Source organism: Streptomyces sp. NPDC029164, assembly GCF_055563995.1.
Map to the genome: position 1 here is coordinate 97626 of NZ_JBVHWW010000002.1, position 57671 is coordinate 155296.

Sequence of the window (57671 nt, forward strand, 5' to 3'; positions counted from 1 at the left end):
GGGACCGAGGGGGGGCTCGGGGTGTGGGTGTTGGGGGGGGGGGGGGGGGGGGGGGGGGGGGGGGGGCCCCCCTGTCCCCCCCCCCCCCCCCCCCCGGGGCGCTGCTGAGCGGCGCGGCGGGCTGAGGCCCGCCCACCACCCTGGGGCTGCGGCGGTTTGCGGCGGTGCTCGCTCATCGAACGACTACTCCTCGGGCAGGCGAGTGGCCTGGAAGCGGCAGATGAATTCCGGTTCCCCCGGTGTCATGGCCCACAGACTACGCACGCTCAAAACCCGACCAGTGCCGAAGTTCACCCCAAATCAGGCAACTCCACTGGTGCGAATTGGTGATGTGACACCGGTCACCAGATCACCCCTTGTCGATCAGGGCGCCCCGTTCTATCGTCTGGATGTATCGAGTCGATACATCAGCTCGGCATAAAGGCTCAGGGGCGGAGGAGAGGCAGGCGGATGAGCAGACGCTCAGGCATCCTCGAGTTCGCCGTCCTCGGCCTCCTGCGCGAGTCCCCCATGCACGGCTATGAGCTGCGCAAGCGGCTCAACACCTCGCTGGGGGTGTTCCGAGCCTTCAGCTACGGGACGCTCTACCCCTGCCTCAAGACGCTGGTGGCCAACGGCTGGTTGATCGAAGAACCGGGCAACGCCCCGGAGGACGCTCTCGCCGCTTCACTCGCAGGGCGCCGCGCCAAGATCGTCTACCGGTTGACGGCCGCGGGTAAGGAGCACTTCGAGGAGCTCCTCTCCCACACGGGCCCCGACACCTGGGAGGACGAGTCCTTCGCCGCCCGCTTCGCCTTCTTCGGCCAGACCGAACGAGACGTGCGCATGCGGGTACTGGAGGGCCGCCGCAGCCGGCTGGAGGAGCGTCTGGAGAAGATGCGCGCCTCCCTCGTCCGTACGCGGGAGCGCCTCGACGACTACACGCTCGAGCTGCAGCGGCACGGCATGGAATCCGTGGAGCGCGAAGTGCGCTGGCTGAACGAGCTCATCGAGAGTGAGCGGGCGGGACGGGATCGCAGAAGGTCCGGTCCGTCCGACGAAACTGAAAAATGAGGCCTGCATCTCGCAGACCTCGTCCGAGAACAAACAGGGAGCAACCGGAATGGGTTCGGTTCGCGTAGCCATCGTCGGCGTAGGCAACTGCGCCGCCTCGCTGGTGCAGGGCGTCGAGTACTACAAGGACGCCGACCCGGCGGCCAAGGTCCCCGGTCTGATGCACGTCCAGTTCGGCGACTACCACGTGCGTGACATCGAGTTCGTCGCCGCGTTCGACGTCGACGCGAAGAAGGTCGGCCTCGACCTTTCGGACGCCATCGGCGCCAGCGAGAACAACACCATCAAGATCTGCGACGTCCCGAACGCCGGTGTGACCGTTCAGCGCGGCCACACCCTGGACGGCCTGGGCAAGTACTACCGCCAGACGATCGAGGAGTCCGCCGAGGCTCCGGTCGACGTGGTCCAGGTCCTCAAGGACCGCGAGGTCGACGTCCTGATCTGCTACCTGCCGGTCGGTTCCGAGGCTGCGGCGAAGTTCTACGCCCAGTGCGCCATCGACGCCAAGGTCGCCTTCGTCAACGCCCTCCCGGTCTTCATCGCCGGCACCAAGGAGTGGGCTGACAAGTTCACCGAGGCCGGTGTCCCGATCGTCGGCGACGACATCAAGTCCCAGGTGGGCGCCACCATCACGCACCGCGTGATGGCGAAGCTGTTCGAGGACCGCGGTGTCCGTCTTGAGCGCACCATGCAGCTCAACGTCGGCGGCAACATGGACTTCAAGAACATGCTCGAGCGCGACCGCCTCGAGTCGAAGAAGATCTCCAAGACGCAGGCCGTCACCTCGCAGATCCCCGACCGTGAGCTCGGCGAGAAGAACGTCCACATCGGCCCGTCCGACTACGTCGCGTGGCTCGACGACCGCAAGTGGGCCTACGTCCGCCTCGAAGGCCGTGCCTTCGGCGACGTCCCGCTGAACCTCGAGTACAAGCTCGAGGTGTGGGACTCCCCGAACTCCGCCGGTGTCATCATCGACGCCCTGCGCGCCGCGAAGATCGCCAAGGACCGCGGTATCGGTGGCCCGATCCTGTCGGCGTCCAGCTACTTCATGAAGTCCCCGCCGGTGCAGTACTTCGACGACGAGGCCTACGCGAACGTCGAGAAGTTCATCAAGGGCGAGGTCGAGCGCTAGTCGAACCCCAAGGGTCCGCGAGGACACCTGGACTTCGACTGTTCTTCCGCGGAGGGTCCCCGGGCAATATGCCCGGGGACCCTCCGCGTATGTGACCCTTGCCCTCATGCCTGTCGTACGTGATCTGCGCGTACTCCTGCGCCTCAGGGACTTCCGCAACCTGCTCGCCGTACGGCTGCTCTCCCAGGCGGCGGACGGCGTGTACCAGGTCGCCCTCGCCACCTACGTGGTCTTCTCCCCGGAGAAGCAGACCTCGCCGGCGGCCATCGCCTCGGCCATGGCGGTGCTGCTCCTGCCCTATTCGCTGATCGGCCCCTTCGCCGGGGTGCTGCTCGACCGCTGGCGCCGGCGGCAGGTCTTCCTCTACGGCAATCTGCTGCGCGCCTTCCTCGCCTGTGTCACCGGGATGCTGATCGTCGCGGAGGTGCCCGACTGGCTGTTCTACGCCTCGGCGCTGTCCGTGACCGCCGTCAACCGCTTCGTACTGGCCGGGCTCGCGGCCTCGCTGCCCCGCGTCGTCGGCCCCGATCAGCTGGTCACCGCGAACGCGCTCTCCCCCACCGCCGGAACCCTGGCAGCGGTCGCGGGCGGCGGGCTGGCCTTCCTCGTACGGCTGCTGGCCTCCGACTCCAACGCCCTCGTCGTCCTGCTCGGGGCCGGGTTCTACCTGTGTGCGGCCCTCGTCTCCCTGCGCCTGGCCATCGGCCTCCTCGGCCCCGACCATCCCGCCGGCCGGGTCAACCCCTCCGTAGCCGAAGGGGTCGCCCTCACCGTGCGGGGCATGGCCGAAGGCCTCAGGCACCTGGCCGGCCGGCGCGAGGCGGCCCGGGCACTCGCCGCGATGACCATGATGCGGTTCTGCTACGGCGCCCTGTTCGTCATGCTGCTGATGCTCTGCCGCTACTCCTGGTCTGACAACGAGGCCGACGGGCTGGCCCTGCTCGGCGTCGCGGTCGGCGCCTCCGGGGCGGGGTTCTTCGCGGCGGCCGTCGTGACGCCCTGGCTGGCGGGCCGGCTGGGCACCCTCGGCTGGATCACAGCCTGCTCCGCGGGAGCCGCGGTCCTGGTGCCGGCCCTCGGCCTGTTCTTCGCCCCGGGGCCGATGCTGGTCGCCGCCTTCGTCCTCGGCCTCGCCACCCAAGGGGCCAAGATCGCCACCGACACGGAGGTCCAGTGCCGGGTGGACGACGACTTCCGCGGCCGCGTCTTCTCCGTCTACGACGTGCTCTTCAACGTCGCCTTCGTGGGAGCGGCGGCGGTGGCCGCCCTCATGCTCCCCGCCGACGGGCGCTCGGTGGCCCTGATCCTCTCTGTGTCCGCCCTCTACGCCGCGACCGCGCTGCTGCTGGGCCGGCAGGAGCGACGTCTCGTCTGAGGGCTCCCCCGAACGACGGTCGGCGTCGATGTTTCACGTGAAACATCGACGCCGGCGGTCGTTCGTCAGGCCTGCGCGGCCCACCACTCCTTGAGCGCGACGACGGCGGCGTCACGCCCCATCGGGCCGTTCTCCAGCCTCAGCTCCATCAGGAAGGCGTACGCCTTGCCGATCACCGGACCCGGGCCGACGTCCAGCACCTGCATGATCTCGTTGCCGTCCAGGTCGGGCCGGATCGCGTCCAGCTCTTCCTGCTCCTGCAGCTGCGCGATGCGCTCCTCGAGCCCGTCGTAGGTCCGGGAGAGGGCGTTGGCCTTGCGCTTGTTGCGCGTGGTGCAGTCGGACCGGGTCAGCTTGTGCAGGCGCTCCAGCAGCGGACCGGCGTCGCGGACGTAGCGCCGCACCGCGGAGTCGGTCCATTCCCCGTCGCCGTAGCCGTGGAAGCGCAGGTGCAGCTCCACCAACCGGGACACGTCCTTGATCATGTCGTTGGAGTACTTCAGCGCGGTCAGCCGCTTCTTGGTCATCTTCGCCCCCACCACCTCGTGGTGGTGGAAGGAGACGCGGCCGTCGCTCTCGAAGCGGCGGGTGCGGGGCTTGCCGATGTCGTGCAGCAGGGCCGCGAGGCGCAGCACCAGGTCCGGACCGTCCTCCTCCAGGGCGATCGCCTGCTCCAGCACGATCAGCGAGTGGTCGTAGACGTCCTTGTGCCGGTGGTGCTCGTCACTCTCCAGCCGCAGCGCGGGAAGCTCGGGCAGGACCCGGTCCGCGAGCCCCGTGTCCACCAACAGTCCCAGACCCCGGCGCGGGTTGGCCGACAGGATCAGCTTGTTCAGCTCGCCCTGGACCCGCTCCGCCGAGACGATCTCGATGCGGTCGGACATCGCCTTCATGGCCGCCACGACCTCCGGGGCGACCTCGAAGTCCAGCTGCGCGGAGAACCGCGCCGCCCGCAGCATCCGCAGCGGGTCGTCGGAGAAGGAGTCCTCCGGGGTCCCGGGGGTGCGCAGCACACCGGCGGCCAGGTCCTCCAGGCCCCCGTGCGGGTCGATGAACTCCTGCTCTGGCAGGGCCAGGGCCATGGCGTTCACCGTGAAGTCGCGCCGGACCAGGTCCTCGTCGATCGAGTCGCCGTAGGAGACCTCGGGCTTGCGCGAGGTGCGGTCGTAGGCTTCCGAGCGGTACGTCGTCACCTCGATCTGGAAGTTCCGCACGACGTCCCCGACGCGGGCGCTCTTCTGCGCCCCGACGGTGCCGAAGGCGATGCCCACGTCCCACACCGAGTCGGCCCACGGCCGGACGATCTTCAGCACGTCCTCGGGGCGGGCGTCGGTGGTGAAGTCGAGATCGTTGCCGAGACGCCCGAGCAGCGCATCGCGGACGGACCCGCCGACCAGGGCGAGGCGGAAGCCCGCCTCCTGGAATCGGCGGCCGAGCTCGTCGGCGACAGGGGCGACCCGCAGCAGTTCACTGACCGCGCGGCGCTGCACCTGACTCAGGGCCTGGGGGGTGTCTTCGTTGGCGTTCGGCACAACAGAAAAGGGTACGTGCCCGGCTCACCGGGGGCCGCCCCGTTTTACGCGACCCCGGTACACGGCCGCCCCCGGGCTGAGCCGATCATGTGGAGCAAGGCGCGGCACTCGCACACAGCGGGTCTCGTTACCATGCGTGGACGCACAAAAGACGAGCACTGACACTTCGAGGAACGGGCTAGCGCGTGGCCGAGGCGGCAGACATCCAGGGGGCGTCCCCCGCTCCTGTCCGGCGCCGCTGGCTGCGGCGCGCGATCGTCCTGCTCGCCGGGACGCCCGTGATGGCCGCCCTAGTCTACTCTCCCGCCCCCAAGGCCCAGGCGGTCCAGGCGACCGGTGTGGACGTCCAGCTGACGTCCATGACCCCCGCCGCGCCGGTCAAGGGGGACACCCTGACGATCTCCGGGACCGTGGTGAACACCGGCTCCGAGACGATCAACGACGCGCACGTCGGACTGCGGGTCGGACCCGCGCTCGCGGACCGGTCCTCCATCGACGAGGCCGCGGAACGCAACGGCTTCCGGGCCGGCGCCGACCCGGGCGAGATCGATCCGGCCTACGCCGTGAAGATCGCCTCGCTGCCGTCGAAGGTCCGCCAGGACTTCACCCTGACCGTCCCGGTGAACAAGCTCGAACTGGACAAGGACGGGGTCTACCAGCTCGGCGTCTCCCTTTCCGGGGCGACCGAGAGCCGCCCGTCCGAACAGGTCCTGGGAATCAAGCGGACCTTCCTGCCCTGGCAGCCGGAAGCGGCCTCCAAGCGCTCCCAGCTCACCTACGCGTGGCCGCTGATCTCCACCACCCGCGTCACCGCGGAGACCGGCTCCGACGAGCTCCAGACCCCCGTCTTCCTCGACGACTCGCTCGCCGACGAGCTCAAGCCCGGCGGCCGCCTGGAGCAGATGGTCACCCTCGGCAAGGACCTGCCGATCACCTGGGTCATCGACCCCGACCTGCTCTACACGGTCGACGCGATGACCAAGGGCTACCGGGTCCGCACCCCGGGCGGAAAGCCCGTCCAGGGCAAGAACAAGGCCGTCGCCGAGCAGTGGCTGAGCTCCCTGGAAGCCGCGGTCCAGGGCAAGAAGGTCGTCGCCCTGCCCTTCGCGGACCCCGACCTCGCCTCCCTCGCCCACCACGGCAAGGACGTCTCGGGCACCCTGGGCCAGCTGCGCCCCGCCACGGACAAGGCGAAGCAGGCCGTCGAGACCGTGCTGCACGTCACGGCGTCCACCGACTTCTCCTGGCCCGTGAACGGCGCCATCGATCCCTCGATCGTCAACGTCGCCACCTCGGCCGGCGCCCACAACGTCCTCACCCGCAGCGACAGCCTCGTGGAGAGCGGAGCCCTCGGCTACACGCCCTCGGCCGCCCGGCCCATCGGCGCCGGCACCACCGCCGTCGTCGCGGACGCCGATCTGTCCACCGCCTTCGAGGGCGACATGCTGAACGCCGGAACCTCGACCCTGGCCGTGCAGCGGTTCCTCGCCCACAGCCTCGCCCTCAACCTGCAGAAGACCGACGAGCAGCGCAGCTTCGTCGTCGCCCCGCAGCGGACGCCCAGCGTCAGCCAGGTGCAGACGATGGCCGCGGCCGTACGCGGGCTCCAGGCGGGCCGGTGGACACAGCCCGGGGACCTCGAGGCCGCGGCCGCCGCCAAGCCCGATCCCGGGGCCGCCACCCAGGTGCCGGGCGCCGGGCAGTACCCCGAGGCCCTGCGCAAGCAGGAGCTGCCGGTGTCGGCCTTCGAGAAGATCCGCACCACGCAGAACACCCTCGACCACTTCAAGGTGATCCTGGCCGCGCCCGACCGCGTGGAGATCCCCTTCGGCAACACCACCAACCGGGAGATGTCCACGTCCTGGCGCGGGCGTCCCGAGGAGGCCCGCCTCTACCGGGACCAGGTGCAGGACTACCTGATCGGTCTCACCGAGAAGGTCAAGGTCATCCCCAAGTCCGACGCCACCCTGTCCGGACACAGCGCCACCATCCCGGTCAGCGTCCAGAACAGCCTCGTCCAGGACGTCCACGACCTGGTCCTGCGGGTGAAGTCCGCCAACCCGACCCGTCTGATGTTCGGCGACAGCGGCCAGGCCGAGCAGCAGGTGACCGTCCAGGGCGACCACACCCAGACCGTGAAGTTCACCGCCAACGCCACCGCGAGCGGTCCGGTCGAGGTCACGGCGCAGCTGTTCACCAAGGACGGCGTCCCCTACGGCAAGGCACGACGGTTCACCGTCGAGGCCACCGAGATCACCCCCACCGTGATGCTCGTCATCGCCGGCGGTGTGCTCCTCCTGGTCCTGGCAGGCATCAAGATGTACGCCAGCCGCAAGCGCGTCGCAGCCCGCGCGGCCGCCGAGGAGAGCACGCAGCCGAGTGACGAGTCCACGGACACCGGACCGCAAAGCACCGAGGGGTCCGGCACGGGTGAGACAGTGGACCGTTGAGCGATGCCGTGGCCGGTCGGCCTGGGGACGATGAGGTGGGGTTTCGATGAACGCGCCGTACGACGGTGACCGCGCGCAGGGCACTGGTGGGCCTGCGCCCTCCCAGGGCACTGCCCCGGGCACCCCGGTGCCCGGGCAGGTTCCCGCGCCTGCGTCCGCGCCGGAACGCGACCCGTATGTCCAGGATGCCTACGACTACGACCCGTACCGGGCCCAGGACCTGTCCGCCCAGGACCCCGTCGCCGAGGTCCTCTACGACCGCGCCTCGCACCCCCCGCCGCCGCCCGGCACCTACCAGGAGCCCGGGCCGCTCTACGCGGCGCCGACCGCGCCCTCGTACTCCCCCGACCCGCGCGTCTGGGCCCAGACCCCGCCGCCCGAGCCGGACGGTCCCTCCCGCCACCTGCCGTACGGCGACCACGCCACCACCACCCAGTTCGTCGGCGTCGACTCCCTCGTCACCCAGGCCGCGGACGAGCAGCCGGAACCCGATGCCTTCGCGCACCTCTACCGGGACCAAGAGGCCGCGCCCCGCACCCCCACCGAGGAGGCCCCCGTCGCGGCGCCGGCGCCCAGCAAGCCCGCCGGACGCGCCTCCAGCCTGCTGAAGTCCAGCGCGCTCATGGCCGCGGGCACGATCGTCTCGCGCATCACCGGCTTCGGACGCACCCTGGTCATCGCCGGCGCGATCGGCGTGGGCACCTTCAACGACACGTACCAGATCGCCAACACCCTGCCCACGATGATCTACGTGCTGGTCGGTGGTGGCGCCCTCAACGCCGTCTTCATCCCGCAGCTGGTCCGGGCCATGAAGAACGACAAGGACGGCGGAGAGGCGTACGCCAACCGCCTGCTGACCCTCGTCGTGGTCCTGCTGGCCGCCATCACCACCATCTGTGTCCTGGCCGCACCGGTGTTCATCACGATGATGTCGCCGAAGATCGCCTCCGACCCGCAGCAGATGGAAGTGGCCGTCGCGTTCGCCCGCTACTGCCTGCCGACCATGTTCTTCATGGGCGTCCACGTGGTCCTCGGTCAGATCCTCAACGCCCGCGGCCGGTTCGGCGCGATGATGTGGACCCCGGTCCTCAACAACATCGTGGTCATCGCCACGTTCGGCGCCTTCATCTGGGCCTTCGGCGGCTTCACCACCTCCGGCGTCAACGCCGCCACGGTCACCGCCGACGGTGTGCGCCTGCTGGGTGTGGGCACACTGCTCGGCCTCACCGTGCAGGCCCTCGCGATGCTGCCCTACCTGCGCGACGCGGGCTTCCGGCCGCGCCTGCGCTTCGACTGGAAGGGCCACGGCCTCGGCAAGGCCGCCCGACTGGCCAAGTGGACGTTCTTCTTCGTCCTCGCCAACCAGATCGGCCTCGTCGTCGTCACCCAGTTCGCCACCTGGGCCGGATCCATCGCCGAGAAGCAGGGCCACTCCGGTACCGGCATCACCGCCTACAACTACGCGCTGCTGCTGTGGCAGATGCCGCAGGCGATCATCACCGTCTCCGTCATGACGGCCGTGCTGCCCCGCATCTCCCGCTCGGCCCACGACGGGGACGCCGCCGCGGTCCGCGACGACATCTCCTACGGGCTGCGCACCTCGGCCGTCGCGATCGTGCCGTGCGCCTTCGCGTTCCTCGCGCTCGGCGTACCGATGGCCACCCTGCTCTACGCCGGCTCGGGCTCGGGCGCGCAGAACATCGGCTACATCCTGATGGCCTTCGGCCTCGGGCTGATCCCGTACTCCGTCCAGTACGTCGTCCTGCGCGGCTTCTACGCCTACGAGGACACCCGGACGCCCTTCTACAACACGGTCATCGTCGCCGCCGTCAACGCGGCCGTCTCCGCGGCCTCCTTCTTCGTGCTCCCCGCCCGCTGGGCGGTCGTCGGCATGGCCGCCGCCTACGGCCTCGGCTACACCGTCGGCGTGGGCGTCGCCTGGCGCCGGCTCAAGAACCGCCTCGGCGGCGACCTGGACGGCGCCCACGTGATGCGCACCTACGCCCGCCTCACCGGCGCCTGCGTCCCCGCCGCCGCGGTGGCGGGTGCCGCCGCCTACGCGGTCACCCAGTGGCTGGGCAGTGGAGTCGCCGGTTCCGCCGCCGCCCTCGTGGCCGGAGGCATCGCCCTGGCGGCCGTGTTCCTCATCGCCGCCAAGCGGATGCGGATCGAAGAGCTCAACGCGATGGTCGGGATGGTCCGCGGACGTTTGGGGCGCTGATGCGCACAACCGTCGCCCCCGTTCGTGTGTCGTGCATAGCGTCGGACTGTGGGCACAATTGGCATGGCTTCGCAGACTGGCCTACAGCGCGCAACGGATGGGGAGGCAGGAACGACGGTGGCGGAACGTAGCACGGCTGCCGTCGACGTGGCCGACAACAGCGGCGATGAGCCGCTGGCCGCGCAAGCGGCAAAGGCCACGTCCGACGGGGTGGACACCCAGAACGGACGAGCCGCGGACGGACCCATGCCCGACAAGGACGGCGAACGCACGAAGGCGGCCCCCGCGGCCGCACCCGAACTCCACAGCGGCCACAAGCTCGCCAGACGCTACCGGCTGGAGGAGTGCGTCACCCGTGTGGACGGATTCAGCAGCTGGCGCGCGATGGACGAGAAACTGCGGCGTGCCGTGGGCGTCCACCTGATGCCCGCCGACCACGCGCGGGCACGCTCCGTCCTGGCCGCCGCGCGCTCCTCCGCCCTCCTCGGCGACCCCCGGTTCGTCCAGGTCCTCGACGCCGTGGAGGAGAACGACCTCGTCTACGTCGTCCACGAATGGCTGCCCGACGCCACCGAACTCACCGCACTCCTCGCCGCAGGCCCCCTGGAACCGCACGAGGCCTACCAGCTCGTCAGCCAGGTCTCCCAGGCCATGGCCGCCGCACACCGCGAAGGCCTGGCCCATCTGCGGCTGACGCCCAGCGCGATACTGCGCACCTCCACGGGCCAGTACCGGATCCGCGGCCTCGCGGTGAACGCCGCCCTGCGCGGCATCACCAGCGAGACCCCGCAGCGCGCTGACACCGAGGCCATCGGTGCCCTCCTGTACGCCGCCCTCACCCAGCGGTGGCCGTACGAGAACGACGCGTACGGCCTCGCCGGCCTGCCCAAGGGCGTGGGCCTGATCGCGCCCGACCAGGTGCGCGCCGGTGTCCACCGTGGTCTGGGTGAACTCGCCATGCGGGCACTCGCCAACGACGGGGCCACCGCCTCCCGCCAGGAGCCCGCCTGCACGAGCCCCGAGGAGCTGGCCAAGGCCGTCGCCGCGATGCCCCGCATCCGGCCGCCGGAGCCCGCCTTCACGGCCCCGCCGGAGTACCAGCACACCACCTACCAGCAGGGCAATTACGGCCGTCCCACGCCTCCCGGTGTCCACACCGCCCAGATCCGGCCCGTCCAGCCGCCGCCTCCCCCTCTGCAGAGCCGTACCGGCCGGGCCCTCAAGTGGGGTGTCGCCGCGCTGCTCATCGCCGCCCTCGGCCTGGGCAGCTGGCAGCTGGCCGACACCCTCCTGGAGCGCAACAACGGCGGCACCAACGGCCCGAACCAGACACCGACCGATTCCGAGGACGATCCGAAGCCCGTGACGCTCGGCAAGCCCCTGCCCGTCAACGGCGTCTCCGTGTTCGCACCTGGTGGGGACCCGCTGAAGCCGGAGGACGCGGGCAAGACGGTCGACAATGACCCGTCCACCAGCTGGATCACGCCCCGGTACGACGGCTACGCGAACTTCGGAAACCTCGAGACCCACAACCGCAAGGCCGGCAGCGGCATCATCGTCGACCTCGGCAGCGTGCAGGAGGTGGCGGGCATCAACCTGGACCTCACTGCCCCCGGGCACAAGGTCCAGGTCCGCGCCGCCGCGCCCGACGCCTCCTCACCGACGTCGCTGGCCAAGTTCCCCGAGCAGATCGCCGAGGAGAAGACCGTCGAGAAGAACCTCGCCGTCACGCTCGGGCACACGATCAAGACCCGCTACATCCTGATCCACATCACCGCGCTGCCCCCCGAGGGGTCGGACAGCTACCGCGGCGGCATCAGCGAGATCAAGATCCTCGGTACGAACCCTTAGGTCCTGATCCCCCCTCGCGGGCCCGCTGCGCACCGGCACGGCGGGCCCTCGTCATTCCCCCGCCCAAGCCGTAATCTCCCTCCGGGAGGCGAGGTGTGATGCACGACGCGACGACCGGCGACGCCAGTGACGCGGATCTGCTGGCCCGGCACGTGGCCGGTGATCCCGATGCGTTCGGGGAGCTCGTGAGGCGGCATCGGGACCGGTTGTGGGCGGTGGCGCTGCGGACCCTCGGAGACCGCGAGGAAGCCGCGGACGCCGTGCAGGACGCCCTGGTCTCCGCCTACCGGGCCGCCCACACCTTCCGCGGGGAATCCGCCGTCACGACCTGGCTGCACCGCATCACCGTGAACGCCTGCCTCGACCGCGCCCGCAAGGCCGCCTCCCGCAGGACTTCTCCCCTCGACGACACGGACCGCCTGGAGCGGCTCCTGGAGCCCCACGAGTCCGCCGAGGCCCCCGCGGAGCGCCAGGACCTCCACCGCCAGCTCCTGGCCGCCCTCAGCACCCTCCCGGCCGATCAGCGGGCCGCGCTGGTCCTCGTCGACATGCAGGGATACCCCGTCGCCGAAGCCGCTCGCATCCTCGAGGTCCCCACCGGCACGGTGAAGAGCCGGTGCGCACGCGGCCGGGCCAAACTCGTCCCCCTCCTCACTCATCTGCGCACGAATGCCGTGGATAACACCGCCACCGAGCGGGGAAGGAACCGGACGCCGGGTCCACCCGTCCCACCAGCGGCAGAGCCCAGGCATTCAGACCCAGACGCTGTGAAGGGCGGAGGTGGACGACCGTGAGCCCCACAACCGGCACGACCGGCACGATCCGGCACCCGGACGTCTCGGAGATCTCCGACCTGACCGAAGGACTCCTCTCCCCGTCCCGTACCGCCGAAGTCCGCCGGCATCTCGGCGACTGCGCCCTGTGCGCCGACGTCCACGCCTCCCTGGAGGAGATCCGCGGGCTCCTCGGCACCCTCCCGGGTCCGGCCCGGATGCCCGGTGACATCGCCGGCCGCATCGACGCGGCCCTCGCCGCCGAGGCCCTCCTCGACGCCACCCAAACCCGGATCCACGCCGCGCCCGAGGAACGGACGCCCCCCCGGGACCGCGATGTTTCACGTGAAACATCGCCCGCCGGTCACCCGACCGGCCCAACCGGTCCGGGCAGACGCCGCGCCCGCCGTCGGATCGCCGTGCTCTCGGGCCTGGTCGGAGCCGCTGCTTGTGCCCTCGGCCTCTTCCTGTTCGGCGATTTCTCCGGTACGCCCACCGGTGACACAGCCGCCCGTAAGGAGACCCCGAACTCCTCGGACCGGGGCGCGGCCGTCTCGGGCGGTGGCGACTACACGGCACAAGGGCTCCAGGACACGGTGCGCGGGCTCATCGCCACCCAGGGCGCCAAGACCGCTCCGGGAGAGCAGAACAACACCTACGGCATGGAGAACACGTCTCCGGACCAGGGCGTCGCCCCCGGCGACAAGCGGGCGGCGGAGTCCGTCCCCGCCTGCGTCCAGGGCGCCACCGGCCGTCCGGACTCCCCGCTCGCCGCCGAGCGCGGCAACTACCAGGGCACCGGCGTCTACCTCCTCGTCCTTCCGCACCCGGGCGACTCCGCGCGCGTGGACGCCTTCCTGGTCGACTCGGGCTGCGAGAACAGCGGCTCGGCCACCCCCGGAAAGCTCCTCCTGACGGGTACCTATCCCCGGAGCTGACAGGTTCAGGCCCACAGTGGGGCGGGTGGGGAATGCACGCGCCGTAGGATCCGTTGGGTGGGGTGAGAGCCCGCACCGGCCCCCGGTAGGCAGCACGCAGTCCGCAGAGACGAGGAAGAAACCCGTGAGCGACGTACGAAACGTGATCATCATCGGCTCCGGGCCGGCCGGTTACACCGCCGCCCTGTACACCGCACGCGCTTCGCTCAAGCCCCTGGTCTTCGAAGGCGCGGTCACCGCGGGTGGCGCCCTGATGAACACCACCGAGGTGGAGAACTTCCCGGGCTTCCAGGACGGGATCATGGGCCCGGACCTCATGGACAACATGCGCGGTCAGGCCGAGCGCTTCGGCGCCGAGCTGGTCCCGGACGACATCGTGTCCGTGGACCTCAGCGGTGAGATCAAGACCGTCACCGACACCGCCGGCACCGTGCACCGCGCCAAGGCCGTCATCGTCACCACCGGCTCCCAGCACCGCAAGCTCGGCCTCCCCAACGAGGACGCGCTCTCCGGCCGCGGCGTCTCCTGGTGCGCCACGTGCGACGGGTTCTTCTTCAAGGACCACGACATCGCCGTCGTCGGCGGCGGCGACACCGCGATCGAGGAGGCCACCTTCCTCTCGCGCTTCGCCAAGTCCGTCACGATCGTCCACCGCCGCGACAGCCTGCGCGCCTCGAAGGCCATGCAGGACCGTGCCTTCGCCGACCCGAAGATCAAGTTCGCCTGGGACAGTGAGGTCGCCGAAATCCACGGCGACCAGAAGCTCTCCAGCCTCACCCTGCGCAACACCAAGACCGGTGAGACCTCCGCGCTGCCCGTGACCGGCCTGTTCATCGCCGTCGGCCACGACCCGCGCACCGAGCTGTTCAAGGACCAGCTGGACCTCGACGACGAGGGCTACCTCAAGGTCGACGCGCCCTCCACGCGCACCAGCGTCACCGGCGTGTTCGGCGCCGGCGACGTCGTGGACCACACGTACCGTCAGGCCATCACCGCTGCGGGCACCGGTTGCTCCGCCGCCCTGGACGCCGAGCGCTTCCTCGCCGCCCTCGCGGACGCCGAGAAGGCGACCGCGACCGCCACCGTCTGACCGCTTCATCCCACACCCCACCACCCCGCAGGAAAGAAGGAGGCCCGCCGTGGCTCTCAAGACCGTGACCGACGCTGACTTCGACGCCGAGGTCCTCAGGAGCGAGAAGCCCGTACTGGTGGACTTCTGGGCCGAATGGTGCGGACCGTGCCGCCAGATCGCGCCGTCCCTCGAGGCCATCGCCGCCGAGTACGGCGACCAGATCGAGATCGTCAAGCTCAACATCGACCAGAACCCGGCCACGGCTGCGAAGTACGGCGTCATGTCCATCCCGACGCTGAACGTCTACCAGCGCGGCGAGGTCGCCAAGACGATCGTCGGTGCCAAGCCGAAGGCCGCCATCCTGCGTGACCTCTCGGACTTCGTCCAGGTCAAGACCGCCTGACGCACCACCGAGGTTCCACGTGAAACGGGACCGCCCCTCCCTGGGGCGGTCCCGTTTCACGTATCCCGCTCAAAGGGGCCGCAGCGCCGGCTCCTTGCGCGCAGCGCCCAGCAGCCGGTCCAGCGCCAGCTCCACGTCTTCCTTCCAGGACAGCGTCGACCTCAGCTCCAGCCGAAGCCGCGGATGCACCGGATGGGGCCGTACGGTCTTGAACCCCACGGCCAGGAGATGGTCCGCGGGCAGCAGACACGCCGGACCTTCCCAGCGCGCATCCCCGAATGCCTCGATCGCCCGGAAGCCGCGCCGCAGCAGGTCCTTCGCCACCGTCTGCACCATGACCCGCCCCAGGCCCTGCCCCTGATACCCCGGCATGATCCACGCGGTGATCAGCTGCACCGCATCCGGCGAGACCGGGCTGGTCGGAAATGCCGTGGCCCGTGGCACGTACGCCGGCGGCGCGTACAGCACGAACCCCACCGGAACCTCGTCCACATAGACCACACGGCCGCAGGATCCCCACTCCAGAAGGACAGCGGAGATCCACGCCTCCTTCTCCAGTGCCGGAGTGCCCGCCTTCACGGCCGCCTCGCCGCTGACCGGGTCCAGTTCCCAGAACACGCAGGACCGACAACGACGCGGCAAGTCCTGGAGGTTGTCCAGCGTGAGCGGTACCAGCCGACGACCCATGACCGCATCGTATCCACTGGCCCCTCGTTCTTCGACAGCACGGCGAAGGGGCGGACCGCGCCGGTTCACACCGGCACGACCCGCCCCTCGGCGGCGGCCCCGGGATCACTCCCCGGAAAGACCCTGCTCCAGCACCCGGCCCTCGCCCGGCGCCAGCGTTCCCAGAATCCGCTCCAGATCCTCCATCGACGCGAACTCGACGGTGATCTTGCCCTTCTTCTGGCCCAGATCCACCTTCACCCGCGTCTCGAACCGGTCCGACAGCCGCGTCGCCAGCTCGCTGAGCGCCGGAGCCACCCGAGTACCCGCGCGCGGACCCTTCGGCTTCACCCCGCTCGAAGGCTCCGAGGCCATCAGCGTCACGATCTCCTCGACCGCGCGCACCGACAGCCCCTCAGCCACGATCCGGTGCGCCAGCCGGTCCTGCACCTCGGAGTCGTCCACCGAGAGCAGTGCCCGCGCGTGCCCGGCCGACAGCACGCCCGCGGCCACCCGGCGCTGCACCGACGGCGACAGCTTCAGCAGCCGCAGCGTGTTCGACACCTGGGGACGCGAACGCCCGATCCGGTCCGCCAGCTGGTCGTGGGTGCAGTTGAAGTCCTGGAGCAGCTGGTCGTACGCCGCAGCCTCCTCCAGCGGGTTCAGCTGAGCCCGGTGCAGGTTCTCCAGCAGCGCGTCCAGGAGGAGCTTCTCGTCGTCCGTCGCCCGGATGATCGCCGGAATGGCCTCCAGCCCGGCCTCCCGACAGGCCCGCCAACGCCGCTCACCCATGATCAGCTCATAGCGACCGGGAGCCGACTGCCGCACCACCACCGGCTGGAGCAGGCCCACCTCCTGGATGGAGGTCACCAGCTCGGCGAGCGCGTCCTCGTCGAACACCTCGCGGGGCTGCCGCGGGTTCGGCGTGATCGCGTCCATCGGAAGCTCCGCGAACGTAGCTCCGGCCACCACATTGGTCTCGGCCGCCACCGGATCCGGCTCTTGCGCCGGGACGACGGCGAGCGATGTTTCACGTGAAACATCGGCCTGCGCCAACGAGGCGAGCTTCGCCGCCGCGACCCCGCGCTCCGACGTCATGACCGGCACTGCCGACGGAGACGTCGAACCGGCACTGATCACCGGCGGCGTCTTCTCCTGCGGGGCCGCGGGAATCAGCGCACCGAGCCCCCGCCCCAGACCTCTACGTCGCTCGCTCACTGGATCCCCTCCGCCACACTCTGCGTGCTGTTCATGCCCGCGCCCAGATGGGCGTGCTGGGCGTCGTACTGCATTCCGACCCCTCGATACGCGATCTCTCGCGCCGCCTCCAGATAGGAGAGGGAACCGCTTGAACCCGGGTCGTACGTGAGCACCGTCTGCCCGTAGCTCGGCGCCTCGGAAATGCGCACCGACCGGGGGATGCTCGTCCGCAGCACCTCCTTGCCGAAGTGGCTGCGCACCTCCTCCGCCACCTGCGAGGCCAGCCGGGTCCTGCCGTCGTACATCGTCAGCAGGATGGTCGACACGTGCAGTGTCGGGTTGAGGTGGGCTCGCACCAGGTCGACGTTGCGCAGCAGCTGGCCCAGGCCCTCCAGCGCGTAATACTCGCACTGGATCGGGATCAGCACCTCCGCGCCGGCCACCAGCGCGTTCACCGTCAGCAGCCCGAGCGAGGGAGGACAGTCGATCAGGATGTAGTCGAGGGGCTGCTCGTACGCCTGGATCGCCCGCTGCAGCCGGCTCTCCCGCGCCACGAGCGACACCAGCTCGATCTCCGCACCCGCCAGATCGATCGTGGCCGGAGCGCAGAAGAGCCCCTCCACATCCACGACCGGCTGGACGACCTCCAGGAGGGGCCGGCTGTCCACGAGCACGTCGTAGATCGACGGCACGTCCGCGTGGTGGTCGATGCCCAGGGCCGTGGACGCATTGCCCTGCGGGTCGAGGTCGACCACCAGGACCCGTGCCCCGTGCAGGGCCAGCGAGGCCGCCAGGTTCACAGTCGTCGTGGTCTTGCCCACGCCGCCCTTCTGGTTGGCGACCACGATGACGCGGGTCTGCTCCGGCCGGGGCAGCCGCTCTCCGGTACGCCCCAGCGCCTCGACCGCCTGCTGGGCAGCTCGGCCGATGGGTGTGTCGTTGTCTACAAGGGGCGGAGGCAATGTTTCACGTGAAACATCCTCTCCCGCCGATTCAGAGCGGGGACCGGGGACCGGATCGGCCATCGGCCCCGCGAGGTTGGCGTCGGACCGCACGGTGTCACTCTCCTCGACATCAGGCTCGCGATGAACAGAGCCTGCCATGTCATCGGGGTCGCGAACCAGCGGGGCCCGTACTCCTGTGGATGAATCCACCGATGTGGACAACTCCGTCCCCCTTGCGTCCTTGCGGTGAAGGGGGGACGCGGCCGCACGACCGCGGCTGATGATTCCGTGCAGCAGAGAGCGACGTTTCACGTGAAACACGATGCCCGGACAGTGCCCAGACAGGGTCTTCGGGCCGCTACGACACTCCGAAATCCATACCTATGGGGCCCAACGCAGATGAAATCTCCGCCGGGCCCCCACACGTCAGACAATCAACGACGACGGCGGGTGCGTCCCACCCGGGCCGCCTTAGCCCGCTTGGCCGCGAACCTCACCCCACCGGGGCTCTCTCCGACCTCGACCCGGACCACCGTCGACAGCGGGTCCACCAGCCCCTCGCCCACGTGCAGCACCGAGGTCTTCACCACACCGAGCTTCGCCAGTGCGGTCTTCGCCGACACCAGCTCCTCCTCGGCGGTATCGCCCTTGAGCGCCAGCATCTCCCCGTACGGACGCAGCAGGGGCACGCCCCAGCCGGCCAGCCGGTCCAGCGGAGCCACCGCACGCGCCGTGACCACGTGCACCGGCTGCACCTTGCCGAGAACCTCCTCGGCGCGGCCGCGCACCACCGTAACGTGGTCCAGGCCCAGCAGCTCCACGGCCTCCTGGAGGAAGGTCGTGCGCCGCAGCAGCGGCTCCAGCAGCGTGATCTTGAGATCCCGGCGCACCAGCGCCAGTGGGATACCGGGCAGACCGGCGCCCGAACCCACATCGCACACGGTGACGCCCTGAGGCACCACCTCCGACAGCACAGCGCAGTTCAGCAGGTGCCGCTCCCACAGCCGCGGCACCTCACGCGGCCCGATCAGGCCTCGCTTGACTCCCGCGTCCGCCAGCAGCTCCGCGTACCGCACAGCTTCCGGGAAAAACTCACCGAACACCGCGCGCGCCTCTTCAGGCGCCGGGGGAAGCTCAGCTGCCTCCGTCACGGGGACCGTCCTTCCGTACCGCATGGTTCTGGAGGAACCACGTCTTCAAGGTGCCGCGTCGTTCACATGCCGGGCGTTCACATGCCAGGCTGACAAACATCGGCCCCGCCTGCGACACAGACGGGGCCGAATACTCGCGTCAGGGGTCAGGCCGGGAGCACAACGACGAAGCGCTGCGGCTCCTCGCCCTCGGACTCGCTCCGCAGACCGGCGGCCGCCACGGCGTCGTGGACGACCTTCCGCTCGAACGGGGTCATCGGGGCCAGCTTCATCGGCTCGCCCGAGGCCTTCACATCCGCCGCCGCCTGGGCGCCCAGCGCCGCCAGCTCCTCGCGCTTCTTCGCGCGGAACCCGTCGATGTCCAGCATCAGCCGACTGCGGTCCCCGGTCTCCCGGTGCACGGCGAGGCGGGTCAGCTCCTGCAGAGCCTCCAGAACCTCGCCGTCGCGGCCCACGAGCTTCTGCAGGTCACGGCTGGCGGAGTCACTGACGATCGACACCGCGGCCCGGTCGGCCTCGACGTCCATGTCGATGTCGCCGTCCAGGTCGGCGATGTCCAGCAGACCCTCGAGGTAGTCGGCCGCGATCTCACCCTCCTGCTCAAGGCGGGTCAGGGTGTCGCCACTCTCAGCGGCGGCGGTGGTGGTGCCTTCCGTCACGGGAGGGACTCCTTCTTACTTCTTGGGAGAGGGCTTGCTGGGCGTCTGACGCTGCGACTTCGACTGCCGCTTCGGCTGCTGCCGCTTCGCGACACCGCCGCTCGCCGCATCCGAATCCGCCGTGGCCTCGGAACTCTTCATCACGGAGCCGTCCGGCTGGGCGGCCAGGCCCTGCTTCGTCAGAGCCGTGATGAACTTCCGCTCGTTGTCGTTGCGGTCCGGGCCCTTGGCCACGATCGCCGCGACGATCTTCTTCTTGCTCCGGCCCTTGACGTCACCGTGCGAGCCGATGTGCTTCAGCAGGCGGGTCAGGTACTGGTCCTGCGCCTTGCTGCCCGGCGTCGGGTTCTGGTTGATCACGTACATCTGCTGGCCCATGGTCCACACGTTCGTGGTCAGCCAGTAGACGAGAACACCGACGGGGAAGTTGATGCCCATGACCGCGAAGATCACGGGGAAGATGTACATCAGCATCTTCTGCTGCTGCATGAACGGCGTCTTGACCGAGAGGTCGACGTTCTTCTGCATCAGCTGGCGCTGCGTGTAGAACTGCGACAGCGACATCAGGACGATCATGATGGCGGTCACGATGCGCACGTCGGTGATCGAGGCGCCCAGGGCGGCGACGTCGGCGGCGCTGTCGGTGAACTTGGAGGCCAGCGGGGCCCCGAAGATGTGTGCCTCACGCGCGCTGGCCAGCAGCGGACCGTCGATGTAGCCGATCTCTTCACCGTTGGCGATGCTCGCCAGCACGTGGTAGAGCGCGAAGAAGAACGGGGACTGCGCCAGGATCGGAAGGCACGAGGAGAGCGGGTTGGTACCCGTCTCCTTGTACAGCTTCATCATCTCTTCGGACTGACGCTGTTTGTCGTTCTTGTAGCGCTCCTGGATCGCCTTCATCTTCGGCTGGAGCGCCTGCATGCCTCGCGTCGCCTTGATCTGCTTCACGAAGAGCGGGATCAGACAGATGCGGATCAAGACCACCAGGGACACGATGGACAGACCCCAGGCCCACCCACTGTTCGCGCCGAAGATCGCGCCGTACAGGGAGTGGAACTGGACGATGATCCACGAGACGGGCGTGGTGATAAAGCTGAACAGACTGGCAATCGTGTCCACTAATCAGGCTCCTTGAGCATTGCGAGATCTACGCAACGCACTGCGCAGCTGCTCGTGCCAACGCGGGCGTTTACGGGGTGGGACGTGGTCCACACCACCCGGGGACCACGGATTGCACCGCAGGATCCGCCAGGCGGTCAGGGCCGTCCCCTTCACCGCACCATGCCGGTCGATGGCCGTGTACCCGTAGTGCGAACACGACGGGTAGTACCGGCACACCGGCCCGAGCAGCGGACTGATTGTCCACTGGTACAGCTTGATCAAAGCGAGCAGCGGGTACTTCATCGAGCCACGCCTCCCAGGAGCCGCACCAGAGCGGCATCCAGGTCCCGGGCCAGTTCCTCGGGGCCGGCATCGCCCGCTCCGGGCAACGCACGTACCACCACCAGGCTACCGGCGGGCAGCTGAGAGAGCCGCTCCCGGACCAGATGGCGAAGACGGCGCTTCACCCGGTTACGTATGACGGCGTTGCCGACAGCCTTGCTGACGACGAAACCCGCACGCGACGAGGGATCGATCTCCCCCGACTCGTGCGGGTCCGTTGCACCGCTTGTACGTAGGTGGACGACGAGGAGCGGGCGACCAGCCCGGCGACCTCGGCGTACCGCGCTCGCGAAGTCCTCGCGCCGCCTCAGCCGATTTTCGGGAGACAGCACGACGTCACGACCTGCGTGTTGTTACGCGGAAAGGGCGGCGCGGCCCTTGCCACGACGGTTCGCGAGGATCGCGCGACCGGCACGGGTACGCATCCGCAGGCGGAAGCCGTGGGTCTTGGCACGACGGCGGTTGTTCGGCTGGAAGGTGCGCTTGCTCACTCGGGGGCTCCAGAGAATGAATCGTTGTGGCGGGACATCGCCTGGCTGTCACCGTGCGCCCACGAGGAGAAACTCGCGTGTTCGCCCGAGTGGCACCGCTAAATGATCACTAATAGTGACCTTCGCCCATCGGTAGGCAGGCGGCAGCAGCCATCGACAACTCGACCTCGTTACGGTACGCGCGGCTACGCCATCCGGTCAAACCGAGCCGACGTGGCCCCACACTGTGCACAGGCTGTGGACAACGACTTGAACCGTACCCGCTGGCCTGACTACCGTTGTCCGACCCCGGTTTTTTTGTCCCGACCGTCCCAAAGAACCACACATTCGTGGGACCCCTGTGAGAGAGCGTGCTCTGTGGCTGACGTACCTGCCGATCTTGCCGCAGTGTGGCCAAGGGTGCTCGAAAAGCTCCTCGGGGAGGGACAGCCGGGGATCGAGCCGAAGGACAAGCAGTGGGTCGAGAGGTGCCAGCCCCTGGCACTCGTCGCCGACACCGCACTGCTCGCCGTCCCCAACGAATGGGGCAAGCGCGTCCTCGAGGGCCGGCTCGCCCCGCTGATCAGTGACGCGCTCAGCCGCGAATGCGGCCGCCCCATCCGGATCGCCATCACGGTGGACGACTCCGCCGGCGAGCCCGCGCCCCCCGCCCCGCCCGCGCAGCAGTCCGGCGGGTACGAGCCGTACGGCGGCCAGCGCCCCGGCGGCGGCCCCGGCAACGGGGACGACCAGCTCCCCACCGCCCGCCCCGCCTACCCGGACTACCAGCAGCCGCGCCCCGAGCCCGGCGCCTGGCCCCGCGGCGGCCAGCAGGACGACTACGGCTGGCAGCAGCCCCGCCTCGGCGGTTTCCCCGAGCGCGACCCCTACGCCTCCCCGCAGCCGGGCTACCTCCAGCAGTCCGAGCCCTCCGGCTACGACCAGGGCTCCTATGAGCAGCAGCAGTACGAGCAGTCCCCGTACGAGCCTCAGCAGCCCCACCAGTCGCATCAGTACGAACAACAGAAGTACGAGCAACAGAAGTACGAACAGCAGCAGTACGAGCAGCCGGCGCCGCGCCAGGCCCCCGGCCGGCCCGCGGCGCCCCCGGCCCCGTCCGGCGGCTCCACCTCGGGCCCGCTGGAGCCGACCGCCCGGCTGAACCCCAAGTACCTGTTCGACACCTTCGTCATCGGCGCCTCCAACCGCTTCGCTCACGCGGCCGCGGTGGCCGTCGCCGAGGCGCCGGCGAAGGCGTACAACCCCCTCTTCATCTATGGGGAGTCGGGCCTCGGCAAGACGCACCTGCTGCACGCCATCGGGCACTACGCGCGGAGCCTGTACCCCGGCACCCGCGTGCGGTACGTGAGCTCCGAGGAGTTCACCAACGAGTTCATCAACTCCATCCGCGACGGCAAGGGCGACGCGTTCCGCAAGCGCTACCGCGAGATGGACATCCTGCTCGTCGACGACATCCAGTTCCTCGCGAGCAAGGAGTCGACGCAGGAGGAGTTCTTCCACACCTTCAACACGCTCCACAACGCCAACAAGCAGATCGTGCTCTCCTCCGACCGGCCGCCCAAGCAGCTCGTCACCCTGGAGGACAGGCTCCGCAACCGCTTCGAGTGGGGCCTGATCACCGACGTCCAGCCGCCCGAGCTGGAGACCCGGATCGCGATCCTGCGCAAGAAGGCCGTCCAGGAGCAGCTCAACGCCCCGCCGGAGGTACTGGAGTTCATCGCCTCCCGCATCTCGCGCAACATCCGCGAGCTGGAGGGGGCGCTGATCCGGGTCACGGCCTTCGCGAGCCTGAACCGGCAGCCGGTCGACCTGGGCCTCACCGAGGACGTCCTCAAGAACCTGATCCCCGGCGGCGAGGACAGCGCCCCCGAGATCACCGCCAGCGACATCATGGCGGCCACCGCCGACTACTTCGGTCTGACCGTGGACGACCTGTGCGGCTCCTCGCGCAGCCGCGTCCTGGTGACCGCCCGCCAGATCGCCATGTACCTGTGCCGGGAGCTCACCGACCTGTCGCTGCCGAAGATCGGGGCACAGTTCGGCGGCCGCGACCACACCACCGTGATGCACGCGGACCGCAAGATCCGCGCCTTGATGGCCGAGCGGCGGTCCATCTACAACCAGGTCACGGAGCTCACCAACCGCATCAAGAACGGCTGAGGCCGGGCCTCCCGTACCGCTCGCTGGGGCCGCGAAAGGGCCCCTTCAAACGCTTTCAGAGGGCGCTCCCGGTCCGCGACGGGGGCGCCCTTCTTCGTCCGCGCGCCCCTGACCTGTTCGAATACGCCCCCTGAGGAGCAACTCATCCACAGATTCGGGGACTTTCTTCCGTCCACACCCTGGGGACGGGTTCCGTCACCCACAATCTGTCCACAGGCATGCGGGGTGAGGTTCCATCAGGCCAGGTCAGGCCCTTGTGGAATTGTGCGCAAGCGTCATCCACAGGCTGTGGACAAATATTTCGTCCACAGGTCTGTCCACGGCGTTGTCCACCGCCTCCCCACAGGTTCGCGCACCCTGTGCACAGGATCAGGTCTGTTCTCCACACCCTTGTCCACTGTTCGGCAACACACCAGCCCCTCTCACCGCCCCGAGTGAAAGCGGTCACACGGAAGTAGACGTTTGGGTTGTGGAGTACCGGGGGAAAGCTGGGGACACACCTGTGGAGTAATGGGGGTCCCCTGGGGACGGCCTGTGCAGAACTTTTCGTTCTCCACAGACACACGGGGTTGTCCACCGGTGTCACCCACAGGGTCGGTGGATAAAAAACGCGGTGTGACCTGCGAGAACAGGGTTATCCACCGTTTCCACAGGCCCTACTACTACCCCCATAGAGAGTGAGCCCGGTTTCGGTTTTCAAGCGGGTCCTGTGCACAACTCGTCGAGAGCCCGCCCCGACGCCTCGCTCCCGACTTGACCGCCGGCCGCACGGACTGTCGGCGCCGTACGTCAGACTGGTCCCCGGCATCGGTCGAGGCATCGACGAGCCGACGACGAAGGCCGGCAGACGAGCGAGCAACAGCAGGAGGCGGTTCCGGTGAAGATCCGGGTGGAGCGCGACGTACTCGCGGAGGCGGTGGCCTGGGCTGCCCGTAGCCTCCCGGCCCGGCCGCCGGTGCCCGTTCTCGCGGGCCTGCTGCTCAAGGCCGAGGACGGCACGCTGAGCCTCTCCGGCTTCGACTACGAGGTCTCGGCCCGCGTTTCCGTCGAGGCGGACGTCGAGGAGGACGGCACCGTCCTGGTCTCCGGCCGGCTGCTCGCCGACATCTGCCGCGCCCTCCCCAACCGCCCGGTGGAGATTTCCACAGACGGTGTACGGGCGACCGTGGTCTGCGGCTCCTCGCGCTTCACACTCCACACCCTGCCTGTGGAGGAATACCCGGCGCTGCCGCAGATGCCCACCGCCACCGGCACCGTGCCCGGCGAGGTCTTCGCCTCCGCCGCCAAGCAGGTGGCCACCGCCGCCGGCCGTGACGACACGCTGCCCGTGCTGACCGGTGTCCGCATCGAGATCGAGGGCGACCGCGTCACCCTGGCCTCCACCGACCGCTACCGCTTCGCGGTCCGCGAGTTCCTGTGGAAGCCGGAGAACCCGGACGCGTCGGCCGTGGCCCTGGTGCCCGCCAAGACGCTCCAGGAGATCGCCAACTCGCTGACCAGCGGTGACACCGTCACCCTGGCGCTGTCCGGCTCGGGCGCGGGCGAAGGCCTGATCGGTTTCGAGGGCGCCGGCCGCCGCACCACCACCCGGCTGCTCGAGGGCGACCTGCCCAAGTACCGGACGCTCTTCCCGACCGAGTTCAACTCCATCGCCGTGATCGAGACCGCGCCGTTCGTCGAGGCCGTCAAGCGCGTGGCCCTGGTGGCCGAGCGCAACACCCCCGTCCGCCTCAGCTTCGAGCAGGGGGTGCTGATCCTGGAGGCCGGCTCCTCCGACGACGCACAGGCTGTGGAAAGGGTCGACGCGCAGCTCGACGGCGACGACATCTCGATCGCCTTCAACCCGACCTTCCTGCTGGACGGCCTGAGCGCGATCGCCTCCCCGGTGGCCCAGCTGAGCTTCACCACGTCGACCAAGCCCGCGCTGCTCAGCGGCCGTCCGGCGGTCGACGCGGAAGCCGACGAGGCCTACAAGTACCTGATCATGCCGGTACGCCTCTCCGGCTGATTCTTCGCAGGTCAGGCCCGGTTTCGCGGTCAGCGAGACCGGGCCTGCGCACGTTGCGGGGACAGCAGCCGGCAGCGCGCGCCCCATGGGGCCGGGCGGCCCGGCCCGGCGTAGGCTCGGGGCCTGGGGCGTCCCCGGGATCCACGGACGCCCCGGCAAAGACGGCCACAACGCTTAAGGAACCACCTGATGGAGCTTGGTCTCGTCGGTCTCGGCAAGATGGGCGGCAACATGCGCGAGCGCATCCGCCGCGCAGGCCACACCGTCATCGGATACGACCGCAGCCCGGACCTCGCCGATGTCCACAGCCTGCGGGAACTTGTGGACAGCCTGCAGGCCCCCCGCGTCGTGTGGGTGATGGTCCCGGCGGGTGCGGCGACCCAGTCCACCGTCGACGAGCTCGCGGAACTGCTCTCGATCGGCGACATCGTCGTCGACGGCGGAAACTCCCGCTGGACCGACGACGAGAAGCACGCGGCGGAGCTGGCGGCCAAGGGCATCGGTTTCGTCGACTGCGGCGTCTCCGGCGGCGTGTGGGGCCTGGAGAACGGCTACGCCCTCATGTACGGCGGCGAGAAGGACCACGTCTCGCGGGTCCAGCCGATCTTCGACGCCCTCAAGCCCGAGGGTGACTTCGGCGCCGTACACGCCGGCAAGGTCGGCGCGGGCCACTTCGCGAAGATGGTCCACAACGGCATCGAGTACGCCATGATGCAGGCCTACGCCGAGGGCTGGGAGCTCCTGGAGAAGGTGGACTCGGTCACCGACGTCCGCGAGGTCTTCCGCTCCTGGCAGGAAGGCACCGTCATCCGCTCCTGGCTGCTGGACCTGGCCGTGAACGCCCTCGACCAGGACGAGCACCTGGAGCAGCTGCGCGGCTTCGCGCAGGACTCGGGCGAGGGCCGCTGGACGGTGGAGGCGGCGATCGACAACGCCGTTCCGCTGCCCGCGATCACCGCGTCGCTGTTCGCGCGGTTCGCCTCGCGGCAGGACGACTCCCCGCAGATGAAGATGATCGCCGCGCTGCGCAACCAGTTCGGCGGCCACGCGGTCGAGAAGAAGTAGCAGCTCACAGAGCTGCGAAGGATCACCAGCAGCACAGCACCACAGCGAGTAGTGGGAAGCCGGGGGAGGTCGGCGCCGTATGCATGTTTCGCATCTCTCATTGGCCGACTTCCGCTCGTACGCCCGGGCCGAGGTTCCCCTCGACCCGGGCGTCACCGCTTTCGTGGGGCCCAACGGCCAGGGGAAGACCAACCTCGTCGAGGCGATCGGCTACCTCGCGACGCTGGGCAGCCACCGGGTCTCCGCCGACGGCCCGCTCGTACGGATGGGCGCGGACCGGGCGATCATCCGCGCGGCCGTCACCCAGGGCGAGCGCCAGCAGCTGGTGGAGCTGGAGCTGAACCCGGGGCGGGCGAACCGGGCCCGGATCAACCGGTCCTCGCAGGTCAGGCCGCGGGACGTGCTGGGGATCGTCCGCACGGTGCTGTTCGCGCCGGAGGACCTGGCCCTGGTCAAGGGCGACCCCGGGGAGCGCCGGAAGTTCCTGGACGAGCTCGTCACCGCGCGCTCGCCGCGGATGGCGGCGGTCCGCTCCGACTACGAGCGGGTGCTCAAGCAGCGCAACACCCTGCTGAAGTCCGCGGCGATGGCGCGCAGGCACGGCGGCCGCTCGATGGACATGTCCACCCTCGACGTGTGGGACCAGCACCTCGCGCGCGCGGGCGCGGAACTCCTCGCGCAGCGGCTGGATCTGATCGCGACGCTGCTGCCGCTCGCGGACAAGGCGTACGAGCAGCTCGCGCCCGGCGGCGGCCCCCTGGGGCTGGCGTACAAGTCCTCGGCCGGCGAACCGGTGGACAGCGGCACCGCGCGCACCCGCGAGGCGCTCTACGAGGTGCTGCTGGCCGCGCTCGCGGACGTCCGCAAGCAGGAGATCGAGCGCGGAGTGACCCTGGTGGGCCCGCACCGCGACGACGTGCTGCTGCGGCTCGGGGAGCTGCCCGCGAAGGGGTACGCGAGCCACGGTGAGTCCTGGTCGTTCGCGCTGGCGCTGCGGCTGGCCTCGTACGAGCTGCTGCGCTCGGAGGGCAGCGAGCCGGTGCTGATCCTGGACGACGTCTTCGCGGAACTGGACGCGCGGCGCCGGGAGCGGCTGGCGGAGCTGGTGGCGCCGGGCGAACAGGTGCTGGTGACGGCGGCGGTGGACGACGACGTCCCGGAGGTGCTGGCGGGAACGCGGTTCGGGGTGTCCGGCGGTGAGGTGACCCGGCTGTGAGCGACCAGGGCAAGAACCCGCAGGAGGGCCGCAAGGTCCCGGAGGTTTCCGGGGTGGACCTCGCCCGCCAGGCCCTCGCGGCAGCGCGGGAGCAGGCGCGGGCCCGGGGCAACGCGGCCGGCGCGAAGAAGGGCCGGCAGCCGGGGCTGCGCTCGGGGGCCCGCGCGGACGGCCGGGACCCGATGCCGCTGATGGCGGCGCTGGACCGGCTGCGGACCGAACGCGGCTGGGAGATGCCGATGGCGGTGGCGGGCGTGATGGAGCGCTGGCCGGAGATCGTCGGCCCGGAGATCGCGGCGCACTGTGAACCGGAGCGGTACGAGGAGCGTGAGCTTGTCGTGCGGTGCGATTCCTCGGCGTGGGCGGCGCAGCTGAAGCTGCTGGCGCCGCAGCTGGTGGCGCGGCTGAACGCGGACCTGGGGCAGGGGACGGTGCGGATGATCAAGGTGCGGGGGCCGGGTGGGCGGCCGAAGGGGTACGGGCCGTGGCGGGCGCCGGGCAGTAAGGGGCCGGGGGACACCTACGGCTGACGGTCCCCCTGCGGGGCTGCCCGTGCGATGGACACAGCCCGCTCCGCGGGACCCGGGGCTGCGCCCCGGACCCCCCGCCTCAAAAGCGGGCGGGGCTGTTCCGGGTGGCGTCCCTCACGGTAGCCGGAGGTTGACAGGTCGAAGCGCTGGGTGCCCGTGTGAGCCTCTTTGAGCCCCTTCCCGGATGTGGGGAGTCGGAGAGAGGAGGTTCAGGGCGGCACATGCGGACTCAGGTACCGGCAAACCCCCATTCATGTCCGTGGTACCGGTAGACTGAAGCGAATCCCGCCCGCTTGCGGGATCTCGCTGATACACGCTGACAACGCAGATCGACGCAGCCGCTCCTGCTTGCATGCCTGCTGGCCCGGAGTACGGCCTGTGCTGTGCCAGAAAGGGCGCTTCGTGGCCGATTCCGGCAACCCCAACGACAACCAGTCCACAGCCGGCGGGAACGGCGAGGTAACCGCCTCGTACGACGCCAGTGCGATCCAGGTCCTCGAGGGCCTGGACGCGGTCCGCAAGCGGCCAGGCATGTACATCGGCTCGACCGGTGAGCGCGGGCTCCACCACCTCGTGTACGAGGTCGTGGACAACTCGGTCGACGAGGCCCTGGCCGGGCACGCGGACACCATCGACGTGACGATCCTCGCCGACGGCGGTGTCCGGGTCATCGACAACGGCCGAGGCATCCCGGTCGGCATCGTGCCGTCCGAGGGGAAGCCGGCCGTCGAGGTCGTCCTGACGGTCCTGCACGCGGGCGGCAAGTTCGGTGGTGGCGGCTACGCCGTCTCCGGCGGTCTGCACGGCGTCGGTGTGTCCGTCGTGAACGCCCTGTCGACCAAGGTCGCGGTCGAGGTCAAGACGGACGGTCACCGCTGGACCCAGGACTACAAGCTGGGTGTTCCGACGGCCCCGCTGGCCAAGAACGAGGAGATCGAGGAGACCGGCACCTCGGTCACCTTCTGGGCCGACGGCGACATCTTCGAGACGACCGAGTACTCCTTCGAGACGCTGTCGCGGCGCTTCCAGGAGATGGCCTTCCTCAACAAGGGCCTCACCCTGACGCTGACCGACGAGCGCGAGTCGGCGAAGGCCACGGTCGGCGCCGACGACCCCGACGCGGACACGGCCGAGCCCAGCGCGCGCACGGTCAAGTACTACTACGAGGGCGGCATCGTCGACTTCGTGAAGTACCTGAACTCCCGCAAGGGCGAGCTCATCCACCCGACCGTCATCGACGTCGAGGCCGAGGACAAGGAGCGCATGCTCTCGGTCGAGATCGCGATGCAGTGGAACTCGCAGTACACCGAGGGCGTCTACTCCTTCGCGAACACGATCCACACGCACGAGGGCGGTACGCACGAGGAGGGCTTCCGTGCGGCGCTGACGGGTCTCGTCAACCGCTACGCGCGCGAGAAGAAGCTGCTGCGCGAGAAGGACGACAACCTCGCCGGCGAGGACATCCGCGAGGGTCTGACGGCGATCATCTCGGTCAAGCTGGGCGAGCCCCAGTTCGAGGGCCAGACGAAGACCAAGCTGGGCAACACCGAGGCCAAGACCTTCGTGCAGAAGGTCGTCCACGAGCACCTGAACGACTGGTTCGACCGCAACCCGGTCGAGGCCGCGGACATCATCCGCAAGTCGATCCAGGCGGCCACCGCGCGCGTCGCGGCCCGCAAGGCCCGTGACCTCACCCGCCGCAAGGGCCTGCTGGAGAGCGCCTCGCTGCCGGGCAAGCTGTCCGACTGCCAGTCGAACGACCCGACCAAGTGCGAGATCTTCATCGTCGAGGGTGACTCGGCCGGCGGCTCCGCGAAGTCCGGCCGCAACCCGATGTACCAGGCCATCCTGCCGATCCGCGGCAAGATCCTGAACGTCGAGAAGGCCCGGATCGACAAGATCCTCCAGAACACCGAGGTCCAGGCGCTGATCAGTGCCTTCGGTACCGGTGTGCACGAGGACTTCGACATCGAGAAGCTCCGCTATCACAAGATCATCCTGATGGCGGACGCCGACGTCGACGGCCAGCACATCAACACCCTGCTGCTGACCTTCCTCTTCCGCTTCATGCGCCCGCTGGTCGAGGCCGGTCACGTGTACCTGTCGCGCCCGCCGCTCTACAAGATCAAGTGGGGCCGGGACGACTTCGAGTACGCGTACTCGGACCGCGAGCGCGACGCCCTCGTCGAACTGGGCAAGCAGAACGGCAAGCGGATCAAGGAAGACTCGATCCAGCGCTTCAAGGGTCTGGGCGAGATGAACGCCGAGGAGCTGCGCGTCACCACCATGGACGTCGACCACCGCGTGCTCGGCCAGGTCACCCTGGACGACGCGGCCCAGGCCGATGACCTGTTCTCGGTGCTGATGGGCGAGGACGTCGAGGCCCGGCGCTCCTTCATCCAGCGCAACGCCAAGGACGTTCGGTTCCTCGACATCTGAGTCGGCCTCCGCTGACCGCCTGAAAGGACTTCTGACCAGCAATGGCCGACGAAACCACCCCCACCGCAGAGAACGCCGAGAACGCCGCGGAGGAGCAGCCCGTGCTGCGCATCGAGCCCGTCGGGCTCGAGACGGAGATGCAGCGCTCCTACCTCGACTACGCGATGTCCGTCATCGTCTCGCGGGCCCTGCCGGACGTGCGCGACGGCCTCAAGCCGGTGCACCGCCGCGTGCTGTACGCGATGTACGACGGCGGCTACCGGCCCGAGAAGGGCTTCTACAAGTGCGCCCGCGTCGTCGGCGACGTCATGGGTACGTACCACCCGCACGGTGACAGCTCTATCTACGACGCCCTGGTCCGCCTGGCCCAGCCGTGGTCGATGCGCATGCCGCTGGTGGACAGCAACGGCAACTTCGGCTCGCCGGGCAACGACCCGGCGGCCGCGATGCGCTACACCGAGTGCAAGCTGATGCCGCAGGCCATGGAGATGCTCCGGGACATCGACGAGGAGACCGTCGACTTCCAGGACAACTACGACGGCCGCAACCAGGAGCCGACGGTCCTGCCGGCGCGCTTCCCGAACCTGCTGGTCAACGGCAGCGCCGGCATCGCGGTCGGCATGGCGACCAACATCCCGCCGCACAACCTGCGCGAGGTCGCGGCCGGTGCCCAGTGGGCGCTGGAGCACCCGGAGGCCTCGCACGAGGAGCTCCAGGACGCGCTCATCGAGCGGATCAAGGGCCCGGACTTCCCCTCGGGCGCCCTGGTCGTGGGCCGCAAGGGCATCGAGGAGGCGTACCGGACCGGTCGCGGCTCCATCACGATGCGCGCGGTGGTGGAGGTCGAGGAGATCCAGAACCGCCAGTGCCTGGTGGTCACGGAGCTCCCCTACCAGACCAACCCCGACAACCTCGCGCAGAAGATCGCGGACCTGGTGAAGGACGGCAAGGTCGGCGGCATCGCCGACGTCCGTGACGAGACCTCGTCGCGGACCGGCCAGCGCCTGGTGATCGTCCTGAAGCGGGACGCCGTCGCCAAGGTCGTGCTGAACAACCTCTACAAGCACACCGATCTGCAGACGAACTTCGGCGCGAACATGTTGGCGCTGGTGGACGGCGTGCCGCGCACGCTGTCGATCGACGCCTTCATCCGCCACTGGGTGACGCACCAGATCGAGGTCATCGTCCGGCGCACGAAGTTCCGCCTGCGCAAGGCGGAGGAGCGCGCGCACATCCTGCGCGGTCTGCTCAAGGCGCTGGACGCGATCGACGAGGTCATCGCGCTGATCCGGCGCAGCAACACGGTCGAGATCGCGCGCGAGGGCCTGATGGGCCTCCTGGAGATCGACGAGATCCAGGCGAACGCGATCCTGGAGATGCAGCTCCGCCGCCTCGCGGCACTGGAGCGGCAGAAGATCGTCGCCGAGCACGACGAGCTCCAGGCCAAGATCAACGAGTACAACGCGATCCTGGCCTCCGAGGAGCGCCAGCGCACGATCGTCAGCGAGGAACTGGCCGCGATCGTCGAGAAGTTCGGCGACGACAGGCGTTCCAAGCTGGTGCCCTTCGACGGTGACATGTCCATCGAGGACCTGATCGCCGAAGAGGACATCGTCGTCACCATCACGCACGGCGGCTACGTCAAGCGCACCAAGACCGAGGACTACCGCTCCCAGAAGCGCGGCGGCAAGGGCGTGCGCGGCACGAAGCTGAAGCAGGACGACCTGGTCGACCACTTCTTCGTCTCCACCACGCACCACTGGCTGCTGTTCTTCACGAACAAGGGCCGCGTCTACCGGTCCAAGGCGTACGAGCTCCCGGACGCCGGCCGTGACGCCCGCGGGCAGCACGTGGCGAACCTGCTGGCCTTCCAGCCGGACGAGAAGATCGCGCAGATCCTCGCCATCCGCGACTACGAGGCGGCGCCCTACCTGATCCTGGCCACCAAGGGCGGCCTGGTGAAGAAGACGGCGCTCAAGGACTACGACTCGCCCCGTTCGGGTGGTGTGATCGCCATCAACCTCCGGGAGACCGAGGACGGCAGCGATGACGAGCTGATCGGCGCGGAGCTGGTGTCCTCCGAGGACGACCTGCTGCTGATCAGCAAGAAGGCGCAGTCGATCCGCTTCACGGCGACCGACGACGCGCTGCGCCCGATGGGCCGCGCGACCTCGGGCGTGAAGGGCATGAGTTTCCGCGGAGGTGACGAACTGCTCTCCATGAGCGTTGTGAGGCCGGGTACGTTCGTCTTCACCGCGACCGACGGCGGCTACGCCAAGCGGACGCCGGTGGACGAGTACCGCGTCCAGGGTCGTGGCGGTCTGGGCATCAAGGCCGCGAAGATCGTGGAGGACCGCGGGTCGCTCGTAGGGGCGCTCGTGGTGGACGAAACGGACGAGATTCTCGCCATCACGCTCGGCGGTGGTGTGATTCGTACGCGCGTCAACGAAGTCAGGGAGACCGGCCGTGACACCATGGGCGTCCAGCTGATCAACCTGGGCAAGCGCGATGCCGTGGTCGGCATCGCCCGGAACGCCGAGGCCGGTCAGGAAGCTGACGAGGTCGAGGCCGACGAGAACGAGACCGAGGTGGCCGACGGACAGGCCGCCGAGGCCGCCGAGGGCACGCAGCCTTCGGCCGGGGAGCACGAGGAGTAAGTCGTGAGTGGAGCCACGGGCGCCGGACCGGCCAAGACTGGGGCGAACGGTGCCCGTGGCCCCGCCGCGGACTCCCAGGGTGGCGACGCCACCGCCGAGGGCAGGGGGATCGCCGTGACGGACACCCGAGGGCCGCAGCCGACGGCCGGCGCGGAAGCCGGCCAGGACCGGTCCGCGCCGCCGCCGTACCAGCCGCCGCAGGCCTACACGGCGCCCCCGGGCCCGGGCGCGCCGCGGGCGAACGGGGGAGCCGCCGCGCAGCGCAAGCCGCGTACGGCGGTCCGTACGGCGCCCAGGACGCGCAAGGCGCGGCTGCGGGTGGCCAAGGCCGACCCCTGGTCGGTGATGAAGGTCAGCTTCCTGCTGTCGATCGCGCTCGGCATCTGCACGATCGTGGCGGCGGCGGTGCTGTGGATGGTCATGGACGCGATGGGCGTCTTCTCGACCGTCGGCGGCACGATCAGCGAGGCGACCGGCTCGAACGAGAGCAACGGCTTCGACCTCCAGTCGTTCCTGTCGCTGCCGCGCGTGCTGACCTTCACGTCGGTGATCGCGGTGATCGACGTGGTGCTGGCGACGGCACTGGCGACGCTGGGCGCTTTCATCTACAACCTGTCGGCGGGCTTCGTCGGCGGTGTGGAGCTGACCCTCGCCGAGGACGAGTAGGGCCTTCGCCGAAGCGCCTGCAAGGGGTCGGATGACCTGCGCAGACGCCCCGTCGGAACGGATTTTGGCCTGACCGGGTCTGTGCGCTAATCTTCAGGAGTCAGCGCGCAGCGCGGATGGGGCTATAGCTCAGTTGGTTAGAGCGCATCCCTGATAAGGATGAGGCCACAGGTTCAAATCCTGTTAGCCCCACAGTGTCGAAGACCCCCAGGCCAAGGCCTGGGGGTCTTTGTCGTGGGGCCAGTTGCTGGGTCGGCAGGTCACCGATCGGTATCGGTCGGTGTGTATTGTTGGCTGCCAGAAGTCCCCTACGTCAACGAAAGACGAGGTCGCGCGGTGAAGAAGCTGCTCCTGGTCGCACTGGCCGCCATCGGCGGGCTCCTCGTGTACCGCCAGATCCAGGCGGACCGCGCCGAGCAGGACCTGTGGACGGAGGCAACCGACTCCGTGCCTTCTGGTTCCGGTGTGTGAGACCCAAGGCTGATCCCATGAAGCCCCGGCTGCCGCTGCGGCCGGGGCTTTGTGCTGTTCTGTGACGAAAACTTACGTTATGCAAAGATTTGGCTTGCGCTAGCAAACTCGGGGTGGACGTGATGGGTCGGGTGCGGACGACGGTGCGGCTGGGAGCCGTGGTGGGGGCGGCGGCCCTGGGCCTGACGGCCGGTCTGCCGGCGGCCGCCCGCGCCGAGGGGACGCAGCCGCAGCCGGTGCCGACGTACCGGGCCGCGGAGGGCGCCAGGGCGGTCGAGGGCAAGCCCTCCACCGCGGACGCCCCGCAGATCGAGCCCGGCAGCGTCTACAAGGACACGCTCGGCCCCGGGGAGCGCGTGTACCGGCTCGTCCTGGACAAGGACGACTCGAACGTCTACGTCTCCGCCGTGGTCCGGCCCGCGGCGGGCGCGAAGGTGTCCGGCGGCGACGGCATCGACGTGGAGATCATGACCACCGCCGGGAGCTCCTGCCGGGACAGCGTCGGCCGGGCGAACTTCGGCTACGACCCCTACCCCATCGGCGCGGCCGGCGTCCGGTGGGGCGGGGAGGACGAGGACTGCGCGCCCGCCGGCGTCTACTACGCCAAGATCACCCGTACGTCGGCCAAGGGCTACGACCAGAGCCCCTGGCCGCTGGAGATCAAGGTCCAGCGGGAACCGGGGCGCGGTGCGGGCGCCCCCACCACCGCGCCCAGCGGCTGGCCCTCCGGGGCCCCCGCCCTGCCCGGCACCGAGGCGGTGGGCCGCACCGGGGGCACCGGCTTCAACGACGCGCGCGCCCTCGGCGCCGGCGTGTGGCGCGACGAGATGCGGCCCGGCCAGACCCGCTACTACCGGGTCCCGCTGGACTGGGGACAGCAGCTGGGGGTCGGCGCCGAACTGGCCGCCGCCCGGATGACCAAGACCTACGGCTCCGCCTCGGGCGGGCTCACCGTCGCGCTCTACAGCCCGTACCGGGGCCTGATCTCCGACAAGGACGTCTCGTACGACGGCAAGCAGGCCGGGATCACCCTGGGGAAGACCCCTCCCGTCGTCTACGAGAACCGCTTCGCCGGCGACCGGACCGTGCGGTCCGTGGCCGTCGCGGGCTGGTACTACGTCGCGGTGACGATGGGCTCGAAGGTCGCCGACTTCACCGAGGACGCGGTGCCCGTGCCGCTGACCCTGCGGCTGGAGATCGGCGGCACCCCGGCCAAGGCGCCCGCGTACACGGGGAGTTTGGCCGCGGGCGGCTTCGGGGTGGGCGAGGAGGACCGGACCGCCGCCGAGGAGGGGCTGACCGCGCCGGAGGCCGCGCAGGCCGCCGACAGGCGTTCCGTGATGCGGGTCGTGGCCGGGGCCGGCTTCGGCACCGGGACCGCGCTGCTGCTCGTACTCGGCGGCTGGATGCTGCTCGGGCGGCGGAGGCGCGGTCCTACATCTGTGTGAGGGCCCAGACGCCGACGGCGAAGCAGAGCAGCGCCGCGGCGAGGAGCGAGGCCACGGCCCTGGCCGGGGGCGGGGCGAGGCCGCCGGCCGCCCGGACGGGCGGGGCGTCGGAGGCGAGCGTCGTCGGCACGGTCGCCGGTGAGGGCGGCGGCAGGTGGAAGCTGCCCGTCTCGGAGGGCCCGTACGCCGCCACCTGGGCCGGGACGGCCGGGTACGGGGTCGTCGGCGAGGCGGGAGCGGGGGCGGGAGGGGGAGCGGGAGCGGGAGCGGTCGCGGCCGTGGGCGCCGCCGTCGCCGCCGTACCGCGCGGATCGGTACGGACGGGATCCGCGGCCGCCGTCACGGAGGCCGGCGCGCCGAGCGGTACCACCCCGGCGGTGGGCGCCTGCGGGGTCACCGCGGCCGTGGCCACCGGCCCCTGCGGGCCGAAACCGGGCGGGAGCGGGCCGAGTTGGTCGAACACCTCCACCGGATCCTCGTCCGGGGCGGGCGGCGGCAGCAGCTCCACGGCCTCGGCAAGGGCCTTGCGCGCCCCTGTGGCCGTACGGAACCGGCTCTGGGGGTCCGGCTGCAGGAGACCGGCGAGGACGTCCCACAGCGGGGCGGGAACGCCCTCCGGGGCGCCCGGGGTGCCATGGGCCAGGAAGTGCTCCACGAGGCCCTGGGAGTCGGGCTTGGAGCCCTGGAGGAGGTACAGGGCGACCAGCCCGACGGCGAAGAGGTCGGCGGGGAAGTCGGGCTCGGCGCCCAGCAGTTGCTCGGGGGCGAAATAGCCCGGGGTGCCGACCACGTAGTTGGTCTCGGTCAGCCGGGGCTCGCCCTTGCGCATGGAGATGCCGAAGTCGGACAGCCGAAGGTGCGGCCGCCCGGTTCCGGTGGCCTCCATCAGGATGTTGGCCGGTTTGATGTCGCGGTGGACCACGCCTTCCGCGTGCACCGCGGCCAGCCCCGACAGGAGCTGGTCGAGCAGCAGGCACACGAAGCGGGGCGGCAGCGGGCCGTAGTCCCCGATCACGTGGCCGAGGGAGCCGCCGCCGACCAGGTCCATGGTGAAGAGGACCTTGTCGTCGTCGGCCGCCCAGCTGGCGGGAGCGAGCACGTGCGGGTGGTCGATCCGCAGGGCCTGTTCCCGCACGAAGCGCAGGAGGGTGTGGGCGTCGCTCTGCAGGAGGACCTTCGCGGCGACGTAGCGGCGACGGCGGTGGTCCCAGGCCCGCCACACGGCACCCGCGCCACCGCGCCCGATCGGATCGATCAGCTCGTACCGACCGGCGAAGATCTCACCCATCGCTGCGCCCGTCCCCCGTCACCGTCGTCCGCCCCCGTGCCGTCAGTTCTGGTGGGCCTCGTAGTGCGCGACCGCGTCGGCGGTGCGGCCCGCGCCGTACACACGGAGGAACTCTGCCAGTTCCGGGTGGCTGGGGGCGAGGGTGTTCGCCGCGTCGATGATGTCGCCGGCCGCGGAGACCGAGCGCAGCAGCGACTGGATCTCGCGGACGACCCGCTTGACCGTGGGTGCGCCGGAGCTGATGGTGGTCTGGCCGCTGTTGCTCAGGACGGATCCTCCCTGGGTCTTCTTGATCTCGTCCATCCGGTCGGTGGCCTCCCCGGCGCTGACGCTGCCGTCGGCCACCTGGCCGGCGAGATCCTGGAGGGCCTGGACGCGCTGCACCACGGCCGGGTTCCCGATCTTGGCACGCTGGCCGCTCATCAGCTGGGACAGCATGGGCGCCGACAGACCGAGCACGGCAGCGAGGCGGGCCTGGTTCAAGCCGAGGTCATCTATGAGCCGGCGGAAGAGCGCTCCCAGAGGCTCCCCGTACCAACTGCGCTGAAGCTCTCTGGCTCTGGCCGTGGCCTCTTGCTGTACTGCGTCCACTCTCACTACTCCCCTTCGCTGGTGCGAACCTCGCGAGCATCTTACGGAGAGTGGTCGCACGACGGGAGTCCCTATCATTTTGCGAGATGAGGGGGTACACCCGGTACTCTGTTCTGCGGAACGACCCCCTTCTCGCGTGGGACGGGTGCGTCCAGTTTCACGGGGCCTTAGCTCAGTTGGTAGAGCGCTGCCTTTGCAAGGCAGATGTCAGGAGTTCGAATCTCCTAGGCTCCACCTCATCAAAGGTCCCCTGACCTGCGGAAACGCTGGTCAGGGGGCCTTTTTGCGTTCCCGGTGGAGGCGCTGCGGACGGGCCCGGCGGCGGTGGTGCGCAGCGTTCCGCAACTGTTCGCACGGAGCCGGTGTTTCTACCCCACGACGACCGTGACGAACGAAGGAGTCGCGCCATGCCGACCACAAGCCCTGCCACCGGTGTCGCCACGGTGGCGTTCCACGCCACGCGCGTGGGGTCACTCGTGCTGGCCGCCACGGACGACGCGCTCGTCCTGTGCTGCTACGGCACGGCGGAGACCGCGGTGGAGCGGCTGGGCCGGGCCGGACTGGAGCCGGTGGAGCCGGGGGAGGCGGGGGCGCCGGGGCTCAAGGTGCTGGACGAGTCCCGGGTGCAGATCGACGAGTACCTGAGCGGCGCGCGCCGCGCATTCACCGTTCCGGTGGACCTGCGGCTGGCCACCCCGTTCAGCCGGCGTACCAATCTGCTGCTCCCCGAGTTCGTCCCGTACGGGCGGACCGCGACCTACGGGCAGCTGGCCGAGGCGCTCGACCGGCCCCGGGCCGCCCGCGCCGTGGGCACCGCGCTGGGCACGAATCCGCTGTGCGTGGTGCTGCCCTGCCACCGGATCATCGGCTCCACGGGGAGCCTCAGCGGGTACGCGGGAGGGCCGGAGGCCAAGCGCGATCTGCTCGCCCTCGAGGCGGCCGGGGTACCGTCCGCGCACTGACCCTCTCTCTGCCCCGCCCCTCCCCGCCCCTCCCTGCTACGGAAGGCAGAGCACGTGAGCGTTTACGAGCCCCCGCAGCTTCCGGGCTTCGGCCCGCCCGGTCCGGACTTCGCCCCGTACCCGCCGCAGGGCGCCCCGGTGACGGGTGACGCTCCGCCACTGGGGAACCTCGACTGGCGGGCACTGGCCGCCGAACTGGACGAGGAGGGGGTGGCGTTGACCCCGCCGCTGCTGACGGCCGGGCAGTGCGCGGACCTCCGGGAGCTCTTCGACGATCCGTCCGCGTTCCGCAGCACCGTGACGATGGCGCGGCACCGCTTCGGGGAGGGCCTCTACCGCTACTTCTCGCACCCGTTGCCCGAGCTCGTCCAGAACCTGCGGGAGCAGCTGTACCCGCCGCTCGCCCGGATCGCCAATGACTGGGCGCGGCGCCTGGGGCAGCCGGCCTTCGCCCCCGGGTTCGACGGACTGATCGCGGCGTGCGCGGCTGCCGGACAGCACCGTCCGACGCCGCTGCTGCTCCGGTACGAGCGGGGCGGCTACAACTGCCTGCACCAGGACGTCTACGGGGACCTGACCTTCCCGCTCCAGGTGGCGATCATGCTCGACCGCCCGGACGAGGACTTCACCGGCGGCGAGAGCGTGTTCGTCGAGCAGCGCCCGCGCGCCCAGTCCCGTCCGCTCGTCAGGAGGCCCGGACAGGGCCAGGGGATGATCTTCGCGGTCAGCCACCGCCCGGTGCGCTCGGTGCGCGGCTGGAGCCGGGTGACCCTGAGGCACGGGGTGAGTTCCGTGACCAGTGGGCAGCGTCACGTGCTCGGCGTCATCTTCCACGACGCCCGCTAGGGGCCGGATCAACCGGCGCCGGGACCCGGTTTCTGCCGCCTGCTTCCAGTGAACCGGCAGCACTGGCACGTTCGCAGGTCAACCCCTGCCCACCGGGCATCAATGCCTGGCAGAACCGCCGGTACGGCTGGAGGATCGCTGGAGTTTCGCACCACCGCCCTTCCGTACGGTCGACCTTGCGACGGCGCGGGGATCTTGCCGCCCGCTCGTGCACCACGGTTGATCGGGCGGTTCAACGGGAGGAGCGATCATGCAGCAGGTCAAGGGCGCGGAGGGCGCGACAACGAGGCAGGACCCCGGACCGGACGGTCCGGGTCCGGCGCCCACCAGCTCGCAGCACCGCCTGATCACGGCCTCGCTGCAGACGCTGGCGCAGCAGATGAACGAGATCGCCGAGCAGGCGTCCGCGCTGCTCACGACCCCGGCCGGCGGCGCGGCCACCGACTCCGAGGTGTTCGGGCGGATCGCCCGCAGAACCGTTCCCCGCTGGCACTTCGCGATGCTGAACGACGCCGGGCGCAACGAGGCCCTCGTCGGCGCGCTGGAGCGGGGCATACCGGCCGGGGCGACCGTCCTGGACATCGGCTCGGGGAGCGGGCTGCTGGCCATGGCCGCGGCGCGGGCCGGCGCGGGGCGCGTGATCACCTGCGAGATGAACCCGATGCTCGCGGAAGTCGCCCGGCAGGTCGTCGACGCCCACGGGTTCAGCGAGGTGATCACGGTGATCGGGAAGCCCTCCAACCTGCTGGAGATCGGCCCCGACCTCGACGGTCCGGTGGACGTGCTGATCTCGGAGATCGTCGACTGCGGTCTCATCGGCGAGGGACTCCTGCCGTCGATCCGCCACGCGCGCCGGCACCTGCTGAAACCCGACGGCATCATGCTCCCGTCCGCGGGCCGGCTCTACGGCCGGCTCGTCAGCAGTGAGGACATCCTGCGGCTCAACCAGGTGACGACGGCCGAGGGTTTCGACGTCTCGCTCATGAACGTGCTGGCCACCCGCGGTCACCTCCCGGTGCGGCTCAACACCTGGCCCCACCGGTTCCTGTCCGATGCCGCCGAGGTGCTGGCGTTCGACCTGGCCGAGGACACCCTGGAGCCGGGCGAGCGGCCGGTCGACCTCGTCGCGCGCGCCGACGGGGAGGCACACGCCCTGGTCGTCTGGTTCGAACTGGACATGGGGCACGGCACCACGCTGTGCAACTCCCCGGAGAACACCCGCTCGCACTGGATGCAGGGGTGGGTCCCCCTGGAGAAGCCGGTGCCGGTGAAGACGGGTGAGACGGTCCCCCTCCGCCTGCGCTGGAGCGACTTCTCCCTCAGCGCGCACATCTGACCCACCGGCCCGCCCACCAGGCACACGGCCGCACGTCTTGCGATCCGGACCAAGGAGCACGCAATGAGTCACGTACCCGAGCACATCCCGTTCGAGCTCAGCGGCGCCGCCCTGCGCGACGCCATCGTGCAGTACGCCACGAATCCGATCTTCCTCGACAACACGGACTGGCAGAACCACGACAATCCGTACCGGCGCCAGCTGCGGCCGCAGGTGCTGCCGCACCTCGACTTCGACAAGGTGCCGGGCCGGGAGAACATCCTCGATTACACGAGCCTGGCCGTGCAGCGCCTGCTCACCTCCATATACGAGGCCGACCTGGTGTTCTTCCCGAAGTCCGGGCTCAAGGGCAAGGAAGAGGACTTCCGGGCGTTCTACAGCCCGGCCAACCGCGCGCTCGGCGAGCGGGTCCGCCCCGCCCTGGAGCGGTACGCCTTCGGCTTCCTCGACGACGAGGTCGAGACCTCGGGGAAGTGGACCAAGGCCAGCCTCGACAGCTACCTGGACTCGCTCGACATGGACGGCGGCGAGGAGCGGACGCCCGTCGAGGAGGCCATCACCGGGTCGAGCGACCCCGAGCGGGCGGCGCGGATGTGGCTGGTGCAGTTCGCCGCCGACTTCCTCTCCGAGGCGTCGCCGATGATCCGCAACGTGCTCGGCTACTACGGTCCCGTCCAGTCCGAGTGGTTCAAGGTCGTCATCGACGAGTACGGCTACGGCGTGCACGACACCAAGCACAGCACGCTGTTCGAGCGGACGCTGGAGTCCGCCGGCCTCCGGGCCGACCTCCACCGGTACTGGCAGTACTACCTCAACAGCAGCCTGCTGCTGAACAATTACTTCCACTACCTCGGCAAGAACCACGAGCTGTTCTTCCGCTACGTGGGCGCGCTGTTCTACACGGAGAGCTCACTGGTCGACTTCTGCCGGCGCGCCGACCGGCTGCTGCACGGGGTCTTCGGCGACTCCGTCGACACCACGTACTTCACCGAGCACGTCCACATCGACCAGCACCACGGCCGCATGGCGCGCGAGAAGATCATCGCGCCGCTGATCGAGGCCCACGGTGAGGGGATCATCCCCGAGATCGTCCGGGGCATCGAGGAGTACCGCGTCCTCCTGGAGGTCGCCGACCAGGACTTCTGCGCACAGATCGGCTGGATGGACGACCAGCCGGAGCTCAAGAAGCTGCACGGTCCCGTCTACGAGGCCATCCGGGAGGGAAGGGTGGAGGCGCCGGTGGCTCACCTGGTCGAGCCCTTCAACGAGCTGTCGAACACCCACTGCCATGAGGGCGACGAGCTCTGCCACATCGTCTCGGGCACCATGCGCTTCGAGAGCGGGCTGGGCTCCTCGCTGACCCTGGAGGCCGGTGAGGGCGTGGTCATCCGGCGCAACCGGCTGCACGGTGCCGACATCCTGTCCGAGGAGTGCGTCTACGAGATCCACTCGGTGGGGGACTACCGCAAATGCCTGTAGTGACCTTCCCCGTCGCCGGGCGGGACAACTGTGTGGTCGTCGCGGGCACGTCGTACGTGTACGCGACGGTCGACGGCCGGGGCTTCGTGATGAACGCCGAGTGCCCGCACCGCGGCGGTCCGCTGCACCTGGCCGGCGTGACGCCGGACGCCTCCCGGATCGTCTGCCCCTGGCACGACCGGAAGACGTCCGCGGCGCGGCTGCGCGCCGAGATCCCGGCGGTCCGGGCCGGCGGCCGGGTCACCGCGGTCTTCCCCGACCGCCGGCCGGCCGTGCGGCCGGCGGTATCCGGCCGGCCGTGCGGTGTCACAAGCCGGGAGTACCGGCCGCTGTCGCCCGAACTCGCCCGCCCCGGCGCGGCCGTCTGACCCCCTTCCGGCCAAGCCCGCGGGAGGCTGCAACGCCCTGGGCCGGGCCGGTGTTCTACAGGTGATGGCGGGTGGGGTGCCGGGCCGTGAGGGGCACCGCACCGCACCCGCCGGACGCATGACGACGAACGAGGAGAGTGGACCATGGCGTGGGACGGGGAGAAGCCCCTTCTGCTGTTGATCGGGAGCAGTGGCCGGCGCAGCAGGGAGTTCATCCTGCGGACGGTGAGCCGGCGCTACGCGTTATGGCTCCTCCAGCCCGCACCGGTGAGCTGGGAGGACCCGTACGTGGCGGGCAGCACGGTCGTCGACAACACCGACCCGCACGCCTTGGTCGAGGCGGCCCGGCAGGTGGCCGCCGCGCACGAGGTGGCCGGGGTGTTCTGCTACGACGAGGGACTGGTCACGCCCGCCGCCCACGTGGCGCGGGCGCTCGGGCTGCCGGGCAACTCCCCCGAGGCGGTGACCGCCTGCCGGGACAAGAACGCCACCCGGATCGCGCTGGACGAGGCCCGGGTCCCGCAGCCGGTCTCGATCGGTGTCCGCTCGCTGAGCGAGGCGCGGGCCGCGGCGGAGAAGATCGGCTTCCCCGTCGTGGTGAAGCCGCGCGGCCTGGCCGGCGGGATGGGCGTGCGCAGGGCGGACGGACCCGAGGACATGGAGAACGCCTACCGGGCGGCCTCCGGCGCCTCCTACCCCGGAGTGCCGGTCTTCGACGTGTCGGTCCTGGTGGAGGAGTACGCCGACGGCCCGGAGATCAGCGTCGACGCGGTCTTCTTCGACGGCGCGTGCGTGCCGCTCGTCGTGGCCCGCAAGCAGGTCGGCCTGGCGCCGTTCTTCGAGGAGACGGGCCACGAGGTCGACGGGGCCGACCCGCTGCTGACCGACCCCGAGCTGCTGGAGGCCCTGCGCGCCGCGCACTCCGCGCTCGGCTTCCACACGGGCGTCAGCCACACCGAGTTCCGCATCACCGCCGGCGGTCTGCGCCTGATGGAGGTCAACGCCCGCCTCGGCGGCGACATGATCCCGTATCTCGGTGAGCTGGCCACCGGGGTCGACGTCGCGATGGCGGCGGCCGACACGGCCGCGGGCCGTACGCCGGACACCGCGGCGCGGCACCGCAAGGCCGCCGCGATCGCGTTCCTCTACCCCGACGAGGACGTCGAGATCGGCGCCGTGACCGTCCACGAGGACCGCTTCGGTCCCGATGTGCACAGCGCCGAGGCCATGGTCGATCCCGGTGCGGTGCTGCGCCTGCCGCCCCGCGGCTACATCTCCCGTTACGCCCGCGTGATCGCCCTGTCCGACTCCGTCGAGCAGGCGCGCGCCGCGCTGCTGCGCGCCCCGGAGATCGTGGAAGTCGCCTCGCGGCCGGTGGGGGTGCCGGCTCCGTGAGCACCACCGGACAAGGCTCCCCGGAGGGGCAGAAGGCCGTCCGGCCTTCCGTCACCGAGACACTGAGGGGGATCCCCGGCCCGATCTGGCTGGTCCTGGTCGGCATGCTGATCAACCGCCTGGGCACCTTCCTCCAGATCTACCTGGTGCTCTACCTCACCGACAAGGGCTTCAGCACCTCCGCGGCCGCCTTCGCGCTCGGCGCGTACGGGGTGGGCTCGGTCGTCGGCGTCCTGGTCGGCGGTTCGGTCTCGGACCGGATCGGATACGCGCGGACCATCGTCGGTTCCATGGCCTTCGCCAGCCTGCTCACCCTCAGCCTGGTCTACCTGGACACCCTGCCCCTGGTGATCGCGGTGGCCGCGGTGATCGGCGTGGTGGCCCAGGCCTACCGGCCCGCCTCCTCGGCACTGCTGGTGGAGGCCACCCCCGAGGAACACCACGTGATGGTGTTCGCCGTCTACCGGATGGCGTTCAACCTCGGCACCACCGCGGGACCGCTGATCGGCGCCCTGCTCATCACGTACTCGTACAACCTGATGTTCTACGCCGAGGCAGGGGCGCAGGCGGGCTTCGCCCTGCTCGCGCTGGTCCTGGTCCGCACCGGCACGACCGCAACTTCCGCCGGGCCGAAGCCGCAGGAGGGCAGCCGGTCGTACGCGGCCGTGCTGCGGGACAAGCGGTACCTGCTCTTCCTGCTGGCGCTGTTCCTCAACGCCGTCGTCTACATCCAGCACACCTCCGCCCTGCCGCTCCAGCTCAAGGCCGACGGCCACGGTCCGACCTTCTACTCGGTCCTGCTGTCGATGAACGCGGCCATGGTCATCTGCCTGGAGCTGCTGTTCACCAAGTACGTGCAGCACCTCCCGGCCCGGTTCGCGGTCGCCCTGGGCATCGGGCTGGTCGGCGTCGGCATGAACCTGTACGTGGCCGGCCCCGGCATGGCCATGTTCGTCGTCGCGACCGTGGTGTGGACGATCGGCGAGATCGTCGGCACCCCGACCGCCTCCGCCTGGCCCGGCAAGGTCGCCCCCGCGCACCTGCGGGGCCGGTACATCGCCGCGTGCGCGTTCCCCATGCAGATCGGCTACGCCGTCGGCCCGGTGATCGGCATCGCCGCCTGGCAGGCCTCGGCGGCCTCCGTGTGGTGGCTGTGCGGCGGCCTGACCGCGGTGGCGGTCGTCGCCACCCTCTTCGGCATGGCCGAACCCCCGGCGGCCGGGAAGGAAGCGGCCGCCGAGCCCGCTCCGGCCGACGCCCGTCCCGCCGAACCGACCGCGGCGACCCCCGGGCCGGCCGCACCGGCCACCGCGGAAACCCCCTGAGCACCTCCCTGCCCCGTATCCGGAAGTGAGCGAAGCTGCCCATGGCCTACGCAGACGGCATCGAGAAGTTCGTGGAGACCGTCGACGGCGCCCTGCCACCCGACTTCTACACCTACCCCGTCGAACGACAGCGCGCCCTGTACGACGCGTTGACCGAGGTGCTGCCCATCCCGGTGCCCGAGGGGGTCAGCCACCGGGACGCGACCGTCACCCACGCGGGCCGCACCGCCCGGATCCGCGTCTACGAACCGGCCCGGCGCAGGGGCGACGCCCCGCTGTTCTACATACGCGGCGGCGGCTTCGTCATCGGCTCGCTCCACAGCCACCACAGCCTGGTCGCCGAACTCGCCGACCGCACCGGTCTGGTGGCGGTCGCCCTGGACTTCGCCATGGCCCCGGAGAACCCGTATCCCGGTCCGCTGGAGGACTGTTACGCCGGCCTGTGCGCGACCCTGGCCGACCTGTCCGCGCTCGGGCTCGACGGCATCGACCCCGAGGCCGCCGTGCTCTGCGGGGAGAGCTCGGGGGCCAACATGGCCGTGGTCCTCTCGATGATGGCGCGGGACCGGGGCGGCCCCCGGCTGCGCGGCCAGGCCGTGATCAGCCCGGTGCTGGACTTCACCCGGTGGCGGCACGGCGGCGAGGACGCCCCGCTGCTCTCCGGCGGCGAGATGGAGTTCTACACCGCCTGTTACTGCCCCGAGCCCGAACAGGCGGAGGACCCGTACGTCTCGCCGCTGCTGACCGGAGACTTCCACGACCTGCCGCCCGCCTACGTGGTGGGCTGCGAGATGGACTCGCTGCGCGTCGACGCCGAGAAGTACACCGAGCGGCTGCGGCAGAACGGGACGCCGGTGACGTACGCCATGGAGCCGGGCATGGTGCACGCTCCGGTGCGTGCCCGCCGCATCAGCGAACCGGCCGGGGAGTTCTTCGCCCGCTACTGCGACGCCGTGGCCGCTCTGGCCGCGCCGGCCGGTCCGGACGCGAAGGCGGCCGGCCGTGACGGACGCTGACCGGGGGACGGGCGCACCGCGGGGAGGCGGGCCCTGCGTGATCGTCGACCCCTACTCCTCGGGGGCCCTCTTCGCCGAGCCGCTGACCGGACACGGCGTGCCGGTGGTGGCGGTGGTCACGGGCCCCCGCCCGCCGGAGGCCTACGCCTCCTCGTGGCGGCCGCAGGACTTCGCCGAGATCCTCGTGTACGAGGGGGACCTGGAGCCGGTCGTCGAGCGGTTGCGGGAGCTGGATCCGCGAGCCGTCCTGGCCGGCTGCGAGTCCGGGGTGGAACTGGCCGAGCGGCTCGCCCCCCGGGTGGTGCCCGCGCGCAGCAACGTGCCCGAACTGGCCGCGGCCCGGCGGGACAAGAGCAGCATGGCGGCCGCCGTCGCGGCGGCCGGCCTGCCGGTCATCCCGCAGATCTGCACCGACGACGCCGCGGAGGTGGCGGCCTGGCTGGAACGGGAGGGCCTCGCCGGCGCGGACCTGGTGGTCAAGCCGCCCAAGAGCGCCAGCACCGACGGCGTGATCAAACTGGCGGGCGGCGCGGACTGGCGGGCGGTCTTCGGCCGCCAGCTGGGCCGGACCAACCAGTTCGGCGAGACGGACGACCGGCTCATCGTCCAGAAGTTCGTCACCGGCACCGAGTACGTGATCGACACCTTCAGCCACGACGGGAAGCACGCCGTGGTCGACGTGTGTGCCTACCGCAAGGTCGACAACGGCCCGCACATGGCCGTGTACGACACCATGCGCTGGCTCCCCCCGGACGACCCGGCCATCCCGGGCCTCACGGAGTACGTCTTCGGCGTCCTGGACGCGGTGGGCCTGCGCTTCGGTTCGGCCCACGTCGAGGTGATGGGCACCGCGGAGGGTCCGCTGCTCATCGAGCTCGGTGCCCGCCCGCACGGCGGCGGCCAGCCGCGCTTCAACCGCAACGCCACCTCCGACAGCCAGATCGACCGGACCGTGCGCTGGCTGACCGGGGGCGAACTCCCCCAGGGCTACGAACTGCTCCTGCACCAGATGTGCGTCTTCCACATCGCGCCCCGCACCGGGACCGTCTCCGGCACGGCGGCCCTGGAGTCCGTCCGTGACCTGCCCAGTCACCACTTCTCGGTGCAGAGCCTGAACGACGGCGACCACGTCCGCGCCACCCGGGACCTGGTCGACAGCCTCAACTTCGGGTTCGTGATCCTCGCCCACCCCGACGAGGAGCAGATCCGGCGCGACTACGAGGCGGTCCGCGCCGCGGAGCGCCTCCTGTCCATCGAGGAGTAGCGATCAACACCGCCGCATTCCTGGTGAGTTCCCTGATCGTGATCACGATGCCGGGCCCCGACCTCGTCCTGATCACGGGTCTGGTGCTGAACGGGTCCCTGAGGGTGGCCACCGCGGCGGCCCTCGGCATGATCACCGCGGGGGCCGTCCAGGCCGGGCTCGGTGCGGCCGGGCTGGCCGCGTTGCTCGCCGCCAGCCCGGAGCTGTTCGCGGCCTTCCGGTGGGCCGGCGCGCTCGTCCTGCTCGGCTGGGCGGTGCTCGCCCTGCGGCGGTTCTCCCGCCCGGCCGGCTCCGCGGGCGCGGCGGCCGGGGAGGCTCCGCCGGCGGGTGCGGCTCCGCCGGCCGGGGCCGCCCCGGCCGGGGCCGCGGCGGTCGTGGCGGCCGGACCCTCCGAGCGGCAGGCCTTCGTGCAAGGCCTGCTGTGCACCGGGTCCAACCCCAAGGTGGGCATCTTCCTGATGGCGTTCCTGCCCCAGTTCGTGCCCGCCGGCCTGACCCCCGAGGCGGGCGTGCCCCTGCTGGCCGCCTGCTACCTGGCCCTGGGCCTGATCTGGCTCCTGACCTGGATGAGACTGGTCCACCGGCTCGCCCGGCACCTGCGGTCCCCGCGGACGCTGCGCGTCGCCGACGGGCTCACCGCCGTCGTGTTCGGTGTGTTCGCCGTCCGGCTGGCACTCGGCGGGTGACGCGGCCGCCGCCCGCGTCACACCGCGTGCAACCGCTCCGTGTCCTCCCGCAGCGCCAGCCTGCGCGCGTAGCGCAGGAGCGGCGCGGGGAGCGAGAACCGGCCGGGCACGCACTCGCGGAGCAGGCTCGCACCGACCAGGCGCCGCAGCACGTGCGTCGCCTCCAGCGGAGTCGTCTCCGCCAGTTCGGCCATCGTGTACGCGTTGACCCGCCGGCCCCCGGTCCGCGCGAGCAGCCGGAAGCACCGGCGCACGGGTTCCGGCATGGACCGGTAGGAGGGTTCGAACGCCGCGTGGGCCGTGGCGAACAGGTCGTCGCTCGCGACCGGCAGGTCCGCGAACGCCCCGGCCTCCTGCAACTCGACGCACAGCTGGGCGATACCGCTCCGGGGATACTCCGCGAGCCGGGCCGCGAGCAGCCGGATCGCCAGCGGGAGCCCGCCGCAGTGCCGGACCAGTGCCATCGCGGCCAGCGGCTCGGCCTCCACGCGGCCGCCGCGCACCAGCTGGCCCAGCAGCGCGAGCGCCTCGTCCCGGTCGAGCACGCCGAGGTCGATCCGGGGCACACCGTCCCGGGCCACCAGCCCCGGCAGGGTGTTGCGGCTCGTGACCAGGACCGCGCACCTCGCGGTGCCCGGCACGAGCGGCCGGATCTGGCTCTCCTCGCGCGCGTCGTCCAGCACGATCAGCATCCGCCGGTCCGACAGCAGGGTGCGGTACAGGTTCGCGGCTTCGTCGAGGGTGTCGGGGATCTCCGTGTCCCGCACGCCCAGCGCCCGCAAGAACGAGGCGAGCACCTTCCCCGGGTTCAGGGCGCGCCGGTCGTCGTACCCGTGCAGGTCCCCGTACAACTGCCCGTCCGGAAAGCGCTCTCTCACCCGGTGCGCCCAGCGCACGGCGAGTGCCGTCTTGCCCACTCCGGGAAAGCCCGTGATCAGCGCCGCCGGGACCTGTCCGCCCCGCTCGCAGGCGGGCAGGAGCAGCCGGTCCAGCTGTTCCAGCTCGGCGCCGCGGCCGACGAAGCCCGTGCTCGCGGCCGGGATCTGGGACGGCCGGGGGCGCGGCGGCGGCGCGGCGGGCGGCCGGCGTACGGGCGGTGCCGCCGCGGCGGAAGGCGTCCGTTCGGCCACGGGTGCCGTCCTCGGCCACGGAAGTTCCTGGTGCAGGATCCGAAGATGGGCGCGGCGCAGTTCATCGCCGGGCTGGACGCCCAGCTCCTGGTCGAGCCGGTGCGTCACCGCGGTGAAGACCCGCAGCGCCTCCTGCTGTTCCCCGCAGCTGGCGAGCGCGAGCATCAGCGCGGCCTGGAGGCCCTCGTGCAGCGGCTCCTCCTCGCCGGCGCCGCGCAGCGCCTGCACCACCTGACCGGGCCGGTGCAGTTGCAGGGCGAGGTCGGCGTAGAGCAGCAGGCTCTCCACCCGCTGCCGGGCGGCCGCGGTGGCGGCGGGATGGTGCGGCAGCAGCGGTTCGCCCGCCAGGAGCGGTCCGCGCCAGCACCGGTAGGCGCGTCCGGCCAGCTCGTGGGCGGACGCGGCGTCCCCGGCCCGGTGCGCCTGCCGCGCCCGCAGCGAAAGGTCCTGGAAGCGGGTCAGGTCGACCTGGTCGCGGTCCAGGGCCAGGGAGTACCCCGTGTGCGTACGCGTCAGGAACGAGTCGGCGGGCACCCCCGCGACGGAGTCGGAGGGGAGCAGCAGCCGGCGTGCCTGGCTGACGTAGGTGTGGACCAGGCTCTGGTACGACCGGGGCGGGTCGTTCGGCCACAGGGCGTGGGTGATCTCCCCCAGGCTGGCCGGCTCCGGGTGCTGGAGCGCCAGCAGGGCCAGTAAGCGCCGCACCTTGGTCGCTTGTACGGGCGTCTCGACGCCCTGGTACCGGACGGAGAGCGGCCCGAGGATGCCGATGTGGAGGCGCTCGTCACCCGGGCGCCGGTCACCGGGACGCCCGCCACCGGGGCATACGGCCCCGCGCGCGGGCAGGGAGAGCTGTCGCGCCGCGTCCGCGTCGAGGCCCAGCGCGTCGGCCAGCAGTTGCATGGTCCTGGTCTGCGGCCGGCGCACCCGGCCCTGCTCGATGTCGCGCAGCGTCCGTACGCTCACTCCGGCGCGTTCCGCCAGTTCGTGCTGGGGCAGGCCGGCCCGGCCCCGGAACGAGCGGAGCCGTTCACCGAACGACCAGCTGCAGTCCTCCGTGGATCTCGTCCCGAAAACGCGGTTCTCCAACGTTCCCCCTGGTGGCTGAGGTGCAGCGCGGTGGTCCCTTTCCAGCGGCTGCGAGCGGAAGGTGCGCGGCGACGGAACGCGCGAGGCGCAGTCCGTTGGGATCTTTTGGGATATTCGGATATCCGGTCACTGCGCGGTGCCGGACGGCGCGCCGCGACAGGAAAGAGCGGGAGAGGACAACGCCCGGAAGAAGATTTTCCCAATACCCCGTGCACAATGGTTGACATCGTGCCCCCCGAAATCCCGCAGGACCATGAACAATTCGAACCGTGGGGGCGCGGCTCAGCGCCCACGATCCGACCGTAACTCCAAAGCCTTGACCACCACGGGTCGCTTCCGGCCAAGAACACCGCTGTTTCGGCCATAACTGAAAAGATGTTGTGTGCCGGCGTGCGCCCGGTGCAACGGTCTCGCGCGGTCCGGTGTTTACCCGGACGATGGACGAGATGCCGCTCCCGCTGACGGAACTGCTCGCGACCGACCTGGACGACGGGTTCACCGAACTCGTCCGCACCCAGGCGGGCGCCGTGCGCTCCGTTCTGCTGCGTATTTCGGGCTCCGCGCGAGAAGCCGACGACCTGGGGCAGGAGACCTTCCTGCGGGCCTATGCGGCCCTGCGCGAGTACTCCGCCGAGCGGCGCCGGGAGCTCCAGCCGCGTGCCTGGCTGCTCACCATCGCGGCGAACGTGTGGCGCAACCACCTGCGCACCCTGAGCCGCCGGCCCGGCGTGGCCGACGGTGTCGAAGTGGCGTGTGCCGAGACCCTGGACGACACCCCGGGGCCGGAACAGCGTGCGCTCGACGGGGCGAGGAGGGCCCGGCTGGTGGCGGCACTGTCGGGTCTGCCGGACCACCACCGGCTGCCGGTGGTCCTGCGGTACATCGGCGAGTTGAGTTACCAGGAAATGGCCACGGTCCTGGACTGTCCGGTCGGAACGGTGAAGGCGCAGGTGTCGCGGGGTCTGGCCACTCTGCGCGCCGAACCCGCCCTGGCCACCGACCGCACGCGGCACGGGCCGGCCCGAGAGGAACGGAAGGAGGCGGCGGGATGAGACTGCCGGACGAGTTGAGCACCCTGCGCCAGGTGGCACCGGCGGGGTTCGCGGTACGCGTGCTGGAGCGCGCCGGTGTTCCGGCGCATCGCTACGACTGCTACGTACGCGCCGACTCCCCGGTCGGCCCTCTCTACGTCGCTCACGGGCGGGGAGCGGTGACCGGTGTCGCCGCCACGGACTGGTACGCCGACGACGGGGAGTTCGAGGACGCCTACCGGGCCCGCACCAGGCGGTCGGTGCTCTCGGGAGCCAAGCCCCCGCCGGGTCTGGCCCGGGCCCTGCGCGGGCGGGACCGGACCCTGCGCTACGACTTCGGGCCGCTGCCCGAGGAACAGCGTGCCGTGCTGCGGGCCACCCGGCTCATCCCCTTCGGGCAGCTGCGTCCGACGGCCTGGCTGGCCCGCGAGGCCGGACTGCCCGGCCTCGCCCCCGCGGAGGTGATGGCGGCGGTCCGGGCCAATCCCGTCCCCGTGCTCGTACCGGCGCACCGGGTGTGCCGGGACGACGGGCTGCCGGCGGACTGCGGGCTGCCGGCCGGATTCGAGAGGGGACTGCGGGAATGGGAGGGCGTGGACGCCGAGCGGGTGGAGCGGTTCGTGCGCCTCGGTGCCCGGTTCCTGGGCAGCGGGACCACGCGGATCTTCTGCTACCCGACGTGCGCGCACGCGCGCCGGATCACCGCCCGGCACGAGGTGCCCTTCAGTTCGGCCGACGAGGCCGCCGCCGCCGGATTCAGGGGGTGCCGCAGCTGCCGGCCGGCCGCCGTGTGACGGGCGGCCCCGTCCGGCCCGGCCGCCGCATCCGCCCGACTCACCTTCCGTACCGCCGCGCCGGCACGGAAGGCGCGGGCCGTCATCCGCCGGTTCAGCGGTCGCGGAGTTCCAGCGTGCAGCACTTGACGCTGCCGCCGGCCTTGAGCAGCTCGGAGAGCTCGACCCCGATCGGCTCGAAGCCCCGCGCGCGCAGCTTCGCGTGCAGGCCGGTGGCCGCGGCGGGCAGCAGCACGTGGCGGCCGTCGGAGAAGGCGTTGAGCCCGAACACGGCGGCGTCCTCGGCGTCGGCCAGGATCGCGCTGGGGAACATGGCGCGCAGCACCGCCTGGCTGCCCTGGGAGAAGGCGGCCGGGTAGTACATGACCTCGTCGTCCGACAGCACCGAGAGCGCCGTGTCCAGGTGGTAGAACTCCGGGTTCACCAGCGTCAGCGAGGTGACCGGGAGGCCGAAGAACTCCTGCGCCTCCGCGTGTGAGCGCGGGTCGGTGCGGAATCCGGTGCCGGCCAGCAGGCGCCGCCCGACGGTGAGGATGTCGCCCTCGCCCTCGTTGACGAACTCGGGCCACAGCGTGTCCGTGTAACCGCGGCCTTCCAGCCATCTCAGGTACGCGGGCCCCTCCGCGGTGCGCTCCGCGTGCCGGAAGCGGGCCCCGAAGACCTTGCCGTCGACGACGGTGGCGCCGTTGGCCGCGAACACCATGTCGGGCAGGCCCTCGATGGGGTCTATCTCCTCGACCACGTGGCCGAGTTCGAGGTAGAGCTCGCGCAGCCCCTCCCACTGCTTGACGGCGAGCGCGTTGTCCGTGGCGTGCTGCGGGTTCATCCACGGGTTGATCGAGTACGTGACGTCGTAGTGCCGGGGCCGGCACATCAGCAGACGGCGGCGGGTGGCGACCCGGGTGGGGCTTTCGGAACGGTAGAGAGCGCCGGCGGGGGTGATGGGCTCGGTAAGCGGCACGAGGGCTCCTGATCATGGGGTGGGGAGGGAAGCCCGGCCGCCCGCGGGATGTGCGGGCCGGCCGGAAGCGCGAACGCGATGGATCACTGGGGCCAATGGAAAAGGCGCCCCGCATTGACCGGAAGTAATCGGGAACACCGGTCAATCAACCCTCTGACCTGGCCCTCGGCGGAGTTGATTGTCCGTGTCCGACGTCGCTTCCGGGCAATCGGCCGCTCCCGTGGAATGTGGGCATCACCCGGTTTCGGGAGGCGACGCAAGGACGGGAAAGAGACCCCGGACCGTCCTGCCCGACCGTACAAACCTGTCCACCTGTTCCATCTGGAGGTACTTCCATGGCGCATCGCAACGTCGAACTGCTCGCAGTCGGTGCAGGACCGGCGAACCTCGCGCTGGCGGTCGCCGTCGAGGAGCTCGCCCCCGAGCTGGCCGGCGACACCCTGCTGATCGAGCGCGAACAGGACATCGTGTGGCAGCGCGGCATGCTGCTGCCCGACGCGCTCAGCCAGGTCTCCTTCCTCAAGGACCTGGTCACCATGCGCAATCCGTGCAGCCGCTTTTCCTTTGTCAACTTCCTTCACTCGCAGGAACGGCTCGACGCTTTCGTCAACCTGGCCAGCTTCGTTCCGTACCGCAGTGAGATATCCGAGTACTTGCAGTGGGTGGCCGACGAACTCGCCACGGTAAAGGTCGAATACGGCCGCGAGTGCACCTCCGTCGAGGCCGTGAACGGCGAGGACGGCGAGCTCTCCGGCTGGGTGGTCACCCTCGCCAACGGCGACACCATCGGTTGCCGCTACCTGGTGATCGGCGCCGGCCGTGACGCCCACGTCCCCGCGGTGTTCGACGGCCTGCCGGCCGAGCGCGTCATCCACAGCACGCAGTACACGCAGCGCATCGCCGAGGTGCGCGCCGACCTGCCGCACCGGGTCGCGGTCATCGGCGGGGCGCAGAGCGCGGCCGAGCTGTTCGGCGCCGCGCTGCGGGACCTGCCCGAGTGCCGGCCGACCATGATCATGCGCTCCATAGGCCTGAACGGCTACGAGAGCAGCAAGTTCACCAACGAGCTGTACTACACGTCCTTCATCGACGAGTTCTACGAGTCCTCGCCCGATGCCCGCCAGCAGCTGCTCGCCGAGATGTACCGCTCCAACTACGGCGGCCTGTCCCCGGCGACCCTCGACGGCCTCTACCGCCAGTTCTACCAGGACCGCCGCAGCGGCCAGGAGCGCCTGGCGCTCCACCCCATGACCGACGTGACCGGCGCGCGGACGGACGGCGAGGAGATCGTCCTGACGCTCGTCGACCGCAAGTCGGGTGCCGAGCGGGAGATGCGCACGGACCTCGTGCTCCTGGGCACCGGTTTCGTCCGGGAGATGCCGTGGGCGGTCAAGGCCCTCGCGCAGTCGATCGGACTCGACGAGATCAACGTGAGCCGGAACTACCGGCTCGACCTGGGCCGCCCGGCGACCGCCGCCTGCTACCTGCAGGGCGTCAACGAGGCCACCCACGGCATCGCCGACTCGCTGCTCAGCGTGCTCGCCGGCCGCTCCGCCGAGATCACCGAGGACATCCTCGCGCACCGCCGGACGAGATCGGTGGAGATCCCGGCCCAGGAGCGCGAGCTGGCACTCGCCGGCGCGGTCTGAGTACCGCGCGCCCCTCACGAGCCGTACCCCTGACGAGGAGAGACCGACCCACATGCTCACCAAGCAACTCGACCGCGACGGACTGACGCACGAGAACGGGCTGGACGCCCAGCGCCTGCTGCCCTGGCCCGAGCTCAACGCCCCCTTCGAGGGGTCCTGGTGCGTGATCCGCCCCGGCACCGCGTCGACGGCGCACGCCCACCACGAGTACGAGATCTTCATCGCCGTCTCCGGCACCGCGGTCCTGGAGTCGCAGGGCGTCCGCAAGCCCCTCGTGACCGGCGACATCGTCTACTTCGCCCCCGGCTCGGACCACCGGGTGATCAACGAGTCCGACGAGGACTTCGAGATGTATTCGGTCTGGTGGGACCTCGACATGACGCAGCGGTTCGCAGCACGCCACGAAGGAGCCCGGGCATGACACGCCGTACGGTCATCATCGCGCCGCCGCCCACCCCCAACGGGGATCTGCACACCGGGCACCTGGCGGGCCCGTACCTGGCCGGTGACGTGCACGCACGCTACCTGCGGGCCTCCGGCCGTCCGGTGATCTTCACCAGCGGCACCGACGACAGCCAGACCTACGTGGTGTCCAGCGCGGCCAAGGCCGGCCTGACGCCGGAGGAGCTGGCCCTGCGCTCCGCGACGCAGATCCGCGCCACCCTGGAGGCGGCGGGCATCTCCGTGGACGGCTTCGCCCCCTTCGACAAGGGGTACCGGCAGACCGTCATCGACTTCGTCACCGACCTCCACAACGACGGCGTGTTCCGGCTGAAGACCGTGCGCCTGCCGTACGTCGAGGCCACCGGCGAGTACCTCATGGAGGGCCTGGTCGCCGGCGACTGCCCGGTGTGCCTGGTGGAGAGCCGCGGTGGGCTCTGCGAGTCCTGCGGACACCCCAACAACTTCGACGAGCTGCTGCGTCCGCGCTCCACCGTCGACCCGGACGCCGTGGTCACGCACCGCGAGGCGCAGATCCTGGTCCTGCCGATGGAGGAGTACCGCGACCGCCTCGCCGACTACTACGTCCGCCACCGGGACGTACTGCGGCCGCACACCGCGCAGCTGGTCCGCGAGGCGCTGGAACGTCCGCTGCCGGACTTCCCGATCACCTACCCCACCGGCTGGGGCATCCCGGCGCCGTTCGTCGAGACGCCCGGACAGGTCCTCAACGCGTGGGCCGAGGGCATGGCCGCCTCGATGTACTGCACCTGGTACGCGGCCGAGCAGCTCGGTGAGCACACCGACCGGTACGACGAGCACTGGCTGTCCGAGCACGGCATCGACCTCGTGTACTTCCTCGGATTCGACAACGTCTACTTCTGGGGAATGACGCACCTGGCCCTGCTGATGGCGCACGGCGACCGGTACGTCGAGCCGCACGCCATCGTGTCGAACGAGTTCTACGAGCTGGAGAACCAGAAGTTCTCAACAAGCAAAGGCCACGTGGTCTGGGCCGCCGATCTGGTGGCCGAGGTGCCCCGCGACCTGGTCCGCTTCTACCTGGCGCTCACCGCGCCGGAGCACTCCCGGACGAACTTCAGCCGCCAGGCGCTCGAGACCCTGGCGAGCTCCCGGCTGGTCGAGCCGTGGAACCGGCTCGCCCGCCGCGTGGAGGAACTGCTCGCCGCCGTCCCGACGGACGCGCTGCTCCCGGTGTCGCGGACCGGCGCCGACCACGCGGGCATCGTCGTCGAGCGCTTCCGCTCCCACTACGAGCTGGAGAGCTTCAGCCTCCACCGGGCGGCCGATCTGGTCGTCGTCCACCTCGACCGGCTGCTGAAGCAGGCGGACCGGGTGGCCCTGGACGTCCCGACCGACCTCGGTGACCTGGTCCTCGCCGTCCGGACGCTGACGGCCTGCGCCGCTCCGCTGCTCGTCGACCTCGCGGCCCGTGCCGAGCGGGCCGGGGCCGATCTGACCCTCCCGGCCGGCGCGTTCACCACCGACCCCGTCGCTCCGCTGCGACTCCCCCTCCTGTCCACCGCGGTCGGGGCGTTCGCGCCCGTGGCCGAGCCGGCCGACATCCGAGCCTGACCTCCGAGGAGCACTGTGTCCACGATCGCCCCGCCCCGTCCCAATCGGGCAGAACGCCTGCTCATCCCCGCCACCTTCATCACCAACCTGGGCAACGGCATCCAGCTCACCGCCGCCTCGTACCTGGTCTTCACCGAGGCCAACACCATGCTCGCGGTCAGCTGGCTGATGATCGCCGTCACCATCCCGCAGGTGGCGCTCTCCCTCTTCTTCGGCAAGCTCGCCGACCGCTTCGACCGCCGCACCCTGGCGATGGTCTCCGACCTGGCCAGCGCCGCCGCCGCGATCGGTCTGCCGGTCTGGCTGGCCCTCGGCGGCAACCCCTCGACCGTCAGCTACGTCGCCAGCTTCATCCTGTCGATCTCGGCGGCCCTCTTCTTCCCGGCCAGCAACGCCCTGATCAAGGAGCG

Annotated in this window: 50 protein-coding genes and 2 tRNA genes (1 of these 52 only partly in view); 38 read left to right on the forward strand and 14 right to left on the reverse strand. The window is 70.4% G+C overall.

The features are described 5' to 3' along the window. Positions 1-450: 450 nt before the first annotated feature. The 3 genes from ACZ4VT_RS02965 to ACZ4VT_RS02975 all read left to right on the forward strand — a co-directional run bounded on the left by ACZ4VT_RS02965 (position 451) and on the right by ACZ4VT_RS02975 (position 3560). Positions 451-1053, forward strand: coding sequence for a PadR family transcriptional regulator (locus tag ACZ4VT_RS02965; protein ID WP_030707740.1), 603 nt, complete (start codon positions 451-453; stop codon positions 1051-1053). 49 nt (positions 1054-1102) lie between these two features. After that, positions 1103-2185 (forward strand): inositol-3-phosphate synthase, encoded by a 1083-nt coding sequence (locus tag ACZ4VT_RS02970; protein WP_030707739.1) that lies wholly within the window; start codon positions 1103-1105, stop codon positions 2183-2185. Positions 2186-2291: 106 nt separating this feature from the next. Then, complete coding sequence (locus tag ACZ4VT_RS02975) at positions 2292-3560, forward strand: MFS transporter (protein ID WP_467946048.1); 1269 nt, start codon at positions 2292-2294, stop codon at positions 3558-3560. A 65-nt stretch (positions 3561-3625) separates the two neighbouring features. Here ACZ4VT_RS02975 and ACZ4VT_RS02980 read toward each other — a convergent pair whose 3' ends face one another. After that, positions 3626-5092: a CCA tRNA nucleotidyltransferase gene (locus ACZ4VT_RS02980; protein ID WP_467946050.1), complete on the reverse strand. Its 1467-nt coding sequence runs from the start codon at positions 5090-5092 to the stop codon at positions 3626-3628. 185 nt (positions 5093-5277) lie between these two features. On the opposite strand from ACZ4VT_RS02980, the gene ACZ4VT_RS02985 reads away from it, so the two are divergent. The 7 genes from ACZ4VT_RS02985 to trxA all read left to right on the forward strand — a co-directional run bounded on the left by ACZ4VT_RS02985 (position 5278) and on the right by trxA (position 14800). Beyond that, the gene (locus tag ACZ4VT_RS02985; protein ID WP_467946052.1) at positions 5278-7542 is read left to right on the forward strand and encodes a DUF6049 family protein; all 2265 of its coding nucleotides are present in this window, start codon (positions 5278-5280) and stop codon (positions 7540-7542) included. 46 nt (positions 7543-7588) lie between these two features. Next, the gene (gene murJ / locus ACZ4VT_RS02990; RefSeq protein ID WP_467946053.1) at positions 7589-9763 is read left to right on the forward strand and encodes a murein biosynthesis integral membrane protein MurJ; all 2175 of its coding nucleotides are present in this window, start codon (positions 7589-7591) and stop codon (positions 9761-9763) included. 117 nt (positions 9764-9880) lie between these two features. Next, positions 9881-11614 carry a protein kinase family protein gene (locus ACZ4VT_RS02995; RefSeq protein ID WP_467946055.1) on the forward strand — a complete coding sequence of 578 codons (1734 nt, stop codon included), beginning with the start codon at positions 9881-9883 and terminating at the stop codon, positions 11612-11614. Positions 11615-11712: 98 nt separating this feature from the next. Next, on the forward strand, positions 11713-12408 hold the full coding sequence (gene sigM / locus ACZ4VT_RS03000; RefSeq protein WP_362799341.1) for an RNA polymerase sigma factor SigM: 696 nt from the start codon (positions 11713-11715) through the stop codon (positions 12406-12408). Then, on the forward strand, positions 12405-13325 hold the full coding sequence (locus ACZ4VT_RS03005) for an anti-sigma factor family protein (RefSeq protein WP_467946057.1): 921 nt from the start codon (positions 12405-12407) through the stop codon (positions 13323-13325). Before sigM ends, ACZ4VT_RS03005 begins: the two co-directional genes overlap by 4 nt. A 124-nt stretch (positions 13326-13449) precedes the next feature. After that, a complete protein-coding gene (gene trxB / locus ACZ4VT_RS03010) occupies positions 13450-14415 on the forward strand; it encodes a thioredoxin-disulfide reductase (RefSeq protein WP_362799335.1) in 966 nt (321 codons plus the stop codon). Between the two features lie 49 nt (positions 14416-14464). Then, a complete protein-coding gene (gene trxA, locus ACZ4VT_RS03015; protein WP_467946059.1) occupies positions 14465-14800 on the forward strand; it encodes a thioredoxin in 336 nt (111 codons plus the stop codon). A 69-nt stretch (positions 14801-14869) separates the two neighbouring features. On the opposite strand, the gene ACZ4VT_RS03020 is transcribed toward trxA, so the two are convergent. The 9 genes from ACZ4VT_RS03020 to rpmH all read right to left on the reverse strand — a co-directional run bounded on the left by ACZ4VT_RS03020 (position 14870) and on the right by rpmH (position 21354). Next, positions 14870-15487 carry a GNAT family N-acetyltransferase gene (locus ACZ4VT_RS03020; protein WP_030707724.1) on the reverse strand — a complete coding sequence of 206 codons (618 nt, stop codon included), beginning with the start codon at positions 15485-15487 and terminating at the stop codon, positions 14870-14872. Positions 15488-15592: 105 nt separating this feature from the next. Continuing rightward, positions 15593-16684: a ParB/RepB/Spo0J family partition protein gene (locus ACZ4VT_RS03025; protein ID WP_351290156.1), complete on the reverse strand. Its 1092-nt coding sequence runs from the start codon at positions 16682-16684 to the stop codon at positions 15593-15595. Continuing rightward, positions 16681-17769 (reverse strand): ParA family protein, encoded by a 1089-nt coding sequence (locus ACZ4VT_RS03030; RefSeq protein ID WP_362799330.1) that lies wholly within the window; start codon positions 17767-17769, stop codon positions 16681-16683. The genes ACZ4VT_RS03025 and ACZ4VT_RS03030 overlap by 4 nt, the downstream gene beginning before the upstream one ends. Positions 17770-18044: 275 nt before the next feature. After that, complete coding sequence (gene rsmG, locus ACZ4VT_RS03035; RefSeq protein WP_030707721.1) at positions 18045-18761, reverse strand: 16S rRNA (guanine(527)-N(7))-methyltransferase RsmG; 717 nt, start codon at positions 18759-18761, stop codon at positions 18045-18047. Between the two features lie 146 nt (positions 18762-18907). After that, positions 18908-19420 carry a Jag family protein gene (locus tag ACZ4VT_RS03040; protein ID WP_467946060.1) on the reverse strand — a complete coding sequence of 171 codons (513 nt, stop codon included), beginning with the start codon at positions 19418-19420 and terminating at the stop codon, positions 18908-18910. Positions 19421-19435: 15 nt separating this feature from the next. Continuing rightward, positions 19436-20539, reverse strand: coding sequence for a membrane protein insertase YidC (yidC, locus tag ACZ4VT_RS03045; protein WP_467946062.1), 1104 nt, complete (start codon positions 20537-20539; stop codon positions 19436-19438). Between the two features lie 3 nt (positions 20540-20542). Beyond that, complete coding sequence (gene yidD / locus ACZ4VT_RS03050) at positions 20543-20824, reverse strand: membrane protein insertion efficiency factor YidD (RefSeq protein WP_076043740.1); 282 nt, start codon at positions 20822-20824, stop codon at positions 20543-20545. Further along, complete coding sequence (rnpA, locus tag ACZ4VT_RS03055) at positions 20821-21195, reverse strand: ribonuclease P protein component (RefSeq protein WP_078892724.1); 375 nt, start codon at positions 21193-21195, stop codon at positions 20821-20823. Before rnpA ends, yidD begins: the two co-directional genes overlap by 4 nt. 21 nt (positions 21196-21216) lie before the next feature. Then, positions 21217-21354: a 50S ribosomal protein L34 gene (gene rpmH, locus ACZ4VT_RS03060; RefSeq protein WP_008741645.1), complete on the reverse strand. Its 138-nt coding sequence runs from the start codon at positions 21352-21354 to the stop codon at positions 21217-21219. 357 nt (positions 21355-21711) lie between these two features. Between rpmH and dnaA the strand changes: the two genes are divergently transcribed. From dnaA to ACZ4VT_RS03115, 11 genes are all read left to right on the forward strand, one after another. Continuing rightward, positions 21712-23514 (forward strand): chromosomal replication initiator protein DnaA, encoded by a 1803-nt coding sequence (dnaA, locus tag ACZ4VT_RS03065; RefSeq protein ID WP_467946064.1) that lies wholly within the window; start codon positions 21712-21714, stop codon positions 23512-23514. Between the two features lie 877 nt (positions 23515-24391). Then, a complete protein-coding gene (dnaN, locus tag ACZ4VT_RS03070) occupies positions 24392-25522 on the forward strand; it encodes a DNA polymerase III subunit beta (RefSeq protein WP_467946066.1) in 1131 nt (376 codons plus the stop codon). Between the two features lie 189 nt (positions 25523-25711). Beyond that, the gene (gnd, locus tag ACZ4VT_RS03075) at positions 25712-26587 is read left to right on the forward strand and encodes a phosphogluconate dehydrogenase (NAD(+)-dependent, decarboxylating) (RefSeq protein ID WP_030707708.1); all 876 of its coding nucleotides are present in this window, start codon (positions 25712-25714) and stop codon (positions 26585-26587) included. 79 nt (positions 26588-26666) lie between these two features. Further along, positions 26667-27803 (forward strand): DNA replication/repair protein RecF, encoded by a 1137-nt coding sequence (gene recF, locus ACZ4VT_RS03080; protein ID WP_467946068.1) that lies wholly within the window; start codon positions 26667-26669, stop codon positions 27801-27803. Then, the gene (locus ACZ4VT_RS03085; RefSeq protein WP_467946070.1) at positions 27800-28333 is read left to right on the forward strand and encodes a DciA family protein; all 534 of its coding nucleotides are present in this window, start codon (positions 27800-27802) and stop codon (positions 28331-28333) included. Before recF ends, ACZ4VT_RS03085 begins: the two co-directional genes overlap by 4 nt. A gap of 378 nt (positions 28334-28711) precedes the next feature. Beyond that, the gene (gene gyrB / locus ACZ4VT_RS03090) at positions 28712-30772 is read left to right on the forward strand and encodes a DNA topoisomerase (ATP-hydrolyzing) subunit B (RefSeq protein WP_467946072.1); all 2061 of its coding nucleotides are present in this window, start codon (positions 28712-28714) and stop codon (positions 30770-30772) included. Positions 30773-30813: 41 nt separating this feature from the next. Beyond that, complete coding sequence (gene gyrA / locus ACZ4VT_RS03095) at positions 30814-33429, forward strand: DNA gyrase subunit A (protein ID WP_467946074.1); 2616 nt, start codon at positions 30814-30816, stop codon at positions 33427-33429. 3 nt (positions 33430-33432) lie between these two features. Continuing rightward, positions 33433-34095: a DUF3566 domain-containing protein gene (locus tag ACZ4VT_RS03100; RefSeq protein ID WP_467946075.1), complete on the forward strand. Its 663-nt coding sequence runs from the start codon at positions 33433-33435 to the stop codon at positions 34093-34095. Between the two features lie 118 nt (positions 34096-34213). After that, positions 34214-34287: transfer RNA gene (locus tag ACZ4VT_RS03105), tRNA-Ile, on the forward strand. 144 nt (positions 34288-34431) lie between these two features. Next, positions 34432-34566 carry a DLW-39 family protein gene (locus tag ACZ4VT_RS03110; protein ID WP_208809277.1) on the forward strand — a complete coding sequence of 45 codons (135 nt, stop codon included), beginning with the start codon at positions 34432-34434 and terminating at the stop codon, positions 34564-34566. A 122-nt stretch (positions 34567-34688) separates the two neighbouring features. After that, positions 34689-36014 (forward strand): hypothetical protein, encoded by a 1326-nt coding sequence (locus ACZ4VT_RS03115; RefSeq protein WP_467946421.1) that lies wholly within the window; start codon positions 34689-34691, stop codon positions 36012-36014. Here the strand turns inward: ACZ4VT_RS03115 and ACZ4VT_RS03120 are convergent. Beyond that, positions 36001-37302 (reverse strand): serine/threonine-protein kinase, encoded by a 1302-nt coding sequence (locus tag ACZ4VT_RS03120; RefSeq protein WP_467946077.1) that lies wholly within the window; start codon positions 37300-37302, stop codon positions 36001-36003. The genes ACZ4VT_RS03115 and ACZ4VT_RS03120 overlap by 14 nt on opposite strands. 42 nt (positions 37303-37344) lie before the next feature. Next, entirely contained in the window at positions 37345-37893 is a 549-nt protein-coding gene (locus ACZ4VT_RS03125) for a helix-turn-helix domain-containing protein (protein WP_030707692.1), read from the reverse strand. 161 nt (positions 37894-38054) lie between these two features. Here ACZ4VT_RS03125 and ACZ4VT_RS03130 point away from each other — a divergent pair. The 11 genes from ACZ4VT_RS03130 to ACZ4VT_RS03180 all read left to right on the forward strand — a co-directional run bounded on the left by ACZ4VT_RS03130 (position 38055) and on the right by ACZ4VT_RS03180 (position 48570). Beyond that, positions 38055-38127 (forward strand) — tRNA-Ala (locus ACZ4VT_RS03130). Positions 38128-38300: 173 nt separating this feature from the next. Next, positions 38301-38855: a methylated-DNA--[protein]-cysteine S-methyltransferase gene (locus tag ACZ4VT_RS03135; RefSeq protein WP_467946078.1), complete on the forward strand. Its 555-nt coding sequence runs from the start codon at positions 38301-38303 to the stop codon at positions 38853-38855. Positions 38856-38909: 54 nt separating this feature from the next. Next, positions 38910-39701 (forward strand): 2OG-Fe(II) oxygenase, encoded by a 792-nt coding sequence (locus ACZ4VT_RS03140; RefSeq protein ID WP_467946079.1) that lies wholly within the window; start codon positions 38910-38912, stop codon positions 39699-39701. Positions 39702-39951: 250 nt separating this feature from the next. Continuing rightward, positions 39952-41037, forward strand: coding sequence for a 50S ribosomal protein L11 methyltransferase (locus ACZ4VT_RS03145; RefSeq protein ID WP_467946081.1), 1086 nt, complete (start codon positions 39952-39954; stop codon positions 41035-41037). A gap of 63 nt (positions 41038-41100) precedes the next feature. Next, positions 41101-42516: an iron-containing redox enzyme family protein gene (locus ACZ4VT_RS03150; RefSeq protein ID WP_467946083.1), complete on the forward strand. Its 1416-nt coding sequence runs from the start codon at positions 41101-41103 to the stop codon at positions 42514-42516. Next, positions 42507-42884, forward strand: coding sequence for a Rieske 2Fe-2S domain-containing protein (locus ACZ4VT_RS03155; RefSeq protein WP_467946085.1), 378 nt, complete (start codon positions 42507-42509; stop codon positions 42882-42884). Before ACZ4VT_RS03150 ends, ACZ4VT_RS03155 begins: the two co-directional genes overlap by 10 nt. A 144-nt stretch (positions 42885-43028) precedes the next feature. Beyond that, positions 43029-44279, forward strand: coding sequence for an ATP-grasp domain-containing protein (locus ACZ4VT_RS03160; RefSeq protein ID WP_467946087.1), 1251 nt, complete (start codon positions 43029-43031; stop codon positions 44277-44279). Then, positions 44276-45604, forward strand: coding sequence for an MFS transporter (locus tag ACZ4VT_RS03165; RefSeq protein ID WP_467946088.1), 1329 nt, complete (start codon positions 44276-44278; stop codon positions 45602-45604). The genes ACZ4VT_RS03160 and ACZ4VT_RS03165 overlap by 4 nt, the downstream gene beginning before the upstream one ends. Positions 45605-45645: 41 nt before the next feature. Beyond that, positions 45646-46620, forward strand: coding sequence for an alpha/beta hydrolase (locus ACZ4VT_RS03170; RefSeq protein ID WP_467946090.1), 975 nt, complete (start codon positions 45646-45648; stop codon positions 46618-46620). Between the two features lie 37 nt (positions 46621-46657). Further along, positions 46658-47884: an ATP-grasp domain-containing protein gene (locus ACZ4VT_RS03175; protein WP_467946092.1), complete on the forward strand. Its 1227-nt coding sequence runs from the start codon at positions 46658-46660 to the stop codon at positions 47882-47884. Positions 47885-47907: 23 nt separating this feature from the next. Continuing rightward, positions 47908-48570, forward strand: a complete 663-nt coding sequence (locus ACZ4VT_RS03180; protein WP_467946094.1) for a LysE family translocator — start codon at positions 47908-47910, stop codon at positions 48568-48570. Between the two features lie 17 nt (positions 48571-48587). Here ACZ4VT_RS03180 and ACZ4VT_RS03185 read toward each other — a convergent pair whose 3' ends face one another. Beyond that, positions 48588-50789, reverse strand: a complete 2202-nt coding sequence (locus ACZ4VT_RS03185; RefSeq protein WP_467946096.1) for a BTAD domain-containing putative transcriptional regulator — start codon at positions 50787-50789, stop codon at positions 48588-48590. A gap of 437 nt (positions 50790-51226) precedes the next feature. Here ACZ4VT_RS03185 and ACZ4VT_RS03190 point away from each other — a divergent pair, with 437 nt between their 5' ends. After that, a complete protein-coding gene (locus tag ACZ4VT_RS03190) occupies positions 51227-51841 on the forward strand; it encodes an RNA polymerase sigma factor (RefSeq protein ID WP_467946098.1) in 615 nt (204 codons plus the stop codon). Beyond that, entirely contained in the window at positions 51838-52614 is a 777-nt protein-coding gene (locus ACZ4VT_RS03195; protein WP_467946100.1) for an MGMT family protein, read from the forward strand. Before ACZ4VT_RS03190 ends, ACZ4VT_RS03195 begins: the two co-directional genes overlap by 4 nt. A gap of 94 nt (positions 52615-52708) precedes the next feature. On the opposite strand, the gene ddaH is transcribed toward ACZ4VT_RS03195, so the two are convergent. After that, a complete protein-coding gene (gene ddaH / locus ACZ4VT_RS03200) occupies positions 52709-53575 on the reverse strand; it encodes a dimethylargininase (protein ID WP_351293317.1) in 867 nt (288 codons plus the stop codon). A 335-nt stretch (positions 53576-53910) separates the two neighbouring features. On the opposite strand from ddaH, the gene ACZ4VT_RS03205 reads away from it, so the two are divergent. The 4 genes in view from ACZ4VT_RS03205 to ACZ4VT_RS03220 are tightly spaced (at most 52 nt apart) and all read left to right on the forward strand, a layout consistent with a single transcriptional unit that may run on beyond the window. Then, entirely contained in the window at positions 53911-55224 is a 1314-nt protein-coding gene (locus tag ACZ4VT_RS03205; protein WP_467946101.1) for a SidA/IucD/PvdA family monooxygenase, read from the forward strand. 52 nt (positions 55225-55276) lie between these two features. Next, on the forward strand, positions 55277-55645 hold the full coding sequence (locus tag ACZ4VT_RS03210; protein WP_467946103.1) for a cupin domain-containing protein: 369 nt from the start codon (positions 55277-55279) through the stop codon (positions 55643-55645). Continuing rightward, positions 55642-57261, forward strand: a complete 1620-nt coding sequence (locus ACZ4VT_RS03215) for a class I tRNA ligase family protein (protein ID WP_467946104.1) — start codon at positions 55642-55644, stop codon at positions 57259-57261. The genes ACZ4VT_RS03210 and ACZ4VT_RS03215 overlap by 4 nt, the downstream gene beginning before the upstream one ends. A gap of 15 nt (positions 57262-57276) precedes the next feature. After that, on the forward strand, positions 57277-57671 hold the 5' portion of the coding sequence (locus ACZ4VT_RS03220) for an MFS transporter (RefSeq protein WP_467946105.1). It continues 928 nt past the right edge of the window; 395 of the gene's 1323 nt are visible here — the first part of the coding sequence; it begins with the start codon at positions 57277-57279; its stop codon lies off the right edge, out of view.

What these genes read in the sequence shown, in the direction of transcription:
- ACZ4VT_RS02965 (WP_030707740.1), top strand. Translation starts at nt 451, where the DNA reads ATGAGCAGACGCTCAGGCATCCTCGAGTTCGCCGTCCTCGGCCTCCTG.
- ACZ4VT_RS02970 (WP_030707739.1), top strand. Translation starts at nt 1,103, where the DNA reads ATGGGTTCGGTTCGCGTAGCCATCGTCGGCGTAGGCAACTGCGCCGCC.
- ACZ4VT_RS02975 (WP_467946048.1), top strand. Translation starts at nt 2,292, where the DNA reads ATGCCTGTCGTACGTGATCTGCGCGTACTCCTGCGCCTCAGGGACTTC.
- murJ (WP_467946053.1), top strand. Translation starts at nt 7,589, where the DNA reads ATGAACGCGCCGTACGACGGTGACCGCGCGCAGGGCACTGGTGGGCCT.
- sigM (WP_362799341.1), top strand. Translation starts at nt 11,713, where the DNA reads ATGCACGACGCGACGACCGGCGACGCCAGTGACGCGGATCTGCTGGCC.
- ACZ4VT_RS03020 (WP_030707724.1), bottom strand. Translation starts at nt 15,487, where the DNA reads ATGGGTCGTCGGCTGGTACCGCTCACGCTGGACAACCTCCAGGACTTG.
- ACZ4VT_RS03030 (WP_362799330.1), bottom strand. Translation starts at nt 17,769, where the DNA reads ATGGCAGGCTCTGTTCATCGCGAGCCTGATGTCGAGGAGAGTGACACC.
- yidD (WP_076043740.1), bottom strand. Translation starts at nt 20,824, where the DNA reads ATGAAGTACCCGCTGCTCGCTTTGATCAAGCTGTACCAGTGGACAATC.
- gnd (WP_030707708.1), top strand. Translation starts at nt 25,712, where the DNA reads ATGGAGCTTGGTCTCGTCGGTCTCGGCAAGATGGGCGGCAACATGCGC.
- recF (WP_467946068.1), top strand. Translation starts at nt 26,667, where the DNA reads ATGCATGTTTCGCATCTCTCATTGGCCGACTTCCGCTCGTACGCCCGG.
- gyrA (WP_467946074.1), top strand. Translation starts at nt 30,814, where the DNA reads ATGGCCGACGAAACCACCCCCACCGCAGAGAACGCCGAGAACGCCGCG.
- ACZ4VT_RS03115 (WP_467946421.1), top strand. Translation starts at nt 34,689, where the DNA reads ATGGGTCGGGTGCGGACGACGGTGCGGCTGGGAGCCGTGGTGGGGGCG.
- ACZ4VT_RS03120 (WP_467946077.1), bottom strand. Translation starts at nt 37,302, where the DNA reads ATGGGTGAGATCTTCGCCGGTCGGTACGAGCTGATCGATCCGATCGGG.
- ACZ4VT_RS03135 (WP_467946078.1), top strand. Translation starts at nt 38,301, where the DNA reads ATGCCGACCACAAGCCCTGCCACCGGTGTCGCCACGGTGGCGTTCCAC.
- ACZ4VT_RS03145 (WP_467946081.1), top strand. Translation starts at nt 39,952, where the DNA reads ATGCAGCAGGTCAAGGGCGCGGAGGGCGCGACAACGAGGCAGGACCCC.
- ACZ4VT_RS03150 (WP_467946083.1), top strand. Translation starts at nt 41,101, where the DNA reads ATGAGTCACGTACCCGAGCACATCCCGTTCGAGCTCAGCGGCGCCGCC.
- ACZ4VT_RS03155 (WP_467946085.1), top strand. Translation starts at nt 42,507, where the DNA reads ATGCCTGTAGTGACCTTCCCCGTCGCCGGGCGGGACAACTGTGTGGTC.
- ACZ4VT_RS03160 (WP_467946087.1), top strand. Translation starts at nt 43,029, where the DNA reads ATGGCGTGGGACGGGGAGAAGCCCCTTCTGCTGTTGATCGGGAGCAGT.
- ACZ4VT_RS03170 (WP_467946090.1), top strand. Translation starts at nt 45,646, where the DNA reads ATGGCCTACGCAGACGGCATCGAGAAGTTCGTGGAGACCGTCGACGGC.
- ACZ4VT_RS03190 (WP_467946098.1), top strand. Translation starts at nt 51,227, where the DNA reads ATGGACGAGATGCCGCTCCCGCTGACGGAACTGCTCGCGACCGACCTG.
- ACZ4VT_RS03195 (WP_467946100.1), top strand. Translation starts at nt 51,838, where the DNA reads ATGAGACTGCCGGACGAGTTGAGCACCCTGCGCCAGGTGGCACCGGCG.
- ACZ4VT_RS03205 (WP_467946101.1), top strand. Translation starts at nt 53,911, where the DNA reads ATGGCGCATCGCAACGTCGAACTGCTCGCAGTCGGTGCAGGACCGGCG.
- ACZ4VT_RS03210 (WP_467946103.1), top strand. Translation starts at nt 55,277, where the DNA reads ATGCTCACCAAGCAACTCGACCGCGACGGACTGACGCACGAGAACGGG.
- ACZ4VT_RS03215 (WP_467946104.1), top strand. Translation starts at nt 55,642, where the DNA reads ATGACACGCCGTACGGTCATCATCGCGCCGCCGCCCACCCCCAACGGG.